This is a genomic window from Enterococcus innesii, from assembly GCF_022846515.1.
Taxonomy (GTDB): domain Bacteria; phylum Bacillota; class Bacilli; order Lactobacillales; family Enterococcaceae; genus Enterococcus_D; species Enterococcus_D innesii.
The window spans coordinates 3,165,515-3,223,185 of record NZ_AP025635.1; the positions used below are offsets into that span (position 1 = coordinate 3,165,515).

The 57,671-nt window shown below is 42.2% G+C and carries 46 protein-coding genes and 1 riboswitch (2 of these 47 running past the window's edge); of the genes, 38 read left to right on the forward strand and 8 right to left on the reverse strand.

The window, feature by feature from the left end:
• From ENLAB_RS14820 to ENLAB_RS14890, 15 genes are all read left to right on the forward strand, one after another.
• Positions 1-96 carry the 3' end of a SpaA isopeptide-forming pilin-related protein gene (locus ENLAB_RS14820; RefSeq protein ID WP_244351832.1) on the forward strand. The gene continues 3,480 nt to the left of window position 1, outside the view, so the window shows 96 of its 3,576 coding nt (coding positions 3,481-3,576); its start codon lies beyond the left edge, outside the window; the stop codon is at positions 94-96.
• A gap of 52 nt (positions 97-148) precedes the next feature.
• Entirely contained in the window at positions 149-2,017 is a 1,869-nt protein-coding gene (locus tag ENLAB_RS14825; protein ID WP_244351834.1) for a SpaH/EbpB family LPXTG-anchored major pilin, read from the forward strand.
• A 22-nt stretch (positions 2,018-2,039) separates the two neighbouring features.
• Complete coding sequence (locus ENLAB_RS14830) at positions 2,040-2,945, forward strand: class C sortase (protein WP_244351836.1); 906 nt, start codon at positions 2,040-2,042, stop codon at positions 2,943-2,945.
• Positions 2,946-3,368: 423 nt separating this feature from the next.
• The gene (gene ylqF, locus ENLAB_RS14835; RefSeq protein ID WP_016613223.1) at positions 3,369-4,235 is read left to right on the forward strand and encodes a ribosome biogenesis GTPase YlqF; all 867 of its coding nucleotides are present in this window, start codon (positions 3,369-3,371) and stop codon (positions 4,233-4,235) included.
• Positions 4,219-4,983, forward strand: coding sequence for a ribonuclease HII (rnhB, locus tag ENLAB_RS14840; RefSeq protein WP_244351838.1), 765 nt, complete (start codon positions 4,219-4,221; stop codon positions 4,981-4,983). The genes ylqF and rnhB overlap by 17 nt, the downstream gene beginning before the upstream one ends.
• A gap of 68 nt (positions 4,984-5,051) precedes the next feature.
• Positions 5,052-5,930: a DNA-processing protein DprA gene (dprA, locus tag ENLAB_RS14845; protein WP_194195343.1), complete on the forward strand. Its 879-nt coding sequence runs from the start codon at positions 5,052-5,054 to the stop codon at positions 5,928-5,930.
• Positions 5,931-6,072: 142 nt separating this feature from the next.
• Positions 6,073-8,151, forward strand: coding sequence for a type I DNA topoisomerase (topA, locus tag ENLAB_RS14850; protein ID WP_081119148.1), 2,079 nt, complete (start codon positions 6,073-6,075; stop codon positions 8,149-8,151).
• A gap of 152 nt (positions 8,152-8,303) precedes the next feature.
• Positions 8,304-9,605 carry an FADH(2)-oxidizing methylenetetrahydrofolate--tRNA-(uracil(54)-C(5))-methyltransferase TrmFO gene (gene trmFO, locus ENLAB_RS14855; RefSeq protein ID WP_081119147.1) on the forward strand — a complete coding sequence of 434 codons (1,302 nt, stop codon included), beginning with the start codon at positions 8,304-8,306 and terminating at the stop codon, positions 9,603-9,605.
• Between the two features lie 119 nt (positions 9,606-9,724).
• Positions 9,725-10,150 (forward strand): hypothetical protein, encoded by a 426-nt coding sequence (locus ENLAB_RS14860; RefSeq protein ID WP_086292746.1) that lies wholly within the window; start codon positions 9,725-9,727, stop codon positions 10,148-10,150.
• A gap of 13 nt (positions 10,151-10,163) precedes the next feature.
• Positions 10,164-11,600: a flotillin family protein gene (locus ENLAB_RS14865; protein WP_077452547.1), complete on the forward strand. Its 1,437-nt coding sequence runs from the start codon at positions 10,164-10,166 to the stop codon at positions 11,598-11,600.
• 195 nt (positions 11,601-11,795) lie between these two features.
• A complete protein-coding gene (gene xerC, locus ENLAB_RS14870; RefSeq protein ID WP_077452546.1) occupies positions 11,796-12,734 on the forward strand; it encodes a tyrosine recombinase XerC in 939 nt (312 codons plus the stop codon).
• 22 nt (positions 12,735-12,756) lie between these two features.
• Positions 12,757-13,299: an ATP-dependent protease subunit HslV gene (hslV, locus tag ENLAB_RS14875; protein WP_005229630.1), complete on the forward strand. Its 543-nt coding sequence runs from the start codon at positions 12,757-12,759 to the stop codon at positions 13,297-13,299.
• Between the two features lie 14 nt (positions 13,300-13,313).
• Positions 13,314-14,711, forward strand: a complete 1,398-nt coding sequence (gene hslU / locus ENLAB_RS14880; protein WP_005236820.1) for an ATP-dependent protease ATPase subunit HslU — start codon at positions 13,314-13,316, stop codon at positions 14,709-14,711.
• Positions 14,712-14,724: 13 nt separating this feature from the next.
• Positions 14,725-15,516 (forward strand): GTP-sensing pleiotropic transcriptional regulator CodY, encoded by a 792-nt coding sequence (gene codY, locus ENLAB_RS14885; protein WP_086292738.1) that lies wholly within the window; start codon positions 14,725-14,727, stop codon positions 15,514-15,516.
• An 11-nt stretch (positions 15,517-15,527) separates the two neighbouring features.
• Positions 15,528-16,403 carry an aldose 1-epimerase family protein gene (locus ENLAB_RS14890; RefSeq protein ID WP_244351840.1) on the forward strand — a complete coding sequence of 292 codons (876 nt, stop codon included), beginning with the start codon at positions 15,528-15,530 and terminating at the stop codon, positions 16,401-16,403.
• Positions 16,404-16,454: 51 nt separating this feature from the next.
• On the opposite strand, the gene plsY is transcribed toward ENLAB_RS14890, so the two are convergent.
• Positions 16,455-17,093: a glycerol-3-phosphate 1-O-acyltransferase PlsY gene (gene plsY, locus ENLAB_RS14895; RefSeq protein ID WP_077452543.1), complete on the reverse strand. Its 639-nt coding sequence runs from the start codon at positions 17,091-17,093 to the stop codon at positions 16,455-16,457.
• A gap of 284 nt (positions 17,094-17,377) precedes the next feature.
• Between plsY and parE the strand changes: the two genes are divergently transcribed.
• From parE to efp, 17 genes are all read left to right on the forward strand, one after another.
• Complete coding sequence (gene parE / locus ENLAB_RS14900) at positions 17,378-19,405, forward strand: DNA topoisomerase IV subunit B (protein ID WP_086292734.1); 2,028 nt, start codon at positions 17,378-17,380, stop codon at positions 19,403-19,405.
• 11 nt (positions 19,406-19,416) lie between these two features.
• Entirely contained in the window at positions 19,417-21,879 is a 2,463-nt protein-coding gene (gene parC / locus ENLAB_RS14905) for a DNA topoisomerase IV subunit A (RefSeq protein ID WP_077452541.1), read from the forward strand.
• A 269-nt stretch (positions 21,880-22,148) separates the two neighbouring features.
• Entirely contained in the window at positions 22,149-24,377 is a 2,229-nt protein-coding gene (gene pflB, locus ENLAB_RS14910; RefSeq protein ID WP_244351842.1) for a formate C-acetyltransferase, read from the forward strand.
• 104 nt (positions 24,378-24,481) lie between these two features.
• Entirely contained in the window at positions 24,482-25,237 is a 756-nt protein-coding gene (gene pflA / locus ENLAB_RS14915) for a pyruvate formate-lyase-activating protein (RefSeq protein WP_010749400.1), read from the forward strand.
• Positions 25,238-25,331: 94 nt separating this feature from the next.
• Complete coding sequence (locus tag ENLAB_RS14920; protein ID WP_081119140.1) at positions 25,332-26,261, forward strand: manganese-dependent inorganic pyrophosphatase; 930 nt, start codon at positions 25,332-25,334, stop codon at positions 26,259-26,261.
• An 88-nt stretch (positions 26,262-26,349) separates the two neighbouring features.
• Positions 26,350-27,159 carry a DUF1803 domain-containing protein gene (locus ENLAB_RS14925; RefSeq protein WP_096742504.1) on the forward strand — a complete coding sequence of 270 codons (810 nt, stop codon included), beginning with the start codon at positions 26,350-26,352 and terminating at the stop codon, positions 27,157-27,159.
• A 196-nt stretch (positions 27,160-27,355) separates the two neighbouring features.
• Positions 27,356-27,802, forward strand: a complete 447-nt coding sequence (locus ENLAB_RS14930; RefSeq protein WP_081119138.1) for a hypothetical protein — start codon at positions 27,356-27,358, stop codon at positions 27,800-27,802.
• A 94-nt stretch (positions 27,803-27,896) separates the two neighbouring features.
• The gene (locus ENLAB_RS14935) at positions 27,897-28,304 is read left to right on the forward strand and encodes a hypothetical protein (RefSeq protein WP_077452679.1); all 408 of its coding nucleotides are present in this window, start codon (positions 27,897-27,899) and stop codon (positions 28,302-28,304) included.
• Between the two features lie 203 nt (positions 28,305-28,507).
• Positions 28,508-30,427 carry a 1,4-alpha-glucan branching protein GlgB gene (gene glgB / locus ENLAB_RS14940; protein WP_244351843.1) on the forward strand — a complete coding sequence of 640 codons (1,920 nt, stop codon included), beginning with the start codon at positions 28,508-28,510 and terminating at the stop codon, positions 30,425-30,427.
• A gap of 31 nt (positions 30,428-30,458) precedes the next feature.
• A complete protein-coding gene (locus ENLAB_RS14945) occupies positions 30,459-31,601 on the forward strand; it encodes a glucose-1-phosphate adenylyltransferase (protein WP_016610807.1) in 1,143 nt (380 codons plus the stop codon).
• The gene (gene glgD, locus ENLAB_RS14950; RefSeq protein ID WP_244351844.1) at positions 31,591-32,742 is read left to right on the forward strand and encodes a glucose-1-phosphate adenylyltransferase subunit GlgD; all 1,152 of its coding nucleotides are present in this window, start codon (positions 31,591-31,593) and stop codon (positions 32,740-32,742) included. The genes ENLAB_RS14945 and glgD overlap by 11 nt, the downstream gene beginning before the upstream one ends.
• Positions 32,739-34,172, forward strand: a complete 1,434-nt coding sequence (glgA, locus tag ENLAB_RS14955; protein WP_244351845.1) for a glycogen synthase GlgA — start codon at positions 32,739-32,741, stop codon at positions 34,170-34,172. The genes glgD and glgA overlap by 4 nt, the downstream gene beginning before the upstream one ends.
• A 117-nt stretch (positions 34,173-34,289) precedes the next feature.
• Complete coding sequence (locus ENLAB_RS14960) at positions 34,290-36,743, forward strand: glycogen/starch/alpha-glucan phosphorylase (protein ID WP_244351846.1); 2,454 nt, start codon at positions 34,290-34,292, stop codon at positions 36,741-36,743.
• A gap of 81 nt (positions 36,744-36,824) precedes the next feature.
• Positions 36,825-37,586 (forward strand): hypothetical protein, encoded by a 762-nt coding sequence (locus tag ENLAB_RS14965; protein WP_086292720.1) that lies wholly within the window; start codon positions 36,825-36,827, stop codon positions 37,584-37,586.
• Between the two features lie 349 nt (positions 37,587-37,935).
• Positions 37,936-38,505 carry a DUF2179 domain-containing protein gene (locus ENLAB_RS14970; protein ID WP_081119133.1) on the forward strand — a complete coding sequence of 190 codons (570 nt, stop codon included), beginning with the start codon at positions 37,936-37,938 and terminating at the stop codon, positions 38,503-38,505.
• Positions 38,506-38,609: 104 nt separating this feature from the next.
• A complete protein-coding gene (locus ENLAB_RS14975; protein WP_439711701.1) occupies positions 38,610-39,548 on the forward strand; it encodes a cation diffusion facilitator family transporter in 939 nt (312 codons plus the stop codon).
• 74 nt (positions 39,549-39,622) lie between these two features.
• Positions 39,623-40,183: an elongation factor P gene (gene efp, locus ENLAB_RS14980; RefSeq protein WP_005229668.1), complete on the forward strand. Its 561-nt coding sequence runs from the start codon at positions 39,623-39,625 to the stop codon at positions 40,181-40,183.
• 62 nt (positions 40,184-40,245) lie between these two features.
• On the opposite strand, the gene ENLAB_RS14985 is transcribed toward efp, so the two are convergent.
• Positions 40,246-41,457: a chloride channel protein gene (locus ENLAB_RS14985; RefSeq protein WP_244351848.1), complete on the reverse strand. Its 1,212-nt coding sequence runs from the start codon at positions 41,455-41,457 to the stop codon at positions 40,246-40,248.
• A gap of 91 nt (positions 41,458-41,548) precedes the next feature.
• Positions 41,549-41,621, reverse strand: a riboswitch (Fluoride riboswitch).
• A gap of 231 nt (positions 41,622-41,852) precedes the next feature.
• On the opposite strand from ENLAB_RS14985, the gene ENLAB_RS14990 reads away from it, so the two are divergent.
• Positions 41,853-42,545, forward strand: a complete 693-nt coding sequence (locus ENLAB_RS14990) for a hypothetical protein (protein WP_081119131.1) — start codon at positions 41,853-41,855, stop codon at positions 42,543-42,545.
• Positions 42,546-42,627: 82 nt separating this feature from the next.
• On the opposite strand, the gene ENLAB_RS14995 is transcribed toward ENLAB_RS14990, so the two are convergent.
• Both ENLAB_RS14995 and ENLAB_RS15000 read right to left on the reverse strand, forming a co-directional pair.
• A complete protein-coding gene (locus ENLAB_RS14995; protein WP_081119130.1) occupies positions 42,628-42,906 on the reverse strand; it encodes a GIY-YIG nuclease family protein in 279 nt (92 codons plus the stop codon).
• Positions 42,896-43,630 carry a tRNA1(Val) (adenine(37)-N6)-methyltransferase gene (locus ENLAB_RS15000; RefSeq protein WP_077452528.1) on the reverse strand — a complete coding sequence of 245 codons (735 nt, stop codon included), beginning with the start codon at positions 43,628-43,630 and terminating at the stop codon, positions 42,896-42,898. The genes ENLAB_RS14995 and ENLAB_RS15000 overlap by 11 nt, the downstream gene beginning before the upstream one ends.
• A gap of 137 nt (positions 43,631-43,767) precedes the next feature.
• On the opposite strand from ENLAB_RS15000, the gene ENLAB_RS15005 reads away from it, so the two are divergent.
• Complete coding sequence (locus tag ENLAB_RS15005) at positions 43,768-44,403, forward strand: lysophospholipid acyltransferase family protein (protein ID WP_081119129.1); 636 nt, start codon at positions 43,768-43,770, stop codon at positions 44,401-44,403.
• Positions 44,404-44,456: 53 nt separating this feature from the next.
• Here the strand turns inward: ENLAB_RS15005 and ENLAB_RS15010 are convergent, their stop codons facing one another.
• From ENLAB_RS15010 to anmK, 3 genes are all read right to left on the reverse strand, one after another.
• Positions 44,457-45,548, reverse strand: a complete 1,092-nt coding sequence (locus tag ENLAB_RS15010) for a DUF871 domain-containing protein (protein WP_081119128.1) — start codon at positions 45,546-45,548, stop codon at positions 44,457-44,459.
• Between the two features lie 118 nt (positions 45,549-45,666).
• A complete protein-coding gene (locus ENLAB_RS15015; protein ID WP_005229683.1) occupies positions 45,667-46,962 on the reverse strand; it encodes a PTS sugar transporter subunit IIC in 1,296 nt (431 codons plus the stop codon).
• A 21-nt stretch (positions 46,963-46,983) separates the two neighbouring features.
• Positions 46,984-48,144 (reverse strand): anhydro-N-acetylmuramic acid kinase AnmK, encoded by a 1,161-nt coding sequence (gene anmK, locus ENLAB_RS15020; protein WP_244351850.1) that lies wholly within the window; start codon positions 48,142-48,144, stop codon positions 46,984-46,986.
• A gap of 255 nt (positions 48,145-48,399) precedes the next feature.
• On the opposite strand from anmK, the gene ENLAB_RS15025 reads away from it, so the two are divergent.
• The 3 genes from ENLAB_RS15025 to ENLAB_RS15035 are packed head-to-tail and all read left to right on the forward strand — an operon-like array spanning position 48,400 to position 55,833.
• Positions 48,400-49,521, forward strand: coding sequence for an exonuclease SbcCD subunit D (locus ENLAB_RS15025; protein WP_244351853.1), 1,122 nt, complete (start codon positions 48,400-48,402; stop codon positions 49,519-49,521).
• Between the two features lie 2 nt (positions 49,522-49,523).
• Complete coding sequence (locus ENLAB_RS15030) at positions 49,524-52,652, forward strand: AAA family ATPase (RefSeq protein ID WP_244351855.1); 3,129 nt, start codon at positions 49,524-49,526, stop codon at positions 52,650-52,652.
• Between the two features lie 16 nt (positions 52,653-52,668).
• Positions 52,669-55,833: a DEAD/DEAH box helicase gene (locus tag ENLAB_RS15035; RefSeq protein ID WP_244351857.1), complete on the forward strand. Its 3,165-nt coding sequence runs from the start codon at positions 52,669-52,671 to the stop codon at positions 55,831-55,833.
• Between the two features lie 47 nt (positions 55,834-55,880).
• Here the strand turns inward: ENLAB_RS15035 and ENLAB_RS15040 are convergent, their stop codons facing one another.
• Complete coding sequence (locus ENLAB_RS15040) at positions 55,881-56,615, reverse strand: HAD family hydrolase (RefSeq protein ID WP_194195361.1); 735 nt, start codon at positions 56,613-56,615, stop codon at positions 55,881-55,883.
• A 244-nt stretch (positions 56,616-56,859) separates the two neighbouring features.
• On the opposite strand from ENLAB_RS15040, the gene ENLAB_RS15045 reads away from it, so the two are divergent.
• Positions 56,860-57,671 carry the 5' end (the start) of an ABC transporter ATP-binding protein gene (locus ENLAB_RS15045; RefSeq protein WP_244351859.1) on the forward strand. 925 nt of this gene lie beyond the right edge of the window, so 812 of the gene's 1,737 nt are visible here — the first part of the coding sequence; its start codon is at positions 56,860-56,862; the stop codon falls past the right edge of the window.

Sequence of the window (57,671 nt, forward strand, 5' to 3'; positions counted from 1 at the left end):
CATGGATGGATGGCGATTCTTTCAGCAAGTCTGCTAGTCCTTTTAGCTGGAAGCTATTTGTACGTTAAGCGCAAAGATAAGCCTTCATTAAAGTAATTCTTCCATTAGCGAAAGAAAAACAAAAAAATTTAGAAGAGAGGAAAGAACAATGAAAAAGATTTTTAATCATACGAGCATAATTTGGCTCCTTTTTATACTTTTGCCATTTGTCTTTTTTGGAACAAAAAATCAGCAAGTATCCGCAGAGACCAATTTGGCACAGGTTCATCTGCATAAAAAGAAAATGGTCAATCTACCAGGTTCATTGATTCAAAATAGTGGGACCGAGATGGCAGAGTTTGATCAATACCAAGGGTTAGCCGATGTTACTTTTTCTGTCTATGATGTGACAGCAGCCTATTACGAAAAACGATCTGCAGGGGCATCTGTTGAAGAAGCTAAGCGTCAAGTCCAAAACTTGACGCCAGGTTCTCCTGTAGCTAGCGGGAAAACAGATACAGCCGGTGATTTGATTTTTGAATTGCCGAAAAAACAAGCCGATCGGGATGCTGTTTACACCATTGTGGAAGAACCTAAAGACGGCGTTACCTCTGCTGAGAATATGGTGATCGCCTTTCCTGTGTATGAAATGATCCAACAAGCAGATGGCTCTTATGTATATGGAGAAGAAGAGCTTGACACGATCCATCTTTATCCGAAAAATCTCGTCACAAATGAAGGAACGCTCCTTGTGAATAAGCGAGGAACGGGGGAAAACGAACCACTGAATAATGCGGAATTTGTTGTTTCAAAGCAAGAAGGAAACCAACAGACTAAGAAATATATTTTAAGTGCAGCTGATGGACTCTATACGTGGACGACCGACAAACAAGCAGCGTATCGTTTTTTAACAGGGAAACAATATGCTGCCGGAGACGCTGGTATCAATGTGAGTGAGAACCAAAAAGGACAGCTAAAGATTGCACAACTAGAAACAGGCGCCTATCAATTAGAGGAAACGAAAGCCCCAAGTCAAGCCGCCTTAATCGAGGAAGAAAGGATCAAGGATTTCACGATTGATTCAGGAAGTAACGTTACTGTTGAGCTAACAATCAAGAATGACACAACAAATGTTACCAAAACAACACCACAATTAGACGGAAAAGACGTGGAGATCGGCGAAAGAATCCAATATCACCTAACGGTCAATATCCCATCAGGTATTCAAGATAAAGTAGGAGCTGAAAACAAATACAAACATTTTCAATTGATCGATGCCCATGATCCAGCATTAACTTTTGAAAATACAGCTGAAGGAGAAACAGGGTATGCGTTGTATGATGGAGAGCAGAAAATCGATGCGACGAATTACCAAGTAACGGAAAAAGAGCATGGCTTTACGGTAACTATCAATCCAGAATTTTTGCCGCAATTAACGCCGGGAAATCAATTACGCTTTGTGTATTATATGTATTTAAATGAACAGGCTATGCCTACCAATGGCTTTACGAATGAAGCAAATGTAGAAACGGATTTCATGACGGATCAAACGCCTCCAAGCGTGGAAGTTTTGACAGGGGGCAAACGGTTTTTAAAAGTCGATGGGGCTGTGACCGCTACCGAAGCATTGGCAGATGCAGTTTTTGTTGTACGGGATCAAGACCGTGATGAGGCCAACTACTTGAAAATCGAAGAGGGAACCAAACAGGTATCTTGGGTGCAAACAGCGGATGAAGCGACGAAATTTACCACAGGTGCAGATGGATTAGTCGACATTATCGGGTTGAAATTTGGCACCTACTATTTGGAAGAAGTAAAAGCACCAAAAAATTATGTGCTGTTAACAAATCGCATCGCTTTTGAAGTCCATGAAACATCCTATGGAACGAAAGAGCAATTGCTAGAACCTGAAAAAGTCCCTAACCGCCGCAAAGGAACTTTACCGGCAACTGGTGGTGTCGGCACGTATTTATTGGGCGCCATCGGAGTGGTGATCGTTGGTTTAGCTGGGTGTTACTTTGTAAAACGGAAAGGGTAAGTAAATGAGATGAAGATGCACGATGACGATCAAAAGGAAAAGAAATGGCGCGAAAACACTTACTAAAAAAGTGTCTTTGTTGGATGTTTTAATGGGTATTTTGCTGCTGATAGGAGTCCTGATCATCAGTTATCCTTTTGTAAGTAATCAACTCAACACCTTTTTGGATCAGCAGTTGATCAGTTACTACCAAAGCCAAACCAAAAAAATGAGTGAAATAGAAAAACAGCAAAAGAGGAACCAGTTGGAACGAACGAATCAAGAACTGGCACAGCGGGCAAGTAATCCTGGAATCAAAGAAACGCAAGCTTCAGCAGAAACAAAGGACTCAGAATCAGTCGACACCCCTGATTACTATGAACGACATACGATCGGCGTTTTAAAGATCCCTTTGATTGGTGTTCTTCTCCCGATTTTTGATCAAACCACCGATACGTTGTTAAAAAGAGGCGCAACATTATTGGAGGGCGCTTCGTATCCAATAGGTGGGGAAGATACCCATGCAGTTCTGTGCGGACACCGTGGGTTAACGAGTGCAACCCTCTTTACGGATCTGCCTAAGCTGCAGATCGGCGATGCGTTTTATATCGAAACGTTTGATGATACGTTGGCGTATCAAATAGATCAGATCAAAACGGTCGCCCCTGATGATACCGAAGCACTAAAAATTGTCAAAGGCAGTGATTATGTCACCTTACTGACCTGCACACCCTATATGGTCAATAGCCATCGTTTATTGGTTCGCGGCAAAAGGGTTCCTTACAATGAAGAAAATGAAACAAATGCCGCAAAAAAAGCAAACCAGCAGGATTTGTGGGTGCTGCTAGTTGTAAGCACCATACTATTACTACTCCTGCTGGTGATTAGCAGAATCAAAAGAAAAAAACAGCATGATTTGTTCACTCCCAGTGATAAGAAGCAAAGATAGCAGGTTTTCCTCTAGATCCACTAGAAAATGACTTGTTAACCTTACTCAGAACGAAACATGTCGTGTGAAATATGGTACAATAACGAAGATAAAAGGTAGTAAAAAACAGTCGGTCTAATGGTAAAGGTGTCAGAAAAAAGGAAGAATGAGTGGATAGACAAGCTTTTTCCAACCACTTCCCCAAAATTAAAAAGCGAGAAAGCGCGTATGACGCATGAGAATCGCGCTGAAAGCTTTACCTATGCACGAGGTTGGAACAAGAACATTGTCCTAAAGCAATTTCAGCAAAATGCCCAGTGTGACTAGTTTCTCTGATGGTTTTAGAGCAAATAGTCCTCGTTCTTGTTAGGTATATACTGCAGGGATTTAGACACTACTGTCTTTTTACCAATTCGAAGAAGTACCAAGGAGGAAAACGTTCAAATGACCATTCAATGGTTTCCAGGCCATATGGCGAAAGCCAGACGTGAAGTAAGTGAAAAATTAAAATTCGTGGATATCGTTTTTGAACTCGTGGACGCACGCTTGCCGATTTCATCCCGCAACCCCATGCTGGATCAATTATTACAGCAAAAACCACGTTTGATCTTGATCAACAAAGCGGATCTAGCAGATCCCGTTCAAACCAAAAAATGGGAGCATTATTTCCAAGCACAAGGCTATTTAGCCTTGGCGATCAACGCCCAAGACAATCAAGGCGTCAAAGCGATTGTCCCGACGGCTAAGCAAGTTTTGAAGGAAAAAATTGCTCGTGACAAAGCCAGAGGATTGAAACCCCGTGCGATTCGAGCGATGGTGATCGGCATCCCGAATGTCGGAAAATCAACCTTGATGAACCGCTTAGTAGGGAAGAAAATTGCTCAGACGGGCAATAAACCTGGTGTGACCAAAGGACAGCAATGGCTGCGTTTCGGGACTGATCTAGAGCTGCTAGATACGCCCGGGATCTTATGGCCAAAATTTGAAGATCCAGAGATCGGCAAGAAGCTGGCATTGACCGGAGCGATCAAAGACCAGCTGATCCATTTGGATGATATCGCATTGTATGGACTTGATTTTTTCGCTCGTTATTATCCTGAAAGAATCGCCAATCGTTACCAATTAAAGGCGGAGGAAGAGGCGTTATTAGCGCCAGACCTTTTAATGAAGATCACGGAAAAACGTGGCTATAAAGACAATTATGATCGAGGAAGCGAACTTGTTGTCTTTGACATTCGGCAAGGAAAATTAGGCCGTTACACACTAGATCGAGTGGAGGAAATGGAAAGTCAAGATGAAACAATCGATTAAGATAATCAAAGAGCGATTATTTGATCCAACCTTTAATGACCCGGCATTTTTGCAGGAATTGCTAGCAGATGAACGCGCGGGGGTCCAAAAGCTGTTGCAACAATATGAGAAACAATTAGTCAAACAGCAGCTTTTGCGGGAGAAATATGAAGAAATGATGCGTTTTGAAAACGAAGCATTTCAACAAGGCGCCCGTTTTATCGCCGGTTTAGATGAAGTAGGGCGCGGACCTTTAGCAGGACCCGTGGTGTCAGCTGCGGTGATTCTGCCTAAAGAATGCCAGATTTTGGGGTTAAATGATTCAAAACAGCTTTCTGCGAAGAAAAGAGAAGAACTGTTTATCGAAATTCAAAATAAAGCCGTTGCTGTCGGTATCGGTGTGGTTAGTCCTGAAGAAATCGATCGGATAAATATCTATCAAGCGAGCCGCCTGGCGATGAAAGAAGCTTTGATCGACTTAGCGGTCAAGCCGGAACATTTGCTCATTGATGCGATGACGATCGAGACCGACATCCCTCAACAAAGCTTGATCAAAGGCGATGCCCGCTCCATTTCGATTGCCGCAGCAAGTATCATTGCCAAAGTCTATCGTGACAATTTAATGAAAGATTTTCATGATGTGTATCCTTTTTATGGGTTTGATCAAAATGCTGGGTATGGGACCAAAGTTCATTTAGAAGGGTTAGCTGCCCATGGAATTTGCCCTATTCATCGAAAAACCTTTGCTCCAGTTAAACAATACCTATAAATTTCATCCATCCCTCTTTTTTTAGCGAATCTTATAAGTAAGATCACTAAGAAAAGAGGGCTTTGTTTATGAAATATCAACAAGCAACAGATTTTGAAAAACAGTTGATAAAACTGTACTACTGTCAGGGAATCGGTCTGCAAGGCTGCTGGAAGATTATTTGGTATTGGCTGGAAACAAAAGAGATGCGTTGTTCGTTGGAAGAGATGATTGCCATCGGCGTCCTTCCACAGCACCGTGCGGTTTTTCGGCGATCATGGGAACAATTGACAGAAGAGCACATCACACAAAAGATGGGGGAACAAAACTACCTCACCTTTTTTTCGGCGGAGTATCCGATGCTTTTAAGACAAATTGCGGACCCACCATTGATGCTTTTTTATGAAGGAAATCTGCAATTGCTACAAACGACTATGATTGGCTTTGTCGGCGCAAGAACAGCTTCTCTCTACGCGCGTAAAGTTTGCGAAAAGCTGATTCCACCGCTAGTGACGGAAAATTATACGATCGTCAGTGGATTGGCAAATGGTGTTGACAGTTTTGCCCATGAATCAGCCATCAGAAATCGTGGGAAAACTATTGCCGTGATTGCGTCTGGGTTGGACCATTGTTATCCTGCTTCTGCGTTTCCATTATTTCAGCAGATTCGTCAAGAACATCTAGTACTGAGTGAATATTCTCATGATACTAAACCGCAAAGACATCACTTTCCCTTGCGCAATCGCATCATTGCTGGTATTTCAAAAGGGATCTGTGTGATTGAAGCTAAAGAAAGAAGCGGTTCTTTGATTACAGCACAATTAGCAATGGAAAATGGCCGAGAAGTTTTTGCAGTACCTGGTGAAATGATTTCCGATCAGTCAAAAGGTTGTCACCACTTGATTCAAGATGGCGCAAAATGTACGATTAGTGTGTCAGATATTTTACAGGAGTTAGCCTTTTTTTGATTTTTCCAATCAACCTTCCTTGACAAACCTTTTCTTGAAAGCTATGATAAGCTACGATTTGTATGTTTCATCTGCATACGATAGGTTCACTGATTGATAGAATATAATAGTAGGAAAAATTCAGGAAGGAGCCATTCTTTATATGGCATATAAATATTTAGTAATCGTGGAATCGCCAGCAAAGGCGAAAACCATTGAAAAATACCTTGGACGAAATTACAAAGTCGTCGCAAGTGTCGGTCATATTCGTGATCTCCCTAAAAGTAAAATGGGAATTGATGTCGAAAATGACTATGAGCCGCATTACATTTCGATCCGTGGCAAAGGCGATGTGATCAAAAGCCTTCGTTCAGCTGCAAAAAAAGCCGAGAAAGTCTACCTCGCAAGTGACCCGGATAGAGAAGGAGAAGCCATTGCTTGGCATTTAGCTTTTCTGCTAGGGTTAGATTTAAAAGATAAAAACCGAGTCGTCTTTAATGAGATCACCAAAGATGCCGTCAAAGCAGCTTTCAAAGAGCCAAGAACGATCGATGTGGATCTCGTCGATGCCCAACAAGCGCGACGGATTTTAGACCGATTGGTGGGGTATTCATTGAGCCCGATCCTTTGGCGTAAAGTGAAAAAAGGATTGAGTGCTGGCCGTGTTCAATCGGTGGCGCTTAAGATCATTATTGATCGTGAAAAAGAGATCCGTGATTTTGTGCCTGAAGAATACTGGAGCATCGATGGGAACTTTAAAAAAGCCACGAAGAAATTTAAAGCCAATTTTTGGGGCCTAGATGGCAAAAAGAAAAAATTACCGAATGCTGAAAGTATTAAAGAAGTCACTGATCGCCTTTCTGGTAAAGACTTTCAAGTGACGAAGGTTGAAAAGAAAGAACGCAAACGCAACCCGGCGGCACCTTTTACCACCAGTAGCTTGCAACAAGAAGCAGCCCGTAAACTGAACTTTCGAACGCGGAAAACCATGATGGTTGCACAGCAGCTCTATGAAGGGATCGCCCTTGGCAAACAAGGCACCGTCGGTTTGATCACCTATATGCGTACCGATTCGACCCGAATCGCAGACACAGCCAAAGGCGAAGCGGCAGAATTTATTGAAACTACCTATGGTTCAGAGTTTTCAGCGCACGGTGGCAAAAAACGCGCGAATGCACAAGGGGCGCAGGATGCCCATGAAGCGGTAAGACCAACCAGTGTGATGCGTACGCCAGAAGCCATGGAGAAATTCTTAGACAAAGACCAACTAAAACTGTATCGCTTGATCTGGTCTCGCTTTGTGGCTAGTCAAATGACGCCGGCGATTTTGGATACAATGAAAGTTACTTTGGATCAAAATGGTGTCATCTTTATTGCCAATGGTTCAAAAATCAAATTTAAAGGGTTTATGCAGGTCTATGTGGAAGGGCGCGATGATGGCAAAGAAGACAAAGAGAACATCTTGCCAGAGTTAGTTGAAGGAGATGTGGTTCAATCTGTATCGATTGAACCGAAACAGCATTTCACTCAACCACCTGCTCGTTACAGCGAAGCAACGTTGATCAAAACCCTTGAGGAAAACGGTGTGGGTCGTCCTTCAACCTATGCACCGACGTTAGAAACCATCCAGCGGCGTTATTATGTGAAATTGACGCAAAAACGTTTTGAGCCAACTGAACTTGGTGAGATCGTCAATTCATTGATCGAGGAATTCTTCCCGCAAATCGTTGATATGCATTTTACTGCTGAAATGGAAAATAGCTTGGATAGCATTGAAGCTGGGAAAGAAGAATGGGTCAAAGTCGTCGATCAATTCTACCGTCCATTTGAAAAAGAATTGACGACCGCAGAAGAAAGTATCGAAAAAATCCAAATCAAAGACGAACCTGCAGGCTTTGACTGTGATCTTTGTGGCCATCCAATGGTGATCAAATTAGGTCGCTACGGAAAATTTTATGCCTGCAGCAATTTCCCTGACTGTCGCAACACGAAACCAATCGTCAAAGAAATCGGCGTTGAGTGCCCGGTCTGTCACCAAGGCCAAGTTGTTGAACGCAAATCGAAAAAAAATCGGTTGTTTTATGGATGTACCCGCTATCCCGACTGTGACTTTACTTCTTGGGACAAACCTGTAGGCCGTAATTGTCCGAAATGTGATAATTACTTAGTCGAGAAGAAAGTCAAAGGCGGCAAGCAAGTCGTGTGTATCAATGGCGACTATGAAGAAAATGTGCAAAAATAACTAACAGGATTCTCTGTTATAAAAAGAATCGGCGCATTCTTTTGAAGGGTCAGCCTCGATGTTGGCTGACAAAAGAAAGTGCCGGTCCTTTTGATTAATACAAGCAGTTTCTTATGAGAAGAGGCGAGCTTTTGAAATAAAAGGAGAGCACTATGAAAGAAATCAATGTTATTGGTGCCGGTTTAGCCGGAAGCGAGGCTGCATGGCAAGCAGCGCAAGCAGGTGTTGCAGTAAAGCTTTATGAAATGCGTCCTAAGAAATCGACAGAAGCCCATCATACAAATAATTTTGCTGAGCTTGTTTGTACGAATTCACTACGAGGCAACAATTTAACAAATGCGGTCGGTGTTTTGAAAGAAGAGATGCGTCGCTTGGATTCAGTGATTATTACCTCTGCAGACAAAACAGCGGTTCCAGCAGGGGGTGCTTTAGCTGTTGATCGTGATGATTTTTCAGAGTTAGTCACCAAACGTGTCAAAGAACATCCTTTAGTCACTGTCATCGAAGAGGAGATCACTGAAATTCCAGATGGGATCACCGTGATTGCAACTGGACCTTTGACTTCTGAACCTTTATCCAAAGCGATCCAAGCTTTTAACGGATCAGAAGGATTTTATTTCTATGACGCAGCAGCACCGATCGTCGATAAATCCACCATCAATATGGATAAAGTTTATTTGAAATCACGCTACGACAAAGGCGAAGCAGCCTATCTGAATTGTCCGATGAACGAAGAGGAGTTTTATGCGTTTCGTGAAGCTTTAGTCAATGCGGAAGTGGCCCCTTTGAAAGAATTCGAAAAAGAAAAATTCTTTGAAGGATGTATGCCAATCGAAGTTATGGCTGGCCGTGGACCGAAAACCATGTTGTTTGGTCCGATGAAACCCGTTGGTTTGGAAGATCCGAAAACCGGCAAGCGTCCTTACGCAGTGATTCAGCTGCGGCAAGATAATGCAGCTGCTTCTCTGTACAACATCGTTGGTTTTCAAACACATTTGAAATGGGGCGAGCAAAAGCGGGTATTCCGGATGATCCCTGGTTTGGAAGAGGCCGAATTTGTGCGCTACGGCGTGATGCATCGGAATAGTTTTATGAATTCACCAGAGTTGTTACAACAAACCTATCAATCGAAAAAACGTGAGGACCTCTTTTTTGCTGGTCAAATGACAGGGGTCGAAGGGTATGTTGAAAGTGCAGCCAGTGGATTGATGGCTGGCATCAACGCGGCCAAACTTGCAAAAGGCGAAGCACCGATCATTATGCCGCAAGAAACAACAATTGGTAGTATGGCGTATTATATCACCCATGCTGAAGGCAAACATTTCCAACCAATGAATGCAAACTTTGGGTTATTGCCAGAACTTCCAGAGCGAATTAGAGACAAGAAATCTCGTTATGAAGCATTGGCAAATCGAGCGTTAGCTGCTTTAGAAAAAGCCAAAGAACAACTATAAGAGTGATGAGTCAACACCTTCTTACTAATAATTGGTAAGAAGGTTTTTTTTTAATTTGTCTTGAAACTTTAATCAAGGTGACTTATGATAGACAGTAACAATGAGAGAAGGTGGTGAAGATGGTGATCGGAGAATGGGTTCATTTGATTCAAAACTATTTACAGCGTTTTCCTACAGTGATCCAATTTTTAGGATGGCTGATCCTCTTGGTCGGGGTCATTTTCGTTGTCTTTGTTGCATTTAGTTTGCTGTTAGGTCCCTTTATGTGGCTTTACAATCGCATCACAGACAAAAACCGCAGCAATGTCATTAGCCGCAATGAGTTTGTGATCGGCGAACTGACGGAAAAGATTGTCGGAGACACAATCGGCGAAGTCATGGAAATAGGGAGTCAAAGTGCACGTTCTGTTTATCCCGCTCGGTTTTTTCGAGAAGAAGATCGTGAAAACAATGTTCGATTGCCAGTCGGCACCAAAGTCATCATTGTCGATTTTGATAAAAAAGGGATCGCGTTGGTGGTTGAAAGTAAAAATTTTATAGAATAGGAAGTGTTAGGTTATGGTGGATACAGGATCAGCAGTCGATTTTTTAAGTAATCCAATTTTATGGATCATTGTCCTCGTTGTTTTATTGGTTGCCTTTTTGATGATACGTTACCGTATCGGGAAACCCGATGAAGCGTTGATTGTTACAGGATCATTCTTAGGAAAAGAAGGCATCAAGATCTTAAAAAACAGTGGGACATTTGTGATTCCTATTGTTCAAAAAGCTCATAAATTAAGTTTATTGACCCACAAGTTAGAGATTGGGACACCAGAAGTTTATACGGAACAAGGCGTACCGATCAAAGCCAGTGCGACGGTGCTTGTGAAGGTCGGTAATAGTACCGAATCGATCAAGACAGCCGCCGAACAATACTTAGGTAAATCCACAGGTGAATTGGAAGATGAAGCCCAAGAAGTCTTAGAAGGTCACTTACGGGCGATTCTAGGAACGATGACGGTAGAAGCTATCTACAAAAACCGAGATGATTTTGCGGAACAAGTGCAAGAAGTTGCCTCTACGGACTTGAAAAAAATGGGGTTGGAGATCGTTTCGTTTACGATCAAAGATGTCAGCGACAGCAATGGCTACTTGGATGCGTTAGGACGCCCTCAGATTGCTGAAGTGAAAAAAAATGCCGAAGTAGCGGAATCCAATGCCTTAAGAGAAACGCGGATCAAGCAAGCTGAGAATGAGCAATTGGCACAGCATGAAGAGATCCGTCGCCAAACAGAAATCGCAGAAGCGACTAAAGATATGGCATTGAAACAAGCGCAGTACAAACAAGAACGCGAAGTTGCGGATGCGAAAGCAGAACAAATCGCGGTCGGCGAACAAATGAAAGTTCAGTTGATCGAACAAGAAAAAAATATTGAGATCCAAGAAAAACAAGCGGAATTGACGGAAAAAGAATTGAATGCAACTGTCCGTAAAAAAGCCGAAGCAGATAAATATGTCGTTGAACAAAACGCATTAGCAGACAAAGCACGTGAAATCGCTCGAGCACAAGCGGAAGCAGAAAAAGTCAAATTAGCTGCCCAAGCAGAAGCCGAACGAATTGAAAAACTAGGTAGTGCCGACGCGGAACGGATCGCAAAAGTCGGTCAAGCCGAAGCGGAAAGCCGTGAAAAGATGGCGATTGCTTTGACCAAACTAAACGAAGCCGGTATTTTAATGGAGTTCATCAAAGTGCTGCCTGAAATCGCGAAAGAAGTCAATGCGCCACTGAGCAATATTGATAAAGTGGTTAGCTTTGGCGGCAATGATGGGCTTCAATCAATGGGGGAAGCTGGTTTAGCGCGAACTTTTGATACGATCAAAGAGACAACCGGATTAGACTTAGTTGGGTTGATCAATGACACGATGTCCACAAAACAAGGAAACAAAGAGCTAGTTCAGGCTGTATCTGAAAGCAATGGTTCGCATCAGCCAACAACGGATCCAATCGAATAAAAGCAAATAAGTGGAAACGTATCAGTCCCTCTATCTTTTGAGGAGAAGGACTGGTACGTTTTTCTGGCTTTTTTGAGGAATCTTTTGAAGAGTGATAAGAATCTTACGAAGATTCTTAGAAAGTTTTCACAATTATGTCTAAACTTTGAAATATTGATTAAATTCTGACAATTCATTTGTTTTTTTTTGTGGTCTATGCTAAAGTTATTTCGAATCATGAAAAGGGGGGTTACTTTGCAAACAGATCAGTTACAAGAAGAGTTTTTTCGTTATCTTATTGTTGAAAGAGGGTATTCGGAAAAGACAAAAAAAGCGTATCAAGAAGATATGAGCGATTTTTTTTACTTCTTAAAAGAGTCTGGCAATGAAGACCCATTAGCAGTGGAGTACCGTGATGTTCGCGTCTATCTAAGCTATTTGACAGAACGAGAGTACAGTCGTAATTCCATTAGTCGCAAAATGGCTAGCTTGCGATCATTTTACCAATTTCTAACCAAGCATGAGATCGTCAAAGAGAATCCTTTCGCCTACATTCATTTAAAAAAGAAAAACGCCAAATTGCCGCGTTTTTTTTATGAAAAAGAAATGGATGCACTCTTTCAAAGTGTTGCCGGTGATGAGCCATTACAACAGCGCAATCAAGCATTGTTAGAAGTCCTTTACGGTTCAGGTCTGCGGGTCAGCGAATGTAGTAGTCTGACGCTGGGGGCGATCGATTGGGAAAGCGGCGTATTGTTGATCCACGGAAAAGGCAACAAAGATCGTTATGTTCCTTTCGGCAGTTACGCACAAGCGGCAGTCAAGCGCTACCTTTCCTCAGGACGCAAACAACTGATGGAAAAGCAGAACAAAGAACACGATATTCTTTTCGTGAATCATCTTGGTGATGGGATCACTGCAACAGGGATCGAGTATGTGTTGAATCAAATCATTCGAAAAAGCAGTTTAGACAGTAAAATCCATCCTCATATGCTTCGGCATACGTTTGCGACCCATTTATTAAACAACGGTGCCGATATGCGGACCGTTCAAGAATTGTTGGGGCATGCCAATCTATCGACGACACAGATCTATGCGCATGTCACCAAAGACAGTTTACAAAAAAATTATCGCCAATTTCATCCACGCGCGTAAAATTGGTACAGGAGGAACGTAAATGAAGTCAGAATTTCATTCAACCACCATCTGTGCGGTTGAAAAAGACGGCAAGTTTGCCATGGCCGGTGACGGACAAGTAACGATGGGAGAACAGGTCGTTATGAAAGGAACCGCTCGGAAAGTTCGTCGAATTTACAACGGTGAGGTGATCGTTGGCTTTGCCGGCAGTGTAGCAGATGCCTTTACCTTGGAAGAAAAATTTGAAGGAAAACTAAATGAATACAACGGAAATTTGCAACGAGCTGCAGTAGAATTGGCGCAAGAATGGCGGACGCAGCAGTCGATGCAAAAACTAGAGGCGATGCTGATCGTCATGAATGATAAGGAGATGCTCTTAGTCTCTGGGACAGGCGAGGTCATTTCGCCAGATGAAGGGATCTTAGCCATTGGTTCAGGCGGAAACTATGCCTTGGCGGCAGCCCGTGCGATGAAACGTTATGGCGGCGAACTATCTGCCAAAGAAATCGCTGAAGGTGCCTTGAATATCGCAGCAGACATTTGTGTCTTTACGAATCACAATATCATTGTAGAAGAGTTTTAAAGAGGGATGACGATATGACAAACCAAAACAAATCACCACGAGAAATCGTGAAAGAATTAGATGAATACATCGTTGGACAAACCAACGCCAAAAAATCAGTGGCGGTTGCTTTGAGAAATCGCTACCGCCGGCTACAATTAGATGAAAAGATGCAACAAGATGTCACACCAAAAAATATTTTGATGATCGGACCAACGGGCGTTGGGAAAACGGAAATTGCGCGACGATTAGCAAAGATCGTTGATGCACCTTTCGTTAAGTTAGAAGCGACGAAATTCACGGAAGTCGGCTATGTCGGTCGAGACGTAGAATCGATGGTACGTGACCTCGTTGAGAATGCGATCCAAATCGTGAAAAAAGAACAATATAAAAACGTGCGGATCCAAGCAGAGAAAAAAGCCAACCGTCGTTTAGTAAAAGTCTTAGTTCCTGGTATTAAAAAGGAACAGAAAAAGAATACCAATCCTTATGAACAAATGATGAATATGTTCAACGCCGCACAACAACCAGAAGAGCCAAAAGAAGAATTGACGGATGAGATTCGCAGCAACCGTCAAGCCATTTTCGAGCAATTAGAAAAGGGGCTTTTAGACAACCGAGAAGTGACGATCCAAGTCGATGAGCCGAAAAATCAAGCACCAATGATGAACAATGGCTTAGAACAAATGGGGATCGATTTGAATGAAACCTTAGGGGCATTGAAACCGCAAAAGAAAATCGAGCGCACGGTAACTGTGAAAGAAGCACGAGAATTGTTGATTCAAGAAGAATCCTCCAAACTGGTCAACGACGCGGATATTCATAGTGAAGCGTTACGTTTAGCAGAATCTAGCGGCATCATTTTTCTTGATGAAATCGACAAGGTATCTTCGAAATCACAGCAGTCAGGAGAAGTTTCTCGTGAAGGGGTGCAAAGAGATATCTTACCGATCGTTGAAGGATCGCAAGTCAATACGAAATATGGCACGTTACAAACAGATCATATTCTCTTTATCGCTTCAGGCGCGTTCCATCTATCAAAACCAAGCGATCTGATCCCTGAGTTGCAAGGACGTTTCCCGATTCGCGTGGAACTAGATGACTTGACAAAAGAAGACTTTGTTAAAATTTTAACGGAGCCAAATAATGCTTTAGTCAAACAATACATCGCCTTGTTAGGAACCGAGAATGTCAAAGTGGTCTTTACGATGGAAGCTATCGAAAAAATTGCCGAAATCGCGTATCAAGTCAATCGCGATACCGACAATATTGGTGCTCGTCGTTTGCATACAATTCTAGAAAAACTACTTGAAGATTTATTGTTTGAAGCATCTGAGATGCAAATGGGTGAAATTACGATCACAGAAGCGTATGTGGAAGAAAAACTTGCGTCCATCGCAAAAGATGAAGACTTAAGCCGGTATATTTTATAAAGGGAGCGGACCAATGAAAACATTATTAGAAAAGACAAGACAAATCAACGAATTATTGCAGCAAAAAAACACCTTTAATTTAGCTTCTGATTTGCCTTACGACAAAATGGCTGTCATTTTAGGAAACATCCTAGACAGCAATGCGTATATTATTAGCATCGACGGTAGTGTGTTAGGTTTTGTTGAGAACCACGATGTTAATAACGAACGTATAAAAAAAATGTTTGTTGAAAAACAGTTTCCTAAAAATTATACAAATTTAGTCGATCACCTGACCTCCACAGAAGCTAATGTGCCAATCAGTGATGATATGACCGCTTTTCCTGTGGAAGGCCGTGAGTTGTATCCCAACGGACTAACAACTATCGTACCGATTTACGGTGCAGGGGAACGTTTAGGAACAATCATTCTTTCTAGAATCGATAAATCTTTTGATGATGACGATTTGGTATTAGCGGAATACAGTGCAACAGTTGTGGGTATGCAATTCTTGTACCAAAAATCCCGCAGTATCGAAGAAGACGTTCGCAGTACAACGGCGGTTCAAATGGCAATCAACACCCTTTCTTATAGTGAGTTGAAAGCTGTTCAAGCGATCTTTGAGGCATTAGAAGGCGACGAAGGTCGTCTGACCGCATCAAGTATCGCTGATCGCATTGGTATTACACGGTCGGTGATCGTAAATGCTTTACGTAAATTAGAGTCTGCCGGTATTATTGAATCCCGCTCTTTGGGGATGAAAGGCACCTATTTAAAAGTGCTTAACAGTCGCTTTAAAGAGGAATTGACGAAACATCAATATTAGGAGATGAGACCATGACAGTTACCATCACGGCCGGTCATCTGCAAGCAAAAATTGCAGAAAAAGGGGCTGAGCTGCAAAGCTTAGTCGATACGAGCAATGACCTTGAATATATTTGGCAAGCTGATCCAAACCACTGGGGAAAGCATGCACCGATCTTATTTCCGATCATTGGTGCCTTAAAAGAGGACACCTATCAGCATGAGGGCAAGAGTTATCATTTGCCTCGTCATGGATTTGCCAGAGACATGTTGTTTACTGTCGTTGAAAAACGCACAGATTACGCTTTGTTTTTACTAGAAAGTTCGACTGAAACCAAAGCAAAGTATCCGTTTGATTTTCAGCTGTATGTCAGTTATGAATTAGGCGGTGATGGTTTAGTCGTCAAATACCAAGTGAAGAATAGCGGTCAAAAAGAGCTCTATTTCTCCATTGGTGGACACCCTGCATTCAACGTCCCACTTGAAAAAGGGCTGACTTTTGAAGACTATTATCTTTCTTTTTCTCCAAAGAAATCACGGGTGAAATTGCCGTTAAAAGGCAACTATATTGATTATGAGCAACGCACACTCGGTCAAACGAATACGGATTTACGCTTGACCCATGACATGTTTGCAAATGATGCGCTAGTTTATGAAACGAAAGGATTACATTCCTACTCGATTCGCAGTGAGAAATCGCCTCATAGTGTCACGTTAAGCTACAATAATATGCCGTATGTCGGTTTTTGGTCCACGTATCCAGTGAAATCGCCGTTTCTATGTATAGAACCATGGTGCGGTATCGCAGACACACTGGAAGCTTCCGGTGAGCTTTCAGAAAAACTGGGGATTCAAGCACTTCCACCTGAAGAAGTATTTGAAACAAAGTACTCCATCACAGTTAAATAATGTATGCAAAAAGAAGCTGGGAAAAGCGCAATGACTTTTCTCAGCTTCTGCTTATTTGTTCGTTTGACGCTTATTCAATCCAAAGGGTATTCGACTTTCGGTCCCATCTTTGATGCGGGTAATGTTTTCACGATGGCGAATAAAGATAAAAATCGTTACGCCGATGGCGATAAAGGTCAGCAGCCAATTTTGCTCAGGCAAGATCGCAGGGGCGATAAAAGGCAAAACAATCGTCGATAAAGTGATCAAACACGCCGCGATCATACTGGTCAGACTCACCATACTGGTCACATAAAGACAGATAACAAAAATCAATGAAGAATAAATGAAAAAGAGCGGATTGTATCCTAAGAGCATCCCAGCACTTGTCGCCACTGCTTTGCCGCCTTTAAATTTGGCAAAGATTGGGAAGGTGTGGCCTAAGATTGCACAGACCCCAAACCAGAGCGGATTGACGGTATGGAGACCAAAGATGACCGGCAAGCTGGTCGCCAAAGTTCCTTTTAAGATATCCATCAATAAAACAACGATCCCGGCTTTTTTTCCTAAAACGCGAAATGTATTGGTCGTTCCCGTATTGCCGCTGCCGAATTGGCGAATATCTTTTTTGAAAAACAGTTGGCCAATCCAAACACCCGAGGGGATCGAACCTAAAAGGTAAGCAACAATAAATAAAAGAATCGTATTCATAATAACCAACTTTCTTTGCAAGGCTAGGGCAATTTTAGCATGAAAACGCCTTTCCAACAATAAGAAAATCTTTCGCTGGTTAGGGAAAGAAGAAAAACAGCTTTTCTCAGAGCTGTGAAACACAAACGAGCCATTTTGTGACTCTAGCTTGTGCAAACAAAGGAAAAAGGATAAGATAGTTTAGAAAAATGTTCGCTTGAAAAAAGCGTATTTTGTGTTAAGATTTTTTTTGCAGTTCTTTCAGCAGCAAAAAAGGACTGATCAAGATTAAAGGAGCGGTGGGTTTGGCAAAGAAAACCACAGAATATAATGATGCTTCCATTCAGGTCTTAGAGGGCCTGGAAGCAGTAAGAAAACGGCCAGGAATGTATATCGGCTCGACCGATAGCCGCGGCTTGCACCACTTAGTGTATGAAATCGTCGATAATGCGGTTGATGAGGCACTCTCAGGATACGGCAATGAAATCGATGTTACGATCCATAAAGACAATAGTATCAGTGTTCGAGACAATGGTCGAGGAATGCCGGTCGGGACACATGCATCGGGAATCCCGACTGTTGAAGTCATCTTCACAGTATTACATGCCGGCGGGAAGTTTGGCCAAGGCGGCTACAAAACCTCTGGCGGCCTTCATGGGGTTGGTGCCAGTGTTGTAAATGCCTTATCCAGCTGGCTAGAAGTGGTCATCGTTCGTGACGGTATCGAATACAAACAGAGCTTCAAAGATGGTGGGAAACCAGCCGGTACCTTAAAAAAAATCGGCAAAACTCGTAAACCAACGGGAACCACAGTCACCTTTAAACCAGACGATACAATCTTTTCTGCAACCAAATTCTCCTATGAGATTCTCGCAGAACGTTTGAGAGAATCTGCGTTCTTGTTGAAAGGGGTCAAAATTTCCCTGACGGATGAACGTGGGGAAGAACCGATTCGTGAAGTCTTTTTATATGAAGAAGGTATCAAAGAATTCGTTGATTATTTAAATGAAGAAAAAGATACCTTGACCCAGGTGGTTTATTTTTCTGGCACGAAAGAAGCCATCGAGGTAGAACTTGCCTTTCAATACAATGATGGCTATTCGGAAAATGTCTTGTCTTTTGTCAATAATGTACGTACCAAAGATGGTGGTACCCATGAAGTGGGGATGAAGACATCAATGACGAAAGCTTTCAATGAGTATGCCCGCAAGGTGAATTTGTTGAAGGAAAAAGATAAGAACCTTGAAGGCAGTGATTTTCGGGAAGGCTTAGCGGCCGTGCTGTCGATCCGTGTTCCGGAAAATCTTTTGCAATTTGAAGGACAGACCAAAGGGAAATTAGGAACACCCTTAGCAAGAAATGCGGTAGACAATGTGATTGGCGAGCAGCTAGGCTATTACCTGCAAGAAAACAGTGAAATGAGTCAAATGCTGGTTCGTAAAGCGATCAAAGCAAGAGAGGCCCGTGAAGCTGCCAGAAAAGCGAGAGAAGAAAGCCGCACTGGAAAGAAACGCAAAAAAGGGGAGTCACTGCTTTCTGGAAAATTAACGCCTGCACAATCTCGTAATCCTAAGAAAAATGAATTGTATTTGGTGGAGGGGGATTCTGCTGGTGGTTCAGCGAAGCAAGGCCGTGACCGCAAGTTCCAAGCGATTTTACCGTTACGAGGCAAAGTTATCAATACGGAAAAAGCCAAAATGCAGGATATTTTGAAAAATGAAGAGATCAATACCATGATCTATACTATCGGTGCCGGTGTTGGCCCAGAGTTTTCGATTGAAGACTGCAACTATGATAAAGTCATTATCATGACCGATGCGGACACCGATGGGGCACACATCCAAGTATTGCTATTGACGTTTTTCTACCGTTACATGAAACCGTTGATCGAAGCAGGAAAAGTTTACATTGCTTTGCCACCTTTGTATAAAGTGTCCAAAGGGTTAGGAAAAAAAGCAGTGGTCGAATACGCTTGGACGGACGATGAACTAAGCAAGCTGACCCAAAAAATCGGCAAAGGCTATATGCTTCAGCGCTACAAAGGGTTGGGGGAAATGAATGCCGATCAATTGTGGGAAACGACCATGGACCCAGAAACGCGGACGCTGATTCGGGTAAGAATCGATGATGCGGCTCAAGCAGAACGCCGTGTCACCACATTGATGGGAGATAAAGTAGAACCACGTCGGAAGTGGATCGAAAGCCATGTTCAATTCAGTTTAGAAGAAGATGGCAGTATTTTGGATAAAAAAGAAGATACAGTACCGGAATTAGTTGATGAAAAGTTAATGGATACCGAACAAGCAGAAAGCAAACAGTTAGTTAAGGAATAGGAGGTGGTCTCTTGGAACACAGAAGCAATATACAAGAATTGACATTGGAAGAAGTGATGGGAGATCGCTTCGGACGATATTCCAAATACATCATTCAAGAACGGGCATTGCCGGATATTCGTGATGGGTTAAAACCGGTTCAGCGGCGCATCTTGTTTGCCATGAACCAAGACGGCAATACGTATGACAAAGGCTTCCGCAAATCAGCGAAATCAGTCGGAAATATCATGGGGAATTTTCACCCCCATGGCGACTCAAGTATCTATGAAGCAATGGTCCGCATGAGCCAAGACTGGAAACTACGTCAGATTTTGATTGAAATGCACGGGAACAACGGGAGTATGGATGGCGATCCACCAGCAGCCATGCGTTATACGGAAGCACGGCTTTCAGAATTAAGCGGTGAGCTGTTAAAAGATATCGAAAAAAACACGGTCGAATTGGTGTGGAACTTCGATGATACCGAAAAAGAACCAACTGTTCTACCAGCAAAATACCCGAATCTGTTAGTCAATGGCTCAACAGGGATCTCAGCTGGGTATGCAACGGAAATTCCCACCCACAATTTAGGAGAGATCATTGATGGAACGGTCTATTTGATCGACCATCCGCAAGCTTCTTTGGATCAGCTGATGAAATATATTCCTGGCCCTGATTTTCCAACAGGAGGAATATTACAAGGGAAAGAAGAAATCAAGAAAGCCTATGAAACAGGTAAAGGCAAAGTGATCCTGCGTTCGAAAACCAAGATTGAAGACATTAAAGGCGGCAAACAGCAAATCGTTATTAATGAGATTCCCTATGAGGTCAATAAAGCCAATTTAGTCAAAAAAATGGATGAGATCCGTTTGAATAAACGGATCGACGGGATTGCTGAAGTACGGGATGAAACCGACCGTACTGGTTTGCAGATCGTTGTCGAGCTGAAAAAAGAAGCAAATGCACAAGGAATTTTAAATTATCTATTTAAAAATACCGAATTGCAGATCAACTACAACTTCAACATGGTAGCCATTGACAATATGCGCCCCCAACAAGTCGGTTTGAAACGGATTTTAGAAAGCTACATCAAGCATCGCCGTGAAGTGATTGAAAAACGCAGTCGTTTTGAACTGCAAAAAGCTCAAAAGAGACAGCATATCGTTGATGGTCTGATCAAAGCTCTATCGATCCTTGATGAAGTGATCGCCACCATTCGCGGCAGTAAAGACAAAAAAGATGCCAAAAACAATCTGGTGGTTCAACACGGCTTTACGGAAGAGCAAGCAGAAGCCATTGTGAACTTGCAGTTGTACCGGTTAACCAATACGGATATCACGCAATTGCAAGCAGAGGCGAAAGAACTTGCTGAAACGATCGCTGAATTGACAACAATCTTAAATGAGGAAAGCGAATTACTGAAAGTGATCAAAAAGGAATTGCGGGAAATCAAGAAAAAATATACGACCCCGCGGTTGACTGAGATCGAAGCAGAAATTCAAGAAATCAAGATTGAAACACAAGTCTTGGTTGCACAAGAAGAAGTCGTCGTAACAGTCACAAGAGACGGCTATGTTAAACGTAGCAGTTTGCGTTCCTACGGCGCTTCAAAACCAGAAGAGATCGGCATGAAAGAAGGCGACTCTTTACTTTATAGCAGTCAAATGAACACGTTAGATCATCTGTTGTTGGTAACCAATAAAGGAAACACGATCTATCGTCCGGTTCATGAATTGCCTGATTTAAAATGGAAAGATCTAGGCGAACATATTTCGCAAACGGTCATGACGCTGGCCCAAGATGAAATGATCATTGGGGTCTTTGCTTACAAAGAGATCGATCCTTTGAAAAACTTTGTGCTGATCAGTAAAAACGGCATGATCAAACAAACGCGGATGACGGAATTTGAGCCTTGGCGTACCTATAAGACACGGCCAATGACGATCATGAAGCTAAAAGATGAAACCGATGAATTGGTCAATGTCTTTTTGACGGATCAAACGGAAGAAATGGATGTCTTTTTAGTCAGTCATCTTGCCTTTGGCTTACGGTATTCGCTTAATGAAGTGCCCGTTGTGGGACCAAAAGCAGCTGGAGTCAAAGCGATGAACCTTAAAGCGGGTGATTATCTTATCAATGGGTTGTTAGTTTATTCAGAAGGGGATACACCAATCGTTCTGATTACTCAACGTGGCGCAGCAAAACGCATGCTGGCTCAAGAGATTACCCAATTAGGACGGGCGAAGCGTGGTTTGATGGTCTTGCGTGAATTGAAGAAAAATCCTCATCGCGTCGTCTATATGGGCAGTGGGGAAAATCAGCAACTGCTAGTGACCAACCAAAAAGGACAAGCCTTTGAAGTCATCACGAATCAAATCCCGATCAATGATCGGACCTCCAATGGCTCATTTATTATGGATGAGAAAACAGGGGGACAAATCTACGAAGTGAAAACACAAATCAGTCCTGCAATCGCGGAGGATCCTGTACTATAAATTATAACAAAACAGCCATTCTGTACCAGTACAGGATGGCTGTTATTTACCTCTTAATTAATCTTTCACATTTGCTAAAAACGTACTTTAATAAAAGATTCACATTTAAAATATACCTATAAATCAACGTTTTTAATAATAAACATCTTAAAAATAATTAAATTGTTCAAAATAATTCTTGAAAATGCTTGCAATCATTCAGGTGTGTGTTATACTGTTCACGTAAAGCTGTTACATTAGTGAACAGAAAATTTAAGGAGGTCCATCAGATGGAACAATGGAATGGATTTAAAGGAAAAACTTGGAAAGAAGAAGTAAATGTACGCGACTTCATCCAAGAAAACTACACACCTTATGACGGAACAGATGAATTCCTAGCAGATGCTACTGAAGCAACGACAAAGCTATGGGATCAAGTCATGGAACTGAACAAGCAAGAGCGTGAAGCTGGCGGCGTATTGGATATGGATACAAAAGTCGTTTCAACGATTACTTCTCATGGACCTGGCTACTTAGACAAAGACTTAGAAACAGTTGTTGGTTTCCAAACGGAAAAACCATTTAAACGCAGCTTGCAACCATTTGGCGGCATCCGCATGTCAGAACAAGCAGCAGAATCTTACGGCTATGAAATTGATGCGGAAGTTTCTCACATTTTCCGCGACTACCGTAAAACACATAACCAAGGAGTATTTGATGCCTATACACCTGAAATCAGAGCAGCTCGTCGTTCTGGTGTAATCACAGGTCTTCCTGATGCATACGGCCGTGGCCGGATCATTGGTGACTACCGTCGTGTTGCATTATACGGAGTGGACTTCTTGATCAAAGAAAAACAACAAGACCTACTATATTGCGGAAACGGAACCATGTCTGAAGACATTATCCGCCAACGGGAAGAATTAAGTGAACAAATTCGTGCTTTAAGCGAATTGAAAGAACTAGGAAACATTTACGGATTTGATATTTCTAAACCTGCTCAAACGGCAAAAGAAGCATTCCAATGGTTATATCTTGGTTACTTAGCAGCGATCAAAGAACAAAACGGTGCAGCAATGTCATTGGGACGTACGTCAACTTTCCTTGATATTTATGTAGAGCGTGATTTGAAAAACGGTGTGATCACTGAAGTAGAAGCACAAGAAATCGTTGACCATTTTGTCATGAAACTACGTCTTGTGAAATTTGCTCGGACACCTGATTACAATGCCTTGTTCTCTGGTGACCCAACTTGGGTAACTGAGTCAATCGCTGGTATGGGTGAAGATGGACGCCACATGGTAACAAAAAACAGCTTCCGTTTCTTACACACTCTAGCAAACTTAGGTCCAGCACCAGAACCAAACTTGACTGTTTTGTGGTCAACACGTTTGCCTCATAACTTCAAAACATTCTGTGCGAAAATGTCGATTCAAACATCAGCGATTCAATATGAAAACGATGATGTGATGCGTGGGCATTGGGGCGACGACTACGGAATCGCTTGTTGTGTATCAGCAATGCGTATCGGGAAACAAATGCAATTCTTTGGTGCTCGTGCCAACTTAGCAAAAACATTGTTGTATGCAATCAACGGTGGGGTCGATGAAAAATCAAAAGCACAAGTTGGACCAAAATTCCAACCAATTACTTCTGAATACTTGGATTACAACGAAGTAATGGAAAAATATGACACAATGATGGACTGGATTTGTGATCTGTATGTGAACACATTGAACATCATTCATTACATGCACGACAAATATTCTTATGAACGCATTGAAATGGCGCTACAAGATACAGACATTTTACGTACGATGGCTACTGGTATCGCTGGTTTCTCTGTAGCAGTTGACTCATTATCAGCAATCAAATATGCCAAAGTTCGTACGATCCGTGATGAAAACGGCATTGTTGAAGATTACGAAATCGAAGGCGATTATCCTAAATACGGAAACAATGATGACCGCGTAGATGATATCGCAGTCAACTTGTTGAAAGCCTTCATGAAGAAAGTGAAACGCACCAAAACTTACCGTGATTCAAAACACACAACATCGATCCTTACAATCACTTCTAACGTGGTTTATGGTAAGAAAACAGGGAACACGCCTGATGGACGTCGTGCAGGTGCACCATTTGCTCCAGGAGCAAATCCAATGCATGGTCGCGATACTCATGGAGCGTTGGCAAGTCTTTCATCAGTTGCGAAATTGCCATATGATTACTCATTAGATGGTATTTCAAACACCTTCTCAATCGTACCTAAAGCATTAGGTCGTGACGATGAAACACAACAAGAAAATCTAGCAACAATGTTAGATGGCTATGCTGTAAAAGGTGGTCACCACTTAAATATTAACGTATTTAACCGTGATACATTACTTGATGCGCAAGCTCATCCAGAAAAATACCCACAATTAACGATTCGGGTTTCTGGTTATGCGGTTAACTTCATTAAATTGACCAAAGAACAACAAGATGATGTCATTGCTCGTACAATGCACGAAGCAATGTAATAAGTAACAAATTCAGGCGGCGGACGGGAAAATCCGCCGCCTCTTGTTTTGAAAGTATCAGACGGAACAAGATCATCCGTCGTTTCGAAGAAAGGAAGAGCATTATGGCAGTAACAGGACAAGTACATTCAACAGAAAGTTTTGGATCGGTAGATGGACCGGGTATCCGTTTTATTGTATTCATGCAAGGATGCCGCATGCGTTGCCAGTTTTGTCATAATCCAGATACTTGGAAGATTGGCACGGGTGTCGAACGAACGACCGATGACGTCTTAGAAGAAGCGTTGAAATACCGTGAATTCTGGGGACAAAAAGGTGGGATCACTGTCAGTGGTGGGGAACCGTTACTTCAAATGGATTTTCTGATCGATTTGTTTCGCAAAGCCAAAGCAGAAGGGGTCAGCACAACATTGGATACTTGCGGAAAACCATTTACACGAGAAGAGCCTTTTTTCAGTAAGTTTCAAGAGTTGATGACTGTGACTGATTTGCTGTTGTTTGATATCAAACATATCGATAACAAAGCCCATAAAGAGTTAACTACTCAATCCAATGATAACATTTTGGATATGGCGAATTATCTTTCAGAAATCAATCAACCTGTCTGGATTCGCCACGTGCTGGTTCCATTTAGAAGCGACTATGATGAATTTTTGATCCGTTTGGATGAGTTTATCAAAACACTGAAGAATGTCGATAAAGTGGAGATCTTGCCTTATCACACGATGGGAAAATACAAGTGGGATGAGCTTGGTTTGAAATATCCCCTTGAAGGCATCGAACCACCAACAGAAGATCGGGTGAAAAATGCCAAACGTTTGCTTCATGTAGACGACTATAAAGGCTACTTAACCCGTTGATTAAAACAGGAAAGAAGAGATTGCTATTGCTTCTTTCCTGTTTTTTTACTATGATTAGAAAGTGAATATCAATTGAAATAGGAGCGATGAAGAAATGTCGAAAATATTAGTGTTCGGTCATCAAAATCCTGATACCGATGCCATTGGTGCAGCGATTGCTTTTGCGAACTTACAAAATCAACTCGGGAAAGACTGTGAAGCAGTAGCGCTTGGTACACCAAATGAAGAAACACAATTTGCACTAGATACCTTTGGTCTGGCTGCTCCTCGTGTGATCGATTCAGTGGCAAAGGAAACCCAAGAAGTAATGCTAGTGGATCATAACGAATTTCAACAAAGTGCAGCAGATATTGCGGATGTTACTGTATTAGCAGTGGTCGATCATCACCGTATCGCTAACTTTGAGACAGCTAACCCACTGTACTATCGTGCAGAACCTGTTGGTTGTACCAGTACGATCGTCTTGAAGTTATACAAAGAAAATCAAGTGGAAATACCAAAAGCGATCGCAGGAATCATGCTTTCAGCGATCATCTCCGATACATTGTTATTCAAATCGCCAACATGTACCGATGAAGATGTAGCGGCAGCAAAAGAATTAGCGGTTTTAGCAGGTGTTGAACTGGAAGCATACGGATTGGACATGTTGAAAGCCGGCACAAACCTTGGGACAAAATCAGCAGCAGAATTGCTGGACTTGGATGCAAAAAGCTTCCCAATGGGCGGGAAAAACATCCGTATCGGGCAAGTCAATACGGTCGATTTAAAAGAAGTCTTTGACCGTCAATCAGAGTTGGAAGCTGCCATGAAAGAATCAATGTCAGCAAATGGCTATGATCTGTTCTTGCTGGTTGCTACTGATATCTTAGACAGTAATTCTGAGCTATTAGTTGTTGGTGAACCAATTGCCCCAGTAGAAGCAGCGTTTAACACGACATTAACCAACAATCGTGCCTTCTTACCAGGAGTTGTTTCTCGTAAAAAACAAATCGTTCCTCAATTAACCGCAGTTTTTGAAGGATAATTTGAATAAATGTCAGAATGCTGGTGAGATCTGTTTTGGTAGATCAAGCCAGCATTTTTCATGATTTTTTGAATAAGGAGTCCACACAGTGAAATTTTTTTATAGTCCCCATTATCGTTCATTACAACCGATAGTGGCATCTTCTGAATTCCATGATTTGGTTCATGTGCTTCTAAGCTGTCAAGAACCGCCGACATTACGAGAGCTAAAAGCGAAGTTTCCGGAGGTGTCATTTGATAAAACTCTTGACCGCCTGATCGCATCAGCTTTGATCATCCGTAAAAATCGACGCTATTTTTTAGGTTTTCCTGTTTATACTGAAGAAGATCAAAAGCAGTTGCAAGAAAGTGACGGTTTTTATCAAGAAGCCCTTGATTGGTCAACACAAGAGATTGCTGATTTTATCAAAAGCTTTACGGTGACAAGTGCTGAAAACAAATATTTTTATGGTTGTTTGCAAGGAGTGGAGCAAGGAGTCGTGTATTCGTTGACTCATGAGACGTTTCAGATGATCACTTACGCAGAAGCGCCATGGCCACCGACACTACCGGCTTTTTTTGAAGCAAATCGCCAGCTACAAAATCTAGCGGTTTATGACGAACTAATGGATTTGATTGGCGATGTCGATCCAGTCTATTACTTAGATCAAGTAAGTGTCATCTTTGAACGTATCCGTAAAAACAAAAAAGTGCGTTCAAGTATTTTTCTAGAATCGCTCCAACGATTGAAAATTGTCAGTTCCGAGCTAGATTTCTTGCTGGAAGAAATAAATTGTGATAATCTAAAAAACGGTCGTTATCCTCCTTCTGAAAAGGATAGTTTCTTGCAACGATTAGTAATTGCTCAATTAGCAATAAGGACAGGTTCATACAACACTTTATTTTTCAATAATATTTGATATTTCTAATAATTGTGTTATTTGTTTAAAATTATATGATTTTTTAAAAGCTGTTAGACATCATTCTAACAGCTTTTTTAGTTTTCTTTAAAATGATAATTTGATGAATAAAAATTAAAAAACAACAATCGTTTTGTTTGGAGTTTTGATTTCTTGGTGATATGATGATTTCAGAACTTTGAAAGGGGATATAAAAATGGAAGGATATAAAACGGTTGAGTTTGAACAGTTGGAAGGGCATAAAACGAAAGCAGAAATGATTACATTCGTATCGATGACAGAAATAGAAGCTGCTCGGCAAGCAATTACAAATGCGGGGATCGATGAAACACGTTTTTCTGACGGAGATCTCATTCTGGCATTGAAGCAAAAGGAACGATTTGGGGCAAATACAATCGTTTCCGTGGTTATTGATTGGTTAGTGAATCAAAATTACTTAGTGAATCCAGCCCATGCTCTGCGTTACTTGGCAAAGAAAATGGCTGATGGTCCTGTAACGAGTTATAAACTATTAAGTGAGAGTGAGTTTGACTGTGATGGGAATTACTACTTGATTGGTCACACTGGTAAATCATTGGCGGTAAATAAAGCCTATAAAGTTTATACTGACGGACAAGTAAAAGAGCTTTGGCAAGCAAAATAGTTGAAGATGATTTCGGCTCTAGCGGGGAAAGAAAGTGACTGTAGAAACAGTTGTTTTCAAAAAAGGATCAAATATTGAAGGTTGTGAAAGATGCGTGAAACTAAACATTCGAATCGGCTTAGCTGGCAGTCATCTTCTGATTGGTGCATTCAGCCTGATCGGCGCACTGCTGACGCTTTACAAAGTACCAACTAGTTTTGGTACGATCCAAGTCTTGTTAGGTGAAATTTATTATACCGATACGGTATTTGACCGATTTACTCAGCTTTTCTTATTGGGGATCATTAGTCTTTATACCGTAGTGACGAGTTTTTATGGGTTTCGATTTTGGTGTTTTTGCTCCGCCTCTTCTGCATTTGGGACACTGTTGGCATATGTTGAATTAACTGAAACACTTCCGATGATGGTTGTTTTTATCCTAGTATTGGTAAGTTTGTTTCAGTTATGTGTAGTCACATACTTCATTTTCCAAAAGCTAAAAAGTAGAGCTGAAACAGGTTGAACAGATACGTTCAAGCTGTTTTTTTCTGTCCAGAACAATTCGTTCGTATCATAGGGTTATTACGTTACTAGAAATTTATTTTATGCTATGCTAGCAGTAGAGAACATTTGCTTGCGAATCTTTCTCAAAGGGTAAAATCGTGACAGTGATCGATGGTCACAGAATAAGCGATCAAGATGAATTGAAGGAGGACTGATGAGAGAGTGGTTACCAAACAACAGGAACTGACTGCAGAAAAAGACTTTCTGAGTGGTGAAAATTTTTATGTCCAACATTTCTTAGGAGCCCATCAAGTCGCTAACGGCTATGTGTTTCGCGTTTGGGCACCAAAGGCTCAACAAGTTTGGCTTGTTGGCGATTTCAACCAATGGACAGACACTTTGCCAATGAATAAAAGGCCAGAATCTGGAGTCTGGGAAATTGAGACCAATCAAGTAGAAGCAGGCCAGCTTTATAAATACAAAGTCAAACAAGCAAATGGACGAGAAGTGTTAAAGATTGACCCTTTTGCTGTCCATTTTGAAGCTCGACCAGGAACAGCGGCAGTCTTGCACAAGATTCCTCCCAAAAAATGGCGGGACGGACTGTGGCAAGGCCGCAAAAAAAGACAGAAAACATTTAACCGACCTCTAAATATTTATGAAGTTCATGCCAGCTCGTGGAAGCACCACGAAGACGGTACCCCTTATCGCTTCTCTGAATTAAAAGATGAACTTATTCCTTATGTGAAAAAAATGGGTTATACCCATATTGAATTTATGCCACTGATGGAACATCCATTAGGTACCTCTTGGGGCTATCAGTTGACAGGTTATTTTGCGCTCAGTTCCTATTATGGGACACCAGAAGAGTTCCAAGATTTTGTAGAGGCATGCCACTTAGAAAATATTGGTGTCTTTGTTGACTGGGTACCTGGACATTTTTGTGTCAATGACGACAGCCTCGCTTATTATGATGGGACACCAACCTTCGAATACATGGACGAGAATCGAGCCAAAAATGTGCGCTGGGGAGCAATCAATTTTGATCTAGGGAAACCGCAAGTCCAAAGCTTCCTGATCTCAAGCGCCTTGTTTTGGATTGAGTTCTATCATATCGATGGGATTCGAGTGGACGCTGTTTCCAACATGATTTACCGCGACTATGACGAAGGACCTTGGGAGCCCAATCACGAAGGCGGCAATCGCAATTTTGAAGGCTATTACTTCTTGCAGAAGCTTAATTCCGTTATTAAATTAGCCCATCCAGCAGTGGTCATGATAGCAGAAGAAAGTACTTCTGAGACCAAAATAACAGGAATGGTCGAAGAGGGCGCGTTAGGATTTGATTATAAATGGAATATGGGCTGGATGAACGATGTCTTGCGTTTTTACGAGATGGATCCGATTTTCCGCAAAGACCATTTAAGTTTGCTTTCTTTTTCTTTTATGTATCGGATGCAAGAAAATTATATTTTGCCTCTCTCGCATGATGAAGTTGTTCATGGTAAAAAAAGTTTGATGCACAAAATGTGGGGAGACCGCTACAAGCAGTTTTCACAATTACGCAATCTTTATACGTACATGATGATGCATCCAGGAAAAAAACTATTGTTTATGGGAAGTGAGTGGGGTCAGTTTTTAGAATGGAAGTACGATCACGGACTTGAATGGGTCGATCTAAACGATTTCCTAAATGCAAAAATGCAGTTCTTCACCCAAACCTTGAATGAATTGTACAAAGAAGAACGAGGTCTTTGGGAGCTAGATGATCAGGAAGAATCGTTGGAAGTGATCGATGCAGATAACTTAGATGAAACGACATTGACTTTCTTGCGACAAGGGAAAACCAAAAAAGATTTCTTGATCGTTGTGGTCAATCTAACACCGGTGGAGCGGCACGATTTTGCGATCGGTGTTCCGTATGAAGGAACATATCGTGAGATTTTAAACACGGAACGGGATATATTTGGCGGAACTTGGATTGCTAATAACCAAGACTGTCAAACCAGTCATACCCCTTTTAAACGATATGATTATCAAATAAAAACAATTTTGCCTGCACTTGGGGCTTTGATCATCAAACCAGAAAAAATCAAAATGACGCGTAAAAAAGGACCAACAAAATCACGAAAAAAAGAGTAAAGGGGGAAAGGTGAGTAGATCACCAAACAAAATGAAAACAGAGATGTTAGCAATGATCCTCGCAGGGGGACAAGGGACTCGATTAGGGAAATTAACAAAGAATATTGCTAAACCAGCGGTTCCATTTGGTGGCAGATATCGGATCATCGATTTCACGTTGAGTAATTGTGTCAATTCAGGAATCAAAAATGTGGGTGTTGTCACACAGTACCAGCCATTAGCACTAAACAACCATATCGGCAATGGTGCGAGCTGGGGATTGGATGGCATCAGTACCGGAGTGACCATCTTACAGCCATATTCAAATTCAGAAGGCGAAAAATGGTTTGAAGGAACCGCCCATGCCATCTATCAAAACATCGCCTATATCGATGAGATGGACCCGCAATATGTCTTGATATTATCCGGCGATCATATTTATAAAATGGATTATGAAGAAATGCTGGAAAAACACAAAGAAAATGATGCTTCATTGACGGTTGCAGTTCTCGAAGTTCCGATGAAAGATGCTTCTCGTTTCGGGATCATGAATACTGATAAAAATGACCGCATCATCGAATTTGATGAAAAACCAGCCGAACCAAAAAGCAATCTTGCTTCGATGGGGATCTATATATTTGATTGGAGTCGTCTACGCAGTATGCTATTGAGTAACTACACAAAAGACGGCGAAATGGTCGATTTTGGGAAACATGTCATTCCTTCTTATCTCGAAAGCGGCGACAACGTTTTTGCCTATCGCTTCTCTGGCTATTGGAAAGACGTAGGAACAATCGATTCCTTATGGGAAGCCAACATGGAATTTATTGATCCAGCCATGGAGTTGAATATCCGTGATAAAAGCTGGCAAGTGTTCTCTAAAAATCCAATCGCACCCCCACATTTTGTGACTGAAACCGGTGCTGCAAGAAATTCGCTTGTGATGGATGGCTGCTATGTTGCTGGGGAGATCGAGCACAGCATTTTATCAGAGAATGTGCAAGTGAAAGAAGGCTCGACCATCAAAGACAGTGTGATCATGCCAGGAGCGGTGATCGGCAGAAACGTCAAATTAAACCGAGTGATCGTTGGGGAAAATGCAGTGATTGGTGACGACGCAGAAATCGATGGAACAGACGAAATTGCCGTAGTCGGCTATTCTGAAATTTTAGGGGTGACGATTGATGAGAACTAATAAAATGTGTGCGATTTTAGGGAACCTACAGCGATACCAAGACTTGATGCCATTAACGGAAAATCGTCCGCTATCAACCTTGTTATTTGATTGCAAATATCGCTTGCTAGATTTCAATCTTTCAAGTATTGAAAATGCGAATATCAAACAAGTCTACATGATTTTCAATGAAGGAGAAACGCAGTCGGTCTTTGATCATATCGGTGGCGGAAAAGAGTGGAACTTGGACGGTGTTCAAAACCGGTTCTTTATCCACTTATTCCAAGACTCATTGAAAAAGCAAGCCGAAGGGCAAGAGTACTACTATAATGTCATTGACTATCTGGAAAAATCCAAATCGGATCATACTGTATTTATGGGCAGTAAGATCTTATGCAACATTGATTTGCGTGCATTGCTGAAAATTCATCAACTACAAGGCAATGAAATGACTGTGGTGTATAAACGTATCGACAGTGATCATGTTTCTGAAAGCGACTTGTTGTTCAATGTTGACAGTGAAGGTCACTTAGAAGAAGCGATCCAAGCGAAAAAAGGGGAAGTTGGCTCCTTAGTCAATTTATGTACGGATATTTTTATTATTCAAACGGATCGTCTGATCACGGCTCTTAAAGAAGGCCAAGCGGTTGGCGCAACGGCAGATCTCGGTCAGTTTTTACGAGAAATGATCTCTGTTGAGAATACCGGCCTTTATGAATATACTGGTTATTTAAGTAATATTTACGACATCTCTTCTTATTATCAAACCAACATGGATATGTTAGATGTGCACAAATTCACTTCATTGCTTTATTCGAATCAAAAAATTTATACCAAATTGAAGAATGAAGTACCAACCTATTACTCGGAGACGTCTGAGGTGAAAAACAGCCATTTTGCTTCTGGTTGCATCGTGGAAGGTATGGTCGAACAGTCACTGGTTGCCCGTCGTACGAAAATCCATCCTGAGGCAAAAGTCAAAGGCGCAATCATTTTCGGAAACAACGAAATCAAAGCAGGTGCCGAAGTTTCTTATGCGATCTTAGATAAAAATGTGACCATCGCAGAAGGTGTAAAAGTGCAGGGAACCAAAGATGCGCCGATCGTCATTAAGAAGAATTCTCATGTGACAGAAGATGTTATCGGAGGAGCGAGCGCATGAAGGTTTTGTTTACAGCAGCAGAATGCGCTCCGTTTTTTAAAACAGGCGGATTAGGGGATGTTGCAGGTGCATTGCCAAAAGAGTTGGTCAAAAAAGGCGTCGAAACGGTTGTCGTCTTACCTTACTTTACGAAAATACCTGCCGAATACCAAGACCAAATGGAAGATTGTTTTTCCTTTGAAGTAGCGGTCGGCTGGCGCAAGCAATATTGTGGGATTAAAAAATTAGTTCTAGGCGCTGTGACCTATTATTTCATAGACAATCTCTATTATTTTGGTCGCGAACGTCTCTATGATTTTTATGATGATGGGGAACGCTTTGCTTTCTTCCAATTAGCCGTGATCGAAATGATGGAACGCATTGAATTTATTCCAGACATCGTTCATGTCAATGATTACCATACGGCGATGATTCCGTTCTTGATCAAAGAAAAATATCATTGGATTCAAGCGTATCAAAACATACGCACCGTTTTGACGATCCATAACATTGGATTTCAAGGGTGGTATAGTCGCGATATATTACCAGATCTTTTTGGGATGGGTACAGAAAGATACGATGATGGAACCTTGCGCTTAAACGATTGCTTGAACTTTATGAAGGCAGGGATCTTGTATGCTGACCGCATCACGACCGTCAGTCCTTCCTATAGTGAAGAAATCAAAACCTCTGAGTTCGGTTGCGGTCTTGAAGTCATTTTACGTATGGAAAGCGGCAAACTCAGCGGCATCTTGAACGGAATTGATTATGAAATGAACGATCCAGAAACCGATCCTCATTTGGACTATCCTTTCAGTGTCGAGGATTTATCAGGGAAAGCCAAAAACAAGCGAGCGCTACAAGAACAGTTTGGCTTGCCAACTCGTAAAGAGGTTCCGTTGATTTCCGTTGTCAGTCGTTTGACCACTCAAAAGGGGTTCCATTTAGTTCTTGAAGAAATGGAAAACCTCTTGCAATTTGATGTTCAGTTCATCTTACTAGGGACTGGCGAACATGATTTTGAAGAAGGCTTTCGCTACTTTGCGCAGAAATATCCTGAAAAATGTGCCGCCGCGATTTCTTTTGACATCGCATTGGCGCAAAAGTTATACGCAGCAGCGGATCTCTTCTTGATGCCTTCCGCCTTTGAACCATGCGGACTGTCGCAGATGATCGCGATGCGTTATGGTACATTACCCGTCGTCCATGAAATCGGTGGCTTGAAAGATACGGTAGATTCCTATAATCCGATCACCAAACAAGGTACCGGCTTTGGCTTTCAAGAGTTTTCACCATTCTACTTGATGAATGCCTTGAAACAAGGAATCGAATTGTACGAATCGGATCCGACAACCTGGAACGCTTTAGTCAAGCAAGCAATGAAAAAAGATTTTAGCTGGAATCAAAGCTCAGATCTTTATGTTGAGTTGTATAATAATATCAAAGTTTGATTGTTTTAAGACAGAAGAATCCTTGTCTGCAACAGAACGGCTAGTTGTATGACTAGCCATTCTAGCGGCAAGAATTCTTCTTTTTTATAAACGGTTAGCATAAAGGAGTGTAACCCTATGACAAAAGAACGATTGCGTGAACTGCTAGAAACCAACGTGCACGAACTGTTTGCGATAGAGATCGATGAAGCATCGCCGCAGGAATTGTTTCAGGCACTAGCCAATGTTGTGAAGCAAATGTATTCAGAAGACTGGCGCCAGACCAGAAAAAATCTCTTGTTGGAGGATCAAAAACAAGCGTATTATTTTTCTATCGAATTTTTACCCGGCAAAATGTTAAAGAGTAATCTGTTGAATATGCAGCTGTTTGAGCAAGCAGAAGCCGTTTTTGAAGAGCTAGGGGTTTCACTTGACGATGTTGCGGAAACAGAAAAAGACATGGCTTTAGGCAACGGGGGACTTGGTCGCTTGGCGTCTTGTTTTATGGATTCATTAGCTTCTTTAGGTTTGCCGGGAAATGGCAATGGGATCCGCTATCGCTACGGATTATTTAAACAAAAATTTATTGACGGTCATCAAGTAGAATTGCCCGATGATTGGTTGCGTTCGGGGAATGTTTGGGAAGTCCGCAAAGAAAGCAAGGCGGTGCCAATTCGTTTCGGCGGACAGGTCTATCTCGTTACCGGAGAGGACGGAAAATTAGCCCCAGTCTATGAAGGTGGCTTTACCTGGCGGGCGGTACCTTATGATACAGCAATGGTTGGCTATCAAAATCACCATCTCAACACCTTGCGCTTATGGAGTGTTGAGGTCCCTGCAGAAGATGAGGCGCACTATGCCACACTAGAATCGCGTCAAGCATTGGAAAATCTGACAGCGGTCTTGTATCCTGATGATTCTAATGAGACAGGCAAACGGACTCGGCTGATGCAAGAATACTTTTTTGTATCTGCAGGGATCCAAAGTATCGTCCGTTATTATAAAAAATTGAATTTACCTTTGGCCATGATGAGTGAACGAGTAGCGATCCACATCAATGATACGCACCCAGCCCTTTGTGTCCCAGAACTGATGCGCATTTTAGTTGATGAAGAAGGTCTTGCTTGGGAAAAAGCGTGGTCGATTACCGTGAAAGTCATGAGTTATACGAACCATACGATTATGGCGGAAGCTTTAGAAAAATGGCCTGTGCGCATGATTGAAGAAGTTTTGCCAAGAATGGATCAGATCATCAAAGAAATTGATCGCCGTTTTGTGGAAACGATGCAAGGGGTCCATCCGCAAGCCTTACTGGAACGGACGCGAATCATTATTGATGATCAAGTCCATATGGCACATCTCGCGATCGTCGGCAGCCACAGTGTCAATGGCGTAGCCAAGCTCCATTCTGATTTACTAAAATCAGTGGTACTCCATGACTTTTATCTTATTTATCCTGCCCGTTTCAACAATAAGACCAACGGCATCGCGCAACGGCGTTGGCTTCAGCTAGCCAATCAACCATTAGCCAAAGTGCTGGATCAGTCCATCGGTACAAGCTGGCGCAATGATCCATTAGACCTGCAACTGCTCAAAAACTATTATGAGGACGAAACCGTTCTGCAACAAATTGCCGACGCAAAAATGAGCAATAAACGAGCGCTGGCTCGTTACATTCAACATACGACTGGTGTCACAGTTGACCCAACAGCAATCTTTGATGTGCAAATCAAACGACTACATGCCTACAAGCGACAATTGTTAAATCTCATGCACATCTTGAAGCTCTACTTTGAGGTCAAAGACGATCCGACTGCAACGTTTCATCCAAGAGTCTTTATCTTTGGCGCTAAAGCAGCACCAAGCTATCATTATGCCAAATCAATCATCAAAGTCATCAATGAAGTGGCGAATCTGATCAATCATGATGAAAGCATCAATGACAAAATCAAAGTTGTCTTTTTAGAAAATTACAATGTTTCTTTGGCAGAAAAAATTATTCCAGCAGCGGATGTCAGTGAACAAATTTCGTTGGCTTCAAAAGAAGCATCGGGAACAAGTAATATGAAATTAATGCTGAATGGGGCAGTAACGATCGCCACTTTAGATGGTGCGAATATTGAGATTCGAGATGCGATCGGTGATGAAAACATTGCGATCTTTGGGCTAACGGAAGAAGAAGTGTATCAGTATTACGCCCAGCGTAATTATTCTGCCTATGCGTATTATGAGTCAGATCCAGTATTACAACGGGTAGTCAATGCCTTTATAGATGGGACGATCCCGAATATCCAAGTAGAAGGTCGCGAGATCTTTGATTCACTTTTGAAATACAATGATGAGTACTTTTTATTAAGAGATTTCCACGCCTATTGTGATGCACAGCATCGGGTAGATATTGCTTATCAAGATACCCATCGCTGGCAAAAAATCAGTCTAATGAACATTGCGAATGCTGGGAAGTTTTCAGCGGATGAAACGGTGCGAAATTATGCAGCAGATATTTGGCAGATCGATCCATTATTTGCCCATATCAAAGAACCAAATGCGGCAAGCTTGACGGAGTCAGTGCCTCCCTTGGGGAACAGTTGAAGTGACTTCGGTTGAAATGGTGTAGTCTTTCGTGAAATTCTCTTTTATTTGTGGTATGATGAAAAAAATGCATGTAAGAGGATGAGTACAGTGGCAAATTATTTAGATGTGAAACGAAAACACTTCCGTTTTCCTGCGTATGATGATACAGATGGTGTGAAACTGCAATCTGAGCATCGCCCCGCCTTCAGTAAAGCAGATGATTGGATTTTAACAGAAATCAAAGATACCGTGAGTCATTCTCACAAGGAAGAAAATCAATCTTTGCAGCGTAAAGTGCAGTCAAGCCAACGGGATCGCGGACATAATGTGCGTCAAAAAGAAGAACTCGCCAACCACCGTGCCAACTTACCTCAGTATGGAAAACGTCCGGTGAAAGAGCAGATGCCGACAGGAAAAACCAATTTTTTTGGTAAGGATGCTAAGCACTCTTCGTATCAAGTCACAAGCAAACAAGAACGAGCGGAAGTAGCTTCATCACCAAAAAAAGAGTACTCAGGTCGTTCGTATTTTGTTCCTAAATATATCCCAGCTTCAATAATCCCTGATGAACAAAAACCAGAAATTACGTCTGATGACCTGATGGATGCAATGGCAAAAAAACAAGAGAGTTATTTGTTATTTGATAACGAACCAGCAGCCTACCAAGTCAAAGAAGAAAATGATCCGACGGTAAAGAAATTCAATCGCCCCCAATCGGTGGGCATGACTCGTAGTGAGTTTCGCGCTAATAACAAAAAAAATAGTGATAAGAAGCGGTCCGTTCTAGATCGTTCTTTACAAGGAATGATTGAAGACGATCAACGGGAGGATTCAGCAAACGGTTATTTTCGTTCGGAGTAACTTAGCAAAAAGCAAACAAACAGCAGGAACCAGAATTGAAAGAAAGAATACGGATCAAACCAGTTAGAAGCTTAAATCTAACTGGTTTTTTGAGTAGTCATTGTAACAAATGAATGTATGACAGTCGGAGGTCTGCATCACTCGATGGAGAAACTGGTTTTTGTAGATTATGAAAGGGAGTGAATCGCAAATTGTGTACTCATTTTCTGAGCGTCTTTGAAAAAAACGGTGCTATTATTCATGGAGGTGGTTGATTGATTTTATTATAGTGTTTTAGTAGTTAACTCCTGCTCAAATATTTTAATTTTCGCTGACCTTTTGATATGCTAAGAACAAGGGGGAATCAAAGATGGAAGTTGATCTACAAATGCTGGCGATGATTTTCTTTATCAATCTCGCCTATGTTACATTGAATACATTGCGATTTTTATTGACAATGAAAGGGTATCGTGTGATTGCCCCATTAGTGAGTATGATTGAGATCACGATCTATATTTTAGGATTATCTATGGTATTGGATCGTTTGGATAACCCACTGAATCTCTTGTTCTATGCGCTAGGCTATGCCGCTGGAGTCAGTATCGGGATCAAAATCGAAGATAAGCTGGCTCTCGGGTACACAATGGTTACCGTGATCTTGCCTAGTAATACGGATGAGGAAAAAAGTTTGCCTAAGATCTTACGACAAGAAGGCTACGGAGTTACACAAAGTTATGGAGAAGGCTTAGAAGGACCGCGACTGATTTTAGAGATTCTCTCCCAAAGAAAAAGTGAGAAAAAGCTCTATCAGACGATCAAAGCAGTGGAAGAACGAGCGTTCATCATCAGTTATGAACCCAAGTATATTTCAGGCGGTTTTTGGACCAAAAAAATCAGCCGCCGAGAAGCAAAGTTGAAAAAACAAACACCTGTTGATTGAAGGCGTTTAGTCAGCCGTGATTCATTCGAGAAGAATAGCTGAGTATAAAGCAGGGAGTTTATTGATGAGAGGAAGCGTTAGGTGTGGAAAAGAAAGCAAATGGCATGATGGCGGTCATCGCTGCCTTGATCTCAAACATTTTGGTGGCAATCAGTAAGTTTGTCGGTTATGCACTAAGTGGCAGTGCGGCCATGCTGAATGAAAGCATTCATAGTGTCGTAGATTGTAGCAATCAAATCTTTTTGTTGATCGGGGATAAACGGGCAACAAAGGGACAAAGTGAACTGCATCAGTTTGGTGAAGGTCGAGCGAAATATTTTTTCAGCACGATCGTTGCCATGATGCTCTTCTTTGGTGGGGGCGCACTCGGTGTGATGGAAGCGGTAGAAAAGCTGCTGCATCCTGCCCATGAAGTTGGTAACGCTTGGTTGGTGATCGCTATTTTGATTTTCGGGATGATCGTTGAAGGAAGTTCGTTGTGGATCGCTGTCAAGGAGATCCGCGAACTGAATGTGGAACGTCAACCAATCTATCGTTTTTTGAAAGAAAGTCGGCATAGTGAGATTCTGATTATTTTCACAGAAGACTTTTGTGCAATGATCGGCCTAATGATCGCACTATTTGGTACGATTTTAACCATGATTACGGGGAATGCATTTTTTGATGCCTTCAGTGGTTTATTGATTGGTCTCTTATTGATGGTAGCAGCCATTTTCTTAGCCCGCGAATTTTATAGTCTACTGATTGGCGAAAGTGTCACAAAACGGGATCTATCAGTGATCAAAAGAGCATTTGAACGGCCAGATGTTGATCGCTTGATTGATGTTAAAACGGTGCATTTAGGACCAGCAGAAATTTTGATTGCGGCAAAAGTTGATATTGCCGCAAAACAAGAAGAGGTCGGCTATGAGATCATTAATGAGATTGAAGCCGAGATTCGACACCAGATGGCAGATAAAAAAGTCTATATTTATATTGAGACAGATGAGTATGACCCTCACTATATGGAGAAACGCCGTAAACTTGTGCGACCTTCCCACTGATTTAGCTAGAATAAAGCAGCTTTTTTTGATACAATAGACAAGGATTATCACATAGTGAAGGAGATTTCAAAATTATGATCAATGCAAGTGACTTAAGAGCTGGAATGACATTCGTTCAAGACGGCAAACTTATCAAAGTATTAGATGCTAGCCATCACAAACCAGGTAAGGGAAATACGGTTATGCGTATGAAATTACGAGACGTTCGGACTGGTTCGACTTACGATACAACCTTCCGTCCCGAAGAAAAATTTGAAAAAGCGCATATCGATACGAAAGCTGTACAATATTTGTACACAATGGATGATACAGCATTCTTCATGGACCTGGAAACGTATGAACAATACGAAATTCCAGTTGAAGTGGTCGAAGAAGAAATGAAATTCATTCTTGAAAATATGGAAGTAAAAATCCAATTCTTCGGCAGCGAAGTAATCGGCGTGCAATTACCATCAAGTGTGATCTTGAAAGTCGTTGAAACACAGCCATCAATCAAAGGGGCGACTGTGACTGGTTCAGGCAAGCCAGCAACGATGGAAACGGGCTTAGTTGTCAATGTTCCTGACTTTGTTGAAGAAGGCGAAATGCTAGAAATCAATACAGCTGAAGGTACCTACTTGAAACGTGCGAAATAAGAAAAAAACCGCGATTTGTTCGCGGTTTTTTCTTTTGCTCTGGATGAGGGATCAAAAGTACATCATTTCCCATCTGCCAATGACTTTTGTAAGGGATAGATACTATAGGGGTTGCTGACAAAGTAGGCGACGGAGCAGACGATCACAAACAAGGGCAGATTTTCAAAACCAAAAACTTCCCCACCGATAAAGATTGGTGCAAATAAAGTACTAGTAGCACTGCCAAAGACACTGGCATAGCCTAGGGCTGCCACCAGTTCAATGGGCAGTCCAAAGAGTGGTGCCAGCACGACGCCCAAAGAGGCGCCGATCGCAAACAAAGGGGTGACTTCCCCACCCAAAAAACCAATACTGATGGTCAGTACGGTTAACACCAACTTAAACAGCCAGTCATAAGAATAAATGGGTTGATCAGCAAAACTGGCGCTGATCAAATTCGTTCCTAAACCTGAATAACGACCATGGTACAAAAGGACAAAAAGTAAGACCAGTACGAGTGAACCGATGCCGATACGCCAGAGAGGATGAGGAAACCGTCGTTTCATGATCCGTTTCATCGTTTCTAATAATCCCGCAAAACTGCCGCCAACAATACCAAATAGTAAGCCAATCAAAAGTAATTTCAGAAAAACAGCCAAAGTCAAATCGGGGGACGGTGACAAAGCAAAACTAAACTTTTCTAATCCTAACAATTGAGAAGTCGTACTAGCGGTGAAAGCAGCCAGCAAAGTCGGTAAGAGTGCATGATGACTGAATTTACCGATGACAAGTACCTCCAGTGCGAAGAACGTCGCAGCGATCGGGGTTTCAAATAAACCAGCAAATCCCGCAGCCATCCCAATCATGATCAGGGTGCTGGCATACTTTTCTAGTCGCAGCCATTTTCCTAAACGATTGGCAATGGTGGCTCCTAATTGAACTGCCACCCCTTCTCTGCCGGCACTTCCTCCAAATAAATGCGTTAGCCAGGTTCCCACCATCACAAATGGGATCAAGCGCAACGGAATGTCTTTTTCTTCTTCATGTCCGACTAAAAACACTAGATTCATTCCTTGAGGACTTCGGTCACCATACTTTTGGAACAGGAAAGTAAAGCAAATACCGATAATTGGTAAAAAGAGAATCAAGGGCAAAAAATGATTTTCACGAAAGGCACTTAAGGAAAGTAGGATTATACCAAAGAAAGTATCGACGGCTCCAGCAAACACCCCAATCACTAGACTGAGCAATCCTAATGCAACCAGTTCAAAATACGTGGTTTTTTGTTTCTTCATTTCTATCACGATCCTTTAAAAAATATAGGAATAATGCTCTTGCAACTATGACGAACGAGTGAAAATAAAAAATGACTACTACACACTAAAAAAAGTGGTAGAAGTCATTAGCAAAATTGCGGTTTCAGTAAGAACTGAGGGAGACATTCATTCCCGATTAGCATCAATATTATCTGATAAAACCCTCCTTTTGTCAATGGATGCTGGTCGTGAAAATCAATCCAACGAATACTTATCTTTTATACATACTTATGGTAAAATTAATTTCATAAGAATTTACATGTGAATTGTGCGTCGTAAGAGTCACTGACAAGAAAAGGGATGAAAGGACGATCCTTCTACTGTTTGACCAAGGGAAAAACAGTGGGTAGGGAGGAATCGAAGGGGAAGAAAAAATGATTGCATTTATGACGAGCGAAAAATGGCTGCAAAGTGAGCGTTTTTACTATGTGATCCTACCAATTCTCATGGTGGTTGGTTTGATTGCGTTATTAGGGTTCCTGATGGTTCTGCTTTATCGAGAAAACCGCAACCCGAAAGTGACGCTATTGCTTGGCGGCATAGTCGTTACGTGTCTATTAGGTTTTTTTATTGGTGATCAAATGTATGGTGAATTCAAAACGTATAATGCGCTGATCACACCGAATATCCGAGACCGCGAAAAAATGTTTCTAGGCTATAAATATTACGAATCTGATACTACAGCAATTTATCAGCGCATCCAAAGCAATGAAGCGATTGAAACTTTAGGGATCTATCAAGCAATACCGGTGGAACGGGAGATTGAATATCTTGGTTCTGCGCATAACTCCGTATATTTTAAAATGGGCGCCCAGATTTACTATGCTCGCTATCAACCGACATTTGTGGAAGAGGAAACAACTGCTAAACTGCAGGGGGTTCAATACCATTTGACGGATCCTTCCTTTGAAACAATTGGATTCTATTCCGAAACCAACAACTATTTAACGGCAATTACGATTCCAAAGACCCAAGAAACCCTCGAATATCAATCCGTTGATTCTGTGATCCCGAAAGAATTCGGGAAAAGTCAAACCCAATGGGCGTTACCGAATAGGAATGAATAACCATAAAAGAAAATTACCTAAGTCACGCAAGGAAGTTTCCTCAAGCAGGAATCTTCCTTGCGCAGGTAGTTTTTTTGCTTGGTCAGATAACATTACTCTCGCTATGGCTGCTCAGGTAGTCCTCTTTCTTTTTGCGAGACAATTTTTTGAAGGCGGCTTCTGCTTGAGTGGCTTCACTGCGAGTGGAAAAGCTTTCTGCATGAATCATTTGCACAGGTCTGCGACTAGCAGGACGGGTATATTTTGCCCCGATCCCTTTGTTGTGCTCTAATACGCGGCGACTCAAATCTGTGGTATAACCACCGTAGAAGGACTGATCGTTGCAACGCAAGACATAAAAATAATGATTCTCAGCAGCCATAGAGCATCGCCTTCACTTCTGAACTATAGGCACCTGTTTCATCATAGGTAATGAGAGGGGAATCAATTTTAAAGCCATCCGCCTTACCATCCTTGATTCCTTCAATCAATAAAATATTTGCCTCTTTGCCTACTTTCGGATAGACGAAGCGGACGCGTTTTGGGGCGATTCGATGGGCACGCATATGGTCCAAAATATCGAGAAAGCGATCCGGTCGATGAACCATCGCAAACCGTCCGTTCATTTTTAATGCTTTGCTGGCGGTTTGGATCACTTCATCTAAAGTTGTGGTGATCTCGTGCCGTGCGATCGCTAAATAGGGATTCGGGTTTTTGATCGCCGTCGGTACATTTTTAAAATAAGGCGGATTGCAGACCAAAAGATCGACGGAATCAGGTTTGATTTTTTGAAAGAGGTCCTTCAAGTCCATAGGATAGACCGTCAGCTGGTCTTGCAAGTCGTTTAATTCGATACTGCGCTGCGCCATATCCGCTAAGCGTTCCTGTAATTCGACCTGATAAATATGAGCGGTCGTTTTTTTGCTGATAAATAAACCGACTGCACCATTCCCTGCACAAAGGTCAACGATCACACCTCTTTTTGGCACTCTAGCGTAATTTGCTAATAAGACAGCATCTAATGAAAAAGAAAAAACTTCGGAACTTTGAATGATCTTGATGTCATCGGCATACAATTGGTCGATGCGTTCGTTCGGTTGCAACATGAAGCATACTCCTGTTCTAAATTCATTTCAATGTATTATACTACGATTAAGAATAATGGGAAACGCTAAAAAATGCTTGTCATTTAAACCGTTTTTTTGCATACTTGAATAGGAGAGAAATAGAAAGGAAAATGAGTATGTTTTTTCGCTTTATGCGCGGTGTGGTTCGCGTAGTATTATTTTTGATCAACGGCAATGCTCGTTATCAAAACAAAGAGGTTTTACCTAAAAATGAAAACTATATTTTAGTGGCTCCTCACCGAACCTGGTGGGATCCATTGTACCTAGCAGTGGCTGCTCGGCCAAAGAAATTTAGTTTTATGGCGAAAGAAGAGCTGTTCAAAAACCCGATTTTACGGTTCATTTTGATCCATGCCAATGCTTTTCCAGTCAAACGGGACAAACCGGGACCCAGTGCGGTAAAGACGCCAGTCAAAATCTTGAAGGAAACCGATCTTAGCTTGATCATGTTTCCAAGTGGTACCAGACATGCAACGGCTTTAAAAGGTGGCATGGCGTTGATCGCAAAAATGGCCAAAGTCAAGATCGTTCCCTCTGTTTATCAAGGACCGCTGACGTTAAAGGATTTATTTAAACGCAAGCGAGTGACTGTCCGCTTTGGGGAGCCCATTGACATCAGTGACATCAAAAAGATGGACAAAGATGGCTTGGCGGAAGTGGAACGGCGCATCCAAGGTGCATTTGACACACTGGATCAAGCGATCGATCCGTCATTTGTTTATCAAATCGATGAGTCCAAAAGAGAAGATTAATACGCAAGAAAAGCCGCTGATCCTTTTGTGATCAGCGGCTTTTTTCTAACGATTTAATCCAACAATTCGAAAGCAAATTTGGTCCATGGTTTCAAATATTCCAACAAAGGCAACTCCTCTTTGGGAATAGCGCCGACTTTGTTTTTTCGGGCGTCTTGGTGAGGGGTCAAAACGATCTGCAATTCGTTTTTGTACTGACCAAAGGTATCATTGCCGATAACGATGTCCCCATAAGCAAACGGTTCTTGGTTTGTATGAGGGAGGTTTTCGATGGGACGGTATTTCACCCGTGATTGTGTGGAACGAGCGACTAACGCATTACTGTCACCGCGACGAAAATGATTGGTTTCAGCTAAAATCCTCCGTTCGATTTCGCTGGCTTCTGCTTCTACGGAAACGCCAAAGGTCAGTTTGTAGCGATCGATCGCCGCCAGAGCTTTCAGTTCTGCATCCGACGCATAGGCATTGCCAATAATCACCGTATCGATCAACCCAGAAGCAAAAAGCAGCTTTCCTTGCAGCGCCAATGGTAAATCGCGACAAGATTCTAAGGTTGGCAGACCATCATTGACTTCCCAAGGACCAATTTTGGCTGATTGACTAGTGATGAAGGCGGCTGTTTTCAACCCATATTTTTTGAAACGTTGGCTGCAGCTGCGGAAAAAAGCCTCCGTTAAGCCTGTGCCTCGTTGGGGGTAAAAATTGTGGCAGCCATATAAAAAAGGTTCATTGGCTTGGTAAGAAAGGATATTTTCTAAATAGTTCACATCATTACTCATATTCAATTCAATCGCCAAGCCAAATGGATTAAAGGTCAGCTGGGCTTCTTTATTGCCATCAAACCCTTGATCCAAGCGGATACCGTCCGCACCTAATTCTGCAAAGAAGCTAAGATCGTCATAAGAGATCGCCAGATCACTAAAAACAGCTGGCGAAATATCTACTATCGTTTCAAAGCCAAGGTTCTTGGCAAACCCGATAATCGAAGAGAATTTTTTTCTGACGGTCTCTTTGCCTTCACTGACTTCTAGCATACTCATAAATAAGCGAGAGTAACCAAGGGCAGCAGCTTTTTTTAAATAGTCTTGATCCAGTAACGGATCGCTATGGTCGGGGTAAATCGAAAGGCCAATTTCTCGTTTCAATGGTTTTCCTTCTTTCTAAAAAAACCGCACGAAGCACCTCTTGGCATTGGAAAAAGCTGCTGAGGAACGCTTCTTCTGTTTGTCTTGGTGGGTACTTCGTACGACCGTTATTTACACATTATTGTGCGACTGGTTGATTTTCTTTTTCCAATTCGTTTTTGTCATAGATTTTTACGAATGGGTAATAGATCAGGATCGATAAAAGAATCAAAAGAACATTTAGCACGATCGCACGCCAATCGCCGCCAGTCGCTAAGAAAGCGCCAATGGGTCCAGGCAATGTCCAAGGGGCATTGACCGTAACTGCATTGACTAAACCAGCTGAGGTAGCGACCCACGCAATGACGCCATTGATCAGTGGTGCAATGATGAAAGGTGGGATCAAGATTGGGTTCAAAACGATCGGTGTACCAAAAATCAGTGGTTCGTTGATGTTGAAAATAGCTGGGATTAAGGCTGTTTTTCCTAGTTTTGAACCGAATTCCGATTTGGTGCGAAACGCTAACAAGATAGCCAAACCAATCGTTGAACCCGCCCCACCAATCCAGATGAACCATTGATAAAATGGTTCGGCTGCGATATTGGGAATCATATCTCCTGAAGCAAGCGCTGTGGTATTTCCTTCTAACAACTGTAACCATAATGGACGAGCCAGTGACCCAACGATAGAAGCACCATGGATCCCGAATGACCAGAAGAAGGTCGTCAAGAAGGTGATCAAAAGTACACTTGGCAAGGTATCTGCGGCACTGACTAAAGGATCGACGACTTTTGCAACGATCGTGTGCCAGTCAAAACCGATATAGTAAGTGATCGCGCCCATTCCTAAAATAATGACTAAAGTAGGGGTCAAGGCTTCGAAAGAGCGAGCGACTGCTGGTGGGACTTGTTCTGGCATCGTGATTTTAAATTTCGATTTGTCCGTTAATCGATAGATTTCAACAGCAAGGATCGAGGTGATGATCGCCACGAACATTCCAGCACTCCCTAAATTGGCCATTGGTAAGACAAAGCCGACCGTTCCAGCAGCATCCAAAGCTTCTGCTGGGATATTGACCGGGGTGAAGGTCAGTAAGAAGGCGGTCGTAGCTAGGATCCCACCAGAAAGACCATCAAGCTTATAAGAGCGAGAAAGACTGTATCCGATCCCAAATGCCGCATACAAGCTCATAATGTACATCGTCATTCGATAAGGCAATAAGATCGTTGTGGCATTGCTAGACAAGAATTGATAGATGCCCCAACTTTGAGGCAGCGGTGGAAAGGCTAAAATCATAAAGAACGAACTGACGATGATCAATGGCAAGGTTGAGACGATCCCGTCACGAACCGCCCGCAAGTGACGCTGGCTGCCAAGTTTTTCCATTGGTCCTGCCAAATGGCGCTCGATGAATTGAGTGAATTTATCTAACATGGTTTATCCTCCTAAGGTGTTTCACATTTTTGCTTCCCATGGATTCGGAATGATTTTTCCTAAAATCACGCCTTGGGCTGCCCCGGTTGCTGCAGGGGCATTATTGACACGGCTGTGAAGGGTTTCATTTCCTAAGATGGCAAAAGCCACCGCTTCTTTGGCATCGTTCGAACCGCCAATGTCATCTTGTGTTACAACGGCTACTGATTCGGGTAAATAGCCTTGGATCAGCTCAATCAGCAGATGATTATGGGCACCGCCGCCCGAGAGAATCACTTCCATATCGTTTGTTCCCAACTGAGGAAAAATGAACCGTTGGTAACTGTCAGCGATGGAAAAAGCGGTGAAATCGGTTAAAGTCCTCACCAAGTCTTCAGGTGCTGCTTCGGGATACTTGGTCAATAACTGCTGCACGAATTGTTTTCCAAAAAGCTCACGCCCGGTGCTTTTCGGCGGTTGCTGGGACAAATAAAAATGAGTTCTTAATTCCTTTTGCAAGGTGGGTATAATTGCTCCCGCTCGGGCTGTTTCACCAAACGCATCATAAGGCTGACCGAATAGCTGAACCATTAATTCATCGATGACCATATTCCCTGGACCTGTATCAAAGGCATACAGCTCGTTTAAGCCGCCACTTTTTGGTAGTACAGTAACATTGCCGATGCCGCCAATATTTTGCAGCAAACGATTTTTGGTGTCTGATTGATAGAGCAGATAGTCTGTATAAGGAACAAGAGGGGCGCCTTGACCACCAGCAGCCATATCCATCACTCGAAAATCGGCAACGACTTTCGTTTGTAAGCCATAAGCGATAATCGAAGGTTCGCCAATTTGCAAGGTGCTGTTTTTCGCTGGATCAGCATCGGGGGAGTGCCAGATCGTTTGTCCGTGGCTGGCAACAAAATCAATGCTTTTTTCTTCAATACCAGCTTTTTGGCAGAGGATTTGACACGCTTTCAAAAATTGATACCCTAATTCAGTATTTAATTGGCAGATGAGGGGAACATTTGATTCCCCTGGATCACAAGCGGTTTTTATTCGTTCCTTCAATTCTTCACCAATGGGTAGTGTGACCATTTCCATCAGCTGTACAGCAGTTTCGGTGCCGCAGCCATTGATTTTTACTAAAGCAGCGTCGATCCCATCCAAACTGGTTCCTGACATGAGTCCTATTGCAAGCATAGCGTTTCTCCTTTCTTTATAAAATAGTGATGAAAGCGATTGTTGAATTCGATTTCACACTCATTGTAAATGAAGTGTAATTATATTTCAAGGTATATATTTATCATTGAAAAAAAATTTCAACATAATGATGTTAGGTGCTCGTTATTTTTATCAAAAATGGGCGGTAAATGAAATTTCGCTGGAAGAGAGATGTCTAACTATCAGGGAAAGTGGTATAATGATTGGAAGGATATTTTTTAAGAAGGTGAAGAAATGCGCTTTATACATACAGCTGATTGGCACATCGGAAAAAAACTACATGGCTATGATCTGCTGGAAGACCAACGAGCAATCATTGATCAAATCATAGCGCTAGCAAGAACAGAAAAGGTCGATGCCATCGTCATTGCGGGGGACCTTTATGATCGTTCTGTTCCTGCTGTTGATGCAGTCAAATTACTAAATGAAAAAATCGCTGAAATCAATTTAACGAATGAACTTCCATTATTGGCTATCTCAGGAAACCATGATAGCCCAACGCGACTAGAAACCGGTAGTCAGTGGTTTCAGCAAACACGTTTTTATCTGTCCACCAGCATCGAACAAAGTTTGCAACCGGTTGAGTTTGACGATACACAATTCTTTTTACTGCCTTATTTCGAACCGATCGAGGCCCGGATATTTTTTGACGAACCGTTAATGAAAATTTCAGATAGTGTCCAAAGAGTGATTGAGGAGATGACCAAGCACTTTGATTCGTCAAAAAAACAAGTGTTAGTGACCCATTTCTTTGTGGCGGGCGCTAGCCAAACGGATTCTGAAACGAAAATTCAAGTTGGCGGATTGGACAGTGTGCCGACCACCGCTTTTGCACCTTTTGATCGGGTGGTTTTAGGCCATTTACATGCCAATACGGCTCTGAAACATCCGAAAATCGGCTACAGCGGCTCACCGCTGAAATTTTCTCTTTCTGAACGGACGAACCAAAAAGGGATCTATCTTGTTGATACCGTAAAAGATACCAATGAATTTATTCCGCTGACACCAAAAAGGGATATCCAGCAGCTGACGGCGTCCTTTGAGGAGTTGATCGATCCGGTTTTTTACCGTGATCTGGATCGTGAGGCGTTTTGGCATTTTCTGCTGACGGATCGTGCTGTGATCCCAAATATGATGAATCAGTTGCGAAAAATTTATCCGTTTATTTTATCTGTCGAACGGTTGAATGGACGGGAACAGACAAAAAAAAGACAAATAACGACACGAGAAACCGATCCACAGACTTTGATCAGTCATTTCTTTCAAGAGATGACAGGAGATTCATTGCTCGATTCACAAACCAAATGGATCGAACAAGGGTTAAATGAAGCATTTGTCGTGGAAAAGAGGGAATAGTCATGCAACCAAAGTCTTTACAAATGAAAAATTTTGGTCCATTCATCGATGAAAAATTGGATTTCAGTCAGCTGCAAGCTGGCGGTTTGTTTTTGATCAGCGGTAAAACTGGTGCAGGAAAAACGACGATTTTCGATGGAATGACATTTGCCTTATTTGGTGAAACATCGGGGAATCTGCGTTCAGGCAAAGAAATGCGTTCGATGTTTGCTTCACCAACCGAAGAGACCAGCGTCACGTTTACTTTTGAACATCAGCGTTTTACCTACCAGATCCAACGGAAACCGGAACAAACGTTAGCAAAAAAACGTGGTGACGGGGTCACCAACCAAACGGCAAAAGTTCAATTGACAATTTTTGACGCAGATGGCAAAGAGAAAAAGCAGATCAGTAAACGGACAGAGGTTGATGCGTTTATCAAGGATCTGCTGCAACTGGATGCCAAACAGTTTTTTCAAATCATGATGTTGCCGCAAGGAGAATTTCGTAATTTTCTGATTGCTAGCAGTAATGAGAAAGAACGAGTTTTGCGAAATCTATTTGGTACGGAAATGTACCAGCAATTTAATGAATGGCTAAAAGAACAGGACAAAGCGCAAAGCAGAAAGCTTGAACATCAGCAACTAGTCGCTTCGCAGATCATGGAGCGTTTTGAATGGGAAGAAGAGCAGGAAGTTTTAACGGTTGCGGAATGTCTGACTTTGTGGGGGCAAGATTTAGAAAAACAACAGATCCAACTTCAGCAGTTATTGCAGAGAAAAGACCAGACAATGCAAGAAATGAAAGCTGCGCAAGAGGCTTTTTACCGTGCAAAAGAAATCGAAAATGCGCGGATCGAAAGGCAAGGTCTACAAGAAAAAGCCCGAGAGCTGCATGCTAAAAAAACCGAGATCGCTCAGAAAAAAGCCCAGTTGAACCAGTTGGTGTGGGCGCTTGAACATCAAGAAATCATGCAGCAAAAAGAAGAACGAGTGAAAGAAGCACAGCAAGCTGCTCAGCAAATCAACGAAACAAAGCAGCAACTGCAAGAAATTCAGCAGCAACAAATAAGCTGGCAAGACCAACGATCGTTGATTGACGGCATCAAGAAAAAACAGGAAGCTGCTAGTCAAAAAGTTCAACGAATCCAGCAGCAGATCCCGCTAGCACAGCGCACACAAGCCCAGCAAGAGGAAGTGGCGCAGCTTGAAAAAGCCGCACAACAACAGACCATCGAGTTAACGAAAATAAATCAAGCGCAAGCAAGTGCCAAAACGCAAGCACAGCATCTTGCAGAAGAAATCGACACCTTGCGAGGGTTTCAAGCAGAAGCGGTGAAATTGGTAGAAACGCAGGCTCAGGTAGAAAAATGGCAGCAGGCAAAAATGCTGTTTCATGAAGCCGAGCAAAAAGCAGGGGAACAGCAACAAATTCATTCGGAGTTAGTCCTTGAACAACAGCAATTGACAGCATCCTTGCTGGAGCTGAAAAAAACGCTAAAACAAGAGACCAGTCAAAATGCTCGAATGCAAATTGCTCGGCTTCGCCTTTTACTGGAAGAAAATGAACCCTGTCCGGTTTGCGGATCCTTGGATCATCCGAATACACAGGAGCACACGACCTATCGCATCGAAGACATCATTGCCAGTGAGCAAAGACTTGAGCAAACACAAGAAAAATTGACGAAGATCCAACAGCAAGTATCGGCAAATCAAACGCTGCAGGAGCAAGCCACATTGCGAATCAGCGAATGGCAAGCCACCAGTGCTGCTGCGCAGAAGCAAGTGGAATTAGCTTGGACTGCAGTTCAACAGGCATTTGCTGCCTTGCAGCCGATAGAAAACCAAGAGGCGATTACCGAGGAAACGACGGTAGCGGAACTAAAGAAACGGCAATCGTTTAATCAACAAAAAGCCGCTTCTTATGAAGAAGCGCAGAAGAAACATCAGGCAGTAAATGAGCAGCTAGCAACATTCAATGAGTCCTATCAGCAAGTCAGTGAGCAAGTGAAAAAAGCTCAAGAAGCGCGCCAGCTTGCGGAGGGGAAATTGGCTTCTTTGCAGGAACAACTTGCCGGCGCAACGTATGAACAATTACAAGCTGATTTAGGAGAAACCAATGGTTTACTAATGGAATATACGCAACAAATCGAGGCGGATGCCCGACAAGAAGCGCAGATAAACGAGCAACAAGCGATCCTTTCAGAGAAGCTGAAAAATCTGCAGCAATTTTTTGAAGAAAAGCAAGCGGCTAAGACAAAAGCAGAACAACGACTGACGCAGCGACTCCAAGAAGCTGGTATGACTGAAGAAACGATGCGGAACTTGATTGCCCAAGCCCCTCAAACAACCATTCTCTCAGAAGAAATCAAAACCTATGAGCAAGAAACGGCGTTTGTTCAGCAACGGCTAGCATTGTTAGATGCGCAGTTAAAAGAGCAAGCTACGATAGATTTAAACCAATTGGAAACGGCCTACCTTCAGTTGCAGACTGTGATGGAGGAATTACAGCAAGAAACAGTCCGCAAACAGGAGAAAGTCAATGGCAATCAACGGTTGTTTGACGAGTTGCAAGTCATTTATCAGCAAAATGTCGAAGAACTTGCCCAATTAGGCCAACTTCAGCAATTAGCAGAAACCATCAATGGTGAAAACGTCAAAAAAACCAGTTTGGAACGGTATGTACTACAGCAATTTTTGACGGAGATCTTAGAAGTCGCCAACGAACGTTTGGCCCGTTTGACCCGCGGCCGTTATCAATTTGAATTAGCAGATAAAGTCGGGAGCTATCGGAGCTCAACAGGATTAGAGATCGATATCTATGACGATAATGCCGGTCAAGTCAGAAGAGCCCATACGCTGTCAGGTGGCGAAAGCTTTATTGCAGCCTTAGCGTTGGCGATCTCTTTGGCAGATGTGATCCAGCAACGAGCTGGCGGGATTGAGATCGAAGCACTCTTCATCGATGAAGGCTTTGGCTCGCTTGATGAAGAATCATTGGAAATGGCGATGGAAGCATTAGAAATGATCGAAAATGAAGGTCGCATGATTGGAATCATCAGTCATGTTCGAGAATTGCGGGCAAGAATCCTGCAACAAGTTTTCGTAGAGACTAACGGCAGCGGGCAAAGCCGGATCCGAATAAAAGAATAAGGAGAGGAGGGCTCTTATGAAGTGGAGTATTCCAGAAAAAGTAATCGAGCGAGGTAGAACCTACGTTAATGAAGGTCGTGTCTTGTCTGTCACACCGGATAAAGAGAAAAATGTGTGGCACGCAGAAGTACTAGGAACAGAATTGTATTTAGTTACTTTGGATGCTACTGCCAAAGAAGTGGATTATTGCCAATGTCCTTATTGGGAAGAGCACCATTATTGCAAACATACGGTGGCCGTCGAACTCTATTTACGCAAACAAGGAAAAACACGAAAAATCAATGAACAAACCCCCATCAAAAAAGCCTTTTCTGCTTCAGAGATGTTTTCCAATGGTTTTGCCCGCATAAACAGCGAAAAAGAAGCGAGTAAACCATTACAGATTGAATTTCGGGTAGATACGATTGCGACAAATCCATATCACCAAGAGATGGATATTTTAGGCGTCTCTTTGAAGGTCGGGCATCGCGGTACGGCTAGGACTTATGTCGTCAAAGACATTTACAAATTTTTACAAATGTATCAAGAAAACAAGCACTATGCGACCAATAAGCAACAGACCTTTTTCCTTTCTGCGGATGCCTTTGATGAGAAAAATCAAGCTTTATTAAATCGATTGGCAGGAATCGCCCAAACCCAGCAATTAATGGGGCAAGCCGGCATTCAAATCAATGGCAAACTTGACAAAAAATACTTGCTGCTGCCCGTTGAATTCGGCAAGGAACTGCTATTGCAATTCAATGATGTCTATACGCAAATCACCATTGGTGAAACCAAGGTCGGTCAAGCAGACTTTCGAACCGGGGAACCATTGACGTTTTCAGTCACAAAAGAAGCGGATCATTTTCCGCTGCAGTTCGTAAAAGACTTCGACCACTTACTTAGTTATTATAACTGGGGGCTGTTGGATGGAACCTTTTATGAATTGACTGTCGAGCAAAAGGAAATCTATGTCACGATGCAGCAGCTGTTTAAACGGTTTGAACAGCCAATCATTGATTATCCAAAAGATGAGCTGGCGAATCTCTTTATGAAAGTTTTGCCTTATTTGCGAAAAATTGGGCGTGTCCAAGTGGCCCCTGAGGTTCAAAATGACATCGAAGAATCTGAATTGAAAGCAGTTTTCTCCTTGCGGAAAATCAAAGGTCAAGTAGATCTACAAGTTGATTTTACTTATGGAGAAGTCGTTTTTTCAAGTGATGAAAAACATCAATACATGCCAGAAAATCATCCAGAGATTTTACGTGATTTCCAGCAAGAATCCCGGATCGAAGCCATTATTGAAACCTTTGGCTATCAAGCTAGCAGTAAGAACTGGCAAAAAAACCTCCCGATAGGTGAACAACTCTATGCCTTTTTCACGAGAGAGATCCCGGTCTTGAGACAATTAGGTGAAGTCCGCATCGGCAAGAAGCTGCGAGAACTCTACCTTGATGCCCAGCATCATCGACCAGAAATCGTGATTGAAGAGAATGGTTCTTGGTTGGATATCAAGTTTGATGTTAGCGGCATTCAAGAATCAGAGATCAACGATGTTTTGCGGAGTCTGTTGCAATCTGCGCAATTTTATACCACAGAAAATGGGCAAGTCCTTTCATTGGAATCAGAAGAGTTTCAAGAAGCAAGTGCTGCCCTGAAAAAATTGCGTCTTTCACTCGAAGCGAAGGATGGGGCGATCCAAGTTCCTATGAATCAAGGGCTGCTCCTGCAAGAGCAGTTTGCTGATCAAGCCAGCTTTAGCGCGGGCTTTCAGCAAATGACGGAAGACTTGATCCACCCAGAAAACTTTGAGGCGCAGCTGCCAGAAAACTTGCATGCTGAGTTGCGGCAATACCAAGAAGTTGGCTTTCGTTGGTTAAAAATGTTGAGCCATTATCAATTTGGCGGTATTCTTGCCGATGAAATGGGGTTAGGGAAGACCGTTCAGACGATCAGCTACTTACTTTCAGAAAAACAAGAGAAACAAAAGTTGAATGCATTGATCGTGGCACCTGCCAGTCTAACGTTCAACTGGCAACAAGAAATCAAACGGTTTGCGCCAACGATTTCCGCGTCTGTCATCAGCGGAACGAAAGAAGAGCGCGAAGGGCAGATGGCGCAGCCAGCGGACGTCCGCATCACTTCTTATGCAAGTTTGCGGCAAGATATTGATGCCTATCAAGCATTAGATCTGACTTGTTTGATTTTAGATGAAGCGCAAATGGTCAAAAACAGTGCGACCAAAACGGCACAGGCCTTGCGATCCTTGGAAGTTCCACAGCGGTTCGCCCTCAGTGGCACACCAATCGAGAACAATCTAGAAGAATTGTGGTCCTTGTTCCAAATGATTATGCCAGGCTTTTTCCCGAACAAACAGAAATTTAAAGAACTGTCCACACAAGAAATTGCGAAAATGATCAAACCTTTTATTTTGCGAAGAGACAAAAAATCCGTGCTGCATGATTTGCCGCAAAAATTGGAGACAAATTATTACAGTGTCCTTACAGAAGAACAAAAGAAAATCTATTTGGCGTACTTGCGGCAAATGCGGGAAGAAATCGCGCAAATGGATTCTACGTCTTTCCGTAAAAATCGAATCAGTATCTTAGCTGGTTTGACTCGACTGCGGCAAATCTGTTGCGACCCACGATTATTCGTGGAGGATTATGAAGGTTCTTCTGGGAAACTTGAACAGGTAAAAGATTTACTCTTAGCAGCCAAAGAAAATGGCCGTCGGGTGCTGCTATTTTCTCAATTCACTAGCATGCTTTCGATCATTGAAGAAGAGCTAGCACAAGAAGGGTTTGAATCCTTTTATTTGCGCGGCAGTACCCCGCCACAAGATCGTTTGACGATGGTCGATGCCTTCAATAGTGGTGAAAAAGATGTCTTCTTGATCTCATTAAAAGCAGGAGGAACAGGACTGAATCTGACCGGTGCAGACACTGTAATCTTATACGATTTGTGGTGGAACCCGGCGGTGGAAGAACAAGCTGCTGGACGAGCCCATCGGATCGGTCAAAAAAATGTTGTCGAAGTCTGGCGAATGATTGCTGAAGGAACCATTGAAGAACGAATGGATGCACTGCAACAAGAAAAACGAGAACTTTTCCAAAAAGTGATCCAAGGCAACGAAACACAGCTTCAACAAATGACCGAAGAAGATATTCGCCTGATTTTGAGTATCGGTGAAGAAAATTAAGCATTCAAAAAAACATGGACCCGCTTGAAGCGAAGGTCCATGTTTTTTTAGCTATAGGCGTATGCAGGAAGCTGCAAGAGGGCGTCAATACTTTCTTGGAGCTGCGAGAAAGCAGTGATCGACACATCTGGCAAATCTTCCAATCCATTAGGCGCTTGACGGAGACGATGATTGAACCACAAGGCTTGCCACCCGGCTTTTTTGCAGCCGACCACGTCATTATCAAAATTGTCACCAACGTACAGTGTCGTTTCTGGATCAAGAGCAAAATCGGTTTCTGCCAATTGGAAAATTTCTAGTTGCGGCTTTTGATAGCCAGTTGCTTGGGAAATGATCATATGCTCTGGTTTGATCCATCGAGTCAATTGCAACTGATCCAATTTCTTTTGTTGATGGTCGGTGGGACCGTTAGTAATAATCCCTAACTTGATTGGTAATTTAGACAAATAGTTCAAGGTTGACTCAACTTCAGGATGTAGCGTAATGGCATCTAGTTCTTGTTCATAACACAGCTGGAATTTACAGCTTTCTTCCATTTTAATAGGTAAGTACCCTAAATCCGTTAATGAATGCGTCAGTCGGTGATAGCGAAAATGATCTAGTGTCCATTCATTGGCCAATACCCGTCCAAACTGCTCATCACTGTGCACCCGAAACCGTAAGTATAGAGCGGTTAGATCTTTGGGGGCAATTTGTGGGAAGCATGAGGTTACGGCATTACGAAATGGTTGCTGCTGGTCATATAAGGTATCATCGACATCAAAAAGAATACTAGTGATCACAAGAGACACGCCTTTCAGAGTTAGTGAAAATTTTCAGTTTGTTTTCGAATCAATCATAAGCTATTATGACTCTAAAAAAAAGAGGGAAAACCTTGTGAAATAAAGGTTTTATTTACTATTTTTAGAAATCCGCGTCTTGATAGGTTTTCAAAATTATAGTGAATTTTACCCATTTTCACATGTTTCTCATTTTGCATTTCTTCAAAGAGTTGCTTATAATGAAAGCTATTGAGGAGGGGGAAATGTGTTAAAAAGGTTTTTCCGTTATTATCGACCGTATCGGTCACTATTTATGTTGGATTTTACTTGTGCGGTATTTGCTGGTTTATTAGAACTGGCCTTTCCCGTAGCCGTCAACCAAGTAATCGATAAGATCATGCCCCAGAACAACTTTCGCCTGATACTATTGGCATGCTTAGGCTTGTTCTTGTTTTATGTGATCAATACTGTGTTGCAATATATCGTAGTTTTTTATGGTCATAAACTTGGGGTCAATATTGAAACAGATATGCGTCAAGAACTGTTTCGACATCTGCAAACGCAATCTTTTGAATATTATGACAATCAAAAGACTGGCAAGCTGATCAGTCGTTTGACTACGGATCTCTTTGAAATTTCTGAAGTCGCTCACCATGGGCCAGAAGATGTTTTTATTACCATCATGACTTTAGTCGGTTCATTCCTATTGATGTTAAATATGCATGTTCAATTAGCGGTAGCGACATTTGCGTTGATTCCATTGATTACGATCGCCTTAGTTTTTTTCAATAAGAAAATGACCAAAGTCAACACACAGATCTATGACAACCTCGGTGAGTTCAACGCCGGAGTGGAAGCATCTGTCAGCGGCATTCGGGTGACTCAATCGTTTGCCAATGAAACGTTCGAACACAAACGCTTTGATGGATTGAGCGAAATCTATCGTCAATCAAAGATCCTTTTTTATAAGGTAATGGCGATCAGTTCAGCGTACAATTACTTCCTGATTCGCTTGATCAACTTGTTTGCTCTGATTTTTGGTGCTTACTACGTGATTCGCGGTGAACTGACGAATGG

Coding starts and splice junctions, on each gene's coding strand:
- ENLAB_RS15015 (WP_005229683.1), bottom strand. CDS start 46,962: ATGTTAGATAAATTCACTCAATTCATCGAGCGCCATTTGGCAGGACCA.
- ENLAB_RS15035 (WP_244351857.1), top strand. CDS start 52,669: ATGAAGTGGAGTATTCCAGAAAAAGTAATCGAGCGAGGTAGAACCTAC.
- ENLAB_RS14975 (WP_439711701.1), top strand. CDS start 38,610: ATGATGGCGGTCATCGCTGCCTTGATCTCAAACATTTTGGTGGCAATC.
- hslU (WP_005236820.1), top strand. CDS start 13,314: ATGACAAACCAAAACAAATCACCACGAGAAATCGTGAAAGAATTAGAT.
- glgD (WP_244351844.1), top strand. CDS start 31,591: ATGAGAACTAATAAAATGTGTGCGATTTTAGGGAACCTACAGCGATAC.
- ENLAB_RS14865 (WP_077452547.1), top strand. CDS start 10,164: ATGGTGGATACAGGATCAGCAGTCGATTTTTTAAGTAATCCAATTTTA.
- codY (WP_086292738.1), top strand. CDS start 14,725: ATGAAAACATTATTAGAAAAGACAAGACAAATCAACGAATTATTGCAG.
- hslV (WP_005229630.1), top strand. CDS start 12,757: ATGAAGTCAGAATTTCATTCAACCACCATCTGTGCGGTTGAAAAAGAC.
- pflB (WP_244351842.1), top strand. CDS start 22,149: ATGGAACAATGGAATGGATTTAAAGGAAAAACTTGGAAAGAAGAAGTA.
- pflA (WP_010749400.1), top strand. CDS start 24,482: ATGGCAGTAACAGGACAAGTACATTCAACAGAAAGTTTTGGATCGGTA.
- rnhB (WP_244351838.1), top strand. CDS start 4,219: ATGAAACAATCGATTAAGATAATCAAAGAGCGATTATTTGATCCAACC.
- ENLAB_RS14945 (WP_016610807.1), top strand. CDS start 30,459: ATGAAAACAGAGATGTTAGCAATGATCCTCGCAGGGGGACAAGGGACT.
- ENLAB_RS14990 (WP_081119131.1), top strand. CDS start 41,853: ATGATTGCATTTATGACGAGCGAAAAATGGCTGCAAAGTGAGCGTTTT.
- ENLAB_RS15030 (WP_244351855.1), top strand. CDS start 49,524: ATGCAACCAAAGTCTTTACAAATGAAAAATTTTGGTCCATTCATCGAT.
- plsY (WP_077452543.1), bottom strand. CDS start 17,093: ATGAATACGATTCTTTTATTTATTGTTGCTTACCTTTTAGGTTCGATC.
- ENLAB_RS14860 (WP_086292746.1), top strand. CDS start 9,725: ATGGTGATCGGAGAATGGGTTCATTTGATTCAAAACTATTTACAGCGT.
- ENLAB_RS15000 (WP_077452528.1), bottom strand. CDS start 43,630: ATGTTGCAACCGAACGAACGCATCGACCAATTGTATGCCGATGACATC.
- ENLAB_RS15005 (WP_081119129.1), top strand. CDS start 43,768: ATGTTTTTTCGCTTTATGCGCGGTGTGGTTCGCGTAGTATTATTTTTG.
- ylqF (WP_016613223.1), top strand. CDS start 3,369: ATGACCATTCAATGGTTTCCAGGCCATATGGCGAAAGCCAGACGTGAA.
- topA (WP_081119148.1), top strand. CDS start 6,073: ATGGCATATAAATATTTAGTAATCGTGGAATCGCCAGCAAAGGCGAAA.
- ENLAB_RS14995 (WP_081119130.1), bottom strand. CDS start 42,906: ATGGCTGCTGAGAATCATTATTTTTATGTCTTGCGTTGCAACGATCAG.
- ENLAB_RS14970 (WP_081119133.1), top strand. CDS start 37,936: ATGGAAGTTGATCTACAAATGCTGGCGATGATTTTCTTTATCAATCTC.
- ENLAB_RS14960 (WP_244351846.1), top strand. CDS start 34,290: ATGACAAAAGAACGATTGCGTGAACTGCTAGAAACCAACGTGCACGAA.
- dprA (WP_194195343.1), top strand. CDS start 5,052: ATGAAATATCAACAAGCAACAGATTTTGAAAAACAGTTGATAAAACTG.
- ENLAB_RS14965 (WP_086292720.1), top strand. CDS start 36,825: ATGAGTACAGTGGCAAATTATTTAGATGTGAAACGAAAACACTTCCGT.
- ENLAB_RS14825 (WP_244351834.1), top strand. CDS start 149: ATGAAAAAGATTTTTAATCATACGAGCATAATTTGGCTCCTTTTTATA.
- ENLAB_RS14830 (WP_244351836.1), top strand. CDS start 2,040: ATGACGATCAAAAGGAAAAGAAATGGCGCGAAAACACTTACTAAAAAA.
- ENLAB_RS14890 (WP_244351840.1), top strand. CDS start 15,528: ATGACAGTTACCATCACGGCCGGTCATCTGCAAGCAAAAATTGCAGAA.
- anmK (WP_244351850.1), bottom strand. CDS start 48,144: ATGCTTGCAATAGGACTCATGTCAGGAACCAGTTTGGATGGGATCGAC.
- glgA (WP_244351845.1), top strand. CDS start 32,739: ATGAAGGTTTTGTTTACAGCAGCAGAATGCGCTCCGTTTTTTAAAACA.
- ENLAB_RS15025 (WP_244351853.1), top strand. CDS start 48,400: ATGCGCTTTATACATACAGCTGATTGGCACATCGGAAAAAAACTACAT.
- efp (WP_005229668.1), top strand. CDS start 39,623: ATGATCAATGCAAGTGACTTAAGAGCTGGAATGACATTCGTTCAAGAC.
- xerC (WP_077452546.1), top strand. CDS start 11,796: ATGCTAAAGTTATTTCGAATCATGAAAAGGGGGGTTACTTTGCAAACA.
- ENLAB_RS14985 (WP_244351848.1), bottom strand. CDS start 41,457: ATGAAGAAACAAAAAACCACGTATTTTGAACTGGTTGCATTAGGATTG.
- ENLAB_RS14930 (WP_081119138.1), top strand. CDS start 27,356: ATGGAAGGATATAAAACGGTTGAGTTTGAACAGTTGGAAGGGCATAAA.
- ENLAB_RS14920 (WP_081119140.1), top strand. CDS start 25,332: ATGTCGAAAATATTAGTGTTCGGTCATCAAAATCCTGATACCGATGCC.
- trmFO (WP_081119147.1), top strand. CDS start 8,304: ATGAAAGAAATCAATGTTATTGGTGCCGGTTTAGCCGGAAGCGAGGCT.